At 64.8% G+C, this 48,734-nt stretch carries 46 protein-coding genes and 1 pseudogene; 25 read left to right on the plus strand and 22 right to left on the minus strand.

Annotated elements, in window-relative coordinates; genetic code table 11:
• Positions 1–316 precede the first annotated feature (316 nt).
• The 5 genes from FJU31_RS12775 to hglS all read left to right on the plus strand — a co-directional run bounded on the left by FJU31_RS12775 (position 317) and on the right by hglS (position 4,247).
• Positions 317–688, plus strand: a complete 372-nt coding sequence (locus FJU31_RS12775) for a hypothetical protein (protein WP_150455083.1) — start codon at positions 317–319, stop codon at positions 686–688.
• 227 nt (positions 689–915) lie between these two features.
• A complete protein-coding gene (locus FJU31_RS12780) occupies positions 916–1,320 on the plus strand; it encodes an EF-hand domain-containing protein (RefSeq protein ID WP_108745792.1) in 405 nt (134 codons plus the stop codon).
• Positions 1,321–1,442: 122 nt separating this feature from the next.
• Positions 1,443–2,195 carry an HAD family hydrolase gene (locus FJU31_RS12785; RefSeq protein ID WP_150455084.1) on the plus strand — a complete coding sequence of 251 codons (753 nt, stop codon included), beginning with the start codon at positions 1,443–1,445 and terminating at the stop codon, positions 2,193–2,195.
• A gap of 31 nt (positions 2,196–2,226) precedes the next feature.
• Positions 2,227–2,745, plus strand: coding sequence for a hypothetical protein (locus FJU31_RS12790; RefSeq protein WP_150455085.1), 519 nt, complete (start codon positions 2,227–2,229; stop codon positions 2,743–2,745).
• A 137-nt stretch (positions 2,746–2,882) separates the two neighbouring features.
• Complete coding sequence (hglS, locus tag FJU31_RS12795) at positions 2,883–4,247, plus strand: 2-oxoadipate dioxygenase/decarboxylase HglS (protein ID WP_150455086.1); 1,365 nt, start codon at positions 2,883–2,885, stop codon at positions 4,245–4,247.
• A 49-nt stretch (positions 4,248–4,296) separates the two neighbouring features.
• On the opposite strand, the gene scpC is transcribed toward hglS, so the two are convergent.
• On the minus strand, positions 4,297–5,811 hold the full coding sequence (gene scpC, locus FJU31_RS12800; protein WP_150455087.1) for a succinyl-CoA:acetate CoA-transferase ScpC: 1,515 nt from the start codon (positions 5,809–5,811) through the stop codon (positions 4,297–4,299).
• A 394-nt stretch (positions 5,812–6,205) separates the two neighbouring features.
• Between scpC and glnE the strand changes: the two genes are divergently transcribed.
• Positions 6,206–9,001, plus strand: coding sequence for a bifunctional [glutamate--ammonia ligase]-adenylyl-L-tyrosine phosphorylase/[glutamate--ammonia-ligase] adenylyltransferase (glnE, locus tag FJU31_RS12805; protein WP_150455088.1), 2,796 nt, complete (start codon positions 6,206–6,208; stop codon positions 8,999–9,001).
• A gap of 899 nt (positions 9,002–9,900) precedes the next feature.
• Here glnE and FJU31_RS12810 read toward each other — a convergent pair.
• From FJU31_RS12810 to FJU31_RS12820, 3 genes are all read right to left on the minus strand, one after another.
• A complete protein-coding gene (locus tag FJU31_RS12810; RefSeq protein WP_150455089.1) occupies positions 9,901–10,455 on the minus strand; it encodes a queuosine precursor transporter in 555 nt (184 codons plus the stop codon).
• Positions 10,456–10,538: 83 nt separating this feature from the next.
• On the minus strand, positions 10,539–11,030 hold the full coding sequence (locus tag FJU31_RS12815; protein ID WP_150455090.1) for a hypothetical protein: 492 nt from the start codon (positions 11,028–11,030) through the stop codon (positions 10,539–10,541).
• A 158-nt stretch (positions 11,031–11,188) separates the two neighbouring features.
• Positions 11,189–12,148 carry a mitochondrial fission ELM1 family protein gene (locus FJU31_RS12820; protein WP_150455091.1) on the minus strand — a complete coding sequence of 320 codons (960 nt, stop codon included), beginning with the start codon at positions 12,146–12,148 and terminating at the stop codon, positions 11,189–11,191.
• 125 nt (positions 12,149–12,273) lie between these two features.
• Between FJU31_RS12820 and FJU31_RS12825 the strand changes: the two genes are divergently transcribed.
• Both FJU31_RS12825 and FJU31_RS12830 read left to right on the plus strand, forming a co-directional pair.
• A complete protein-coding gene (locus FJU31_RS12825) occupies positions 12,274–12,864 on the plus strand; it encodes a malonic semialdehyde reductase (RefSeq protein ID WP_150455092.1) in 591 nt (196 codons plus the stop codon).
• A gap of 83 nt (positions 12,865–12,947) precedes the next feature.
• Positions 12,948–13,655 carry a YceI family protein gene (locus tag FJU31_RS12830; RefSeq protein ID WP_150455093.1) on the plus strand — a complete coding sequence of 236 codons (708 nt, stop codon included), beginning with the start codon at positions 12,948–12,950 and terminating at the stop codon, positions 13,653–13,655.
• Between the two features lie 453 nt (positions 13,656–14,108).
• On the opposite strand, the gene FJU31_RS12835 is transcribed toward FJU31_RS12830, so the two are convergent.
• The 4 genes and pseudogenes from FJU31_RS12835 to FJU31_RS12850 form a co-directional block, all read right to left on the minus strand.
• On the minus strand, positions 14,109–14,510 hold the full coding sequence (locus FJU31_RS12835; RefSeq protein WP_108767534.1) for a hypothetical protein: 402 nt from the start codon (positions 14,508–14,510) through the stop codon (positions 14,109–14,111).
• 255 nt (positions 14,511–14,765) lie between these two features.
• Positions 14,766–14,906 (minus strand): annotated as a pseudogene (locus FJU31_RS12840) (SIP domain-containing protein); the annotation flags it as partial.
• A gap of 118 nt (positions 14,907–15,024) precedes the next feature.
• Positions 15,025–15,822 (minus strand): siderophore-interacting protein, encoded by a 798-nt coding sequence (locus tag FJU31_RS12845; protein WP_150455094.1) that lies wholly within the window; start codon positions 15,820–15,822, stop codon positions 15,025–15,027.
• 66 nt (positions 15,823–15,888) lie between these two features.
• Positions 15,889–16,455 carry a PadR family transcriptional regulator gene (locus FJU31_RS12850; protein WP_150455095.1) on the minus strand — a complete coding sequence of 189 codons (567 nt, stop codon included), beginning with the start codon at positions 16,453–16,455 and terminating at the stop codon, positions 15,889–15,891.
• A gap of 576 nt (positions 16,456–17,031) precedes the next feature.
• Between FJU31_RS12850 and aceE the strand changes: the two genes are divergently transcribed.
• From aceE to FJU31_RS12870, 4 genes are all read left to right on the plus strand, one after another.
• Positions 17,032–19,719: a pyruvate dehydrogenase (acetyl-transferring), homodimeric type gene (gene aceE, locus FJU31_RS12855; RefSeq protein ID WP_150455096.1), complete on the plus strand. Its 2,688-nt coding sequence runs from the start codon at positions 17,032–17,034 to the stop codon at positions 19,717–19,719.
• A 93-nt stretch (positions 19,720–19,812) separates the two neighbouring features.
• Positions 19,813–22,893 (plus strand): HD domain-containing protein, encoded by a 3,081-nt coding sequence (locus tag FJU31_RS12860; RefSeq protein WP_150455097.1) that lies wholly within the window; start codon positions 19,813–19,815, stop codon positions 22,891–22,893.
• Positions 22,866–23,363 carry a hypothetical protein gene (locus FJU31_RS12865; RefSeq protein ID WP_150455098.1) on the plus strand — a complete coding sequence of 166 codons (498 nt, stop codon included), beginning with the start codon at positions 22,866–22,868 and terminating at the stop codon, positions 23,361–23,363. Before FJU31_RS12860 ends, FJU31_RS12865 begins: the two co-directional genes overlap by 28 nt.
• Before the next feature lie 395 nt (positions 23,364–23,758).
• A complete protein-coding gene (locus tag FJU31_RS12870) occupies positions 23,759–24,646 on the plus strand; it encodes an HNH endonuclease (protein WP_188115498.1) in 888 nt (295 codons plus the stop codon).
• A gap of 82 nt (positions 24,647–24,728) precedes the next feature.
• Here FJU31_RS12870 and FJU31_RS12875 read toward each other — a convergent pair whose 3' ends face one another.
• The 4 genes from FJU31_RS12875 to FJU31_RS12890 all read right to left on the minus strand — a co-directional run bounded on the left by FJU31_RS12875 (position 24,729) and on the right by FJU31_RS12890 (position 28,014).
• The gene (locus tag FJU31_RS12875; protein WP_150455100.1) at positions 24,729–25,988 is read right to left on the minus strand and encodes an IS256 family transposase; all 1,260 of its coding nucleotides are present in this window, start codon (positions 25,986–25,988) and stop codon (positions 24,729–24,731) included.
• A 151-nt stretch (positions 25,989–26,139) separates the two neighbouring features.
• Positions 26,140–26,907 carry a hypothetical protein gene (locus FJU31_RS12880; RefSeq protein WP_150455101.1) on the minus strand — a complete coding sequence of 256 codons (768 nt, stop codon included), beginning with the start codon at positions 26,905–26,907 and terminating at the stop codon, positions 26,140–26,142.
• Positions 26,908–26,947: 40 nt separating this feature from the next.
• Positions 26,948–27,316: a hypothetical protein gene (locus tag FJU31_RS12885; RefSeq protein WP_150455102.1), complete on the minus strand. Its 369-nt coding sequence runs from the start codon at positions 27,314–27,316 to the stop codon at positions 26,948–26,950.
• A gap of 482 nt (positions 27,317–27,798) precedes the next feature.
• Positions 27,799–28,014: a hypothetical protein gene (locus tag FJU31_RS12890; RefSeq protein WP_188115499.1), complete on the minus strand. Its 216-nt coding sequence runs from the start codon at positions 28,012–28,014 to the stop codon at positions 27,799–27,801.
• A 344-nt stretch (positions 28,015–28,358) separates the two neighbouring features.
• Between FJU31_RS12890 and FJU31_RS12895 the strand changes: the two genes are divergently transcribed.
• Together FJU31_RS12895 and FJU31_RS12900 are read left to right on the plus strand one after the other, a co-directional pair.
• The gene (locus tag FJU31_RS12895) at positions 28,359–28,838 is read left to right on the plus strand and encodes a hypothetical protein (RefSeq protein WP_150455104.1); all 480 of its coding nucleotides are present in this window, start codon (positions 28,359–28,361) and stop codon (positions 28,836–28,838) included.
• A 9-nt stretch (positions 28,839–28,847) separates the two neighbouring features.
• Complete coding sequence (locus FJU31_RS12900; RefSeq protein ID WP_150455105.1) at positions 28,848–29,789, plus strand: XVIPCD domain-containing protein; 942 nt, start codon at positions 28,848–28,850, stop codon at positions 29,787–29,789.
• A 90-nt stretch (positions 29,790–29,879) separates the two neighbouring features.
• Here FJU31_RS12900 and FJU31_RS12905 read toward each other — a convergent pair whose 3' ends face one another.
• From FJU31_RS12905 to FJU31_RS12915, 3 genes are read right to left on the minus strand one after another with little or no spacing between them, the layout of a single operon-like run.
• Positions 29,880–31,274, minus strand: coding sequence for a dihydrolipoyl dehydrogenase (locus tag FJU31_RS12905; RefSeq protein ID WP_223176410.1), 1,395 nt, complete (start codon positions 31,272–31,274; stop codon positions 29,880–29,882).
• A 20-nt stretch (positions 31,275–31,294) separates the two neighbouring features.
• Entirely contained in the window at positions 31,295–32,680 is a 1,386-nt protein-coding gene (locus tag FJU31_RS12910; RefSeq protein WP_150455107.1) for an NAD-dependent succinate-semialdehyde dehydrogenase, read from the minus strand.
• A gap of 39 nt (positions 32,681–32,719) precedes the next feature.
• Complete coding sequence (locus FJU31_RS12915) at positions 32,720–33,481, minus strand: hypothetical protein (protein ID WP_150455108.1); 762 nt, start codon at positions 33,479–33,481, stop codon at positions 32,720–32,722.
• Positions 33,482–33,864: 383 nt separating this feature from the next.
• On the opposite strand from FJU31_RS12915, the gene FJU31_RS12920 reads away from it, so the two are divergent.
• The 3 genes from FJU31_RS12920 (at position 33,865) to FJU31_RS12930 (ending at position 36,855) form a co-directional block, all read left to right on the plus strand.
• A complete protein-coding gene (locus FJU31_RS12920) occupies positions 33,865–34,791 on the plus strand; it encodes an XVIPCD domain-containing protein (protein WP_150455109.1) in 927 nt (308 codons plus the stop codon).
• 165 nt (positions 34,792–34,956) lie between these two features.
• Positions 34,957–36,099: a YncE family protein gene (locus tag FJU31_RS12925; RefSeq protein WP_150455110.1), complete on the plus strand. Its 1,143-nt coding sequence runs from the start codon at positions 34,957–34,959 to the stop codon at positions 36,097–36,099.
• Between the two features lie 180 nt (positions 36,100–36,279).
• Positions 36,280–36,855, plus strand: a complete 576-nt coding sequence (locus tag FJU31_RS12930) for a hypothetical protein (RefSeq protein WP_150455111.1) — start codon at positions 36,280–36,282, stop codon at positions 36,853–36,855.
• Between the two features lie 135 nt (positions 36,856–36,990).
• Here the strand turns inward: FJU31_RS12930 and FJU31_RS12935 are convergent, their stop codons facing one another.
• On the minus strand, positions 36,991–37,398 hold the full coding sequence (locus tag FJU31_RS12935; protein WP_150455112.1) for an XVIPCD domain-containing protein: 408 nt from the start codon (positions 37,396–37,398) through the stop codon (positions 36,991–36,993).
• Positions 37,399–37,555: 157 nt separating this feature from the next.
• Between FJU31_RS12935 and FJU31_RS12940 the strand changes: the two genes are divergently transcribed.
• The 3 genes from FJU31_RS12940 (at position 37,556) to FJU31_RS19305 (ending at position 39,199) form a co-directional block, all read left to right on the plus strand.
• Positions 37,556–38,008 (plus strand): hypothetical protein, encoded by a 453-nt coding sequence (locus FJU31_RS12940; RefSeq protein WP_150455113.1) that lies wholly within the window; start codon positions 37,556–37,558, stop codon positions 38,006–38,008.
• Positions 38,009–38,189: 181 nt separating this feature from the next.
• Positions 38,190–39,002 (plus strand): alpha/beta fold hydrolase, encoded by an 813-nt coding sequence (locus FJU31_RS12945; protein WP_150455114.1) that lies wholly within the window; start codon positions 38,190–38,192, stop codon positions 39,000–39,002.
• A gap of 26 nt (positions 39,003–39,028) precedes the next feature.
• Complete coding sequence (locus FJU31_RS19305) at positions 39,029–39,199, plus strand: hypothetical protein (protein WP_188115500.1); 171 nt, start codon at positions 39,029–39,031, stop codon at positions 39,197–39,199.
• A gap of 4 nt (positions 39,200–39,203) precedes the next feature.
• Here the strand turns inward: FJU31_RS19305 and FJU31_RS12950 are convergent, their stop codons facing one another.
• Positions 39,204–39,896: a hypothetical protein gene (locus tag FJU31_RS12950; RefSeq protein ID WP_150455115.1), complete on the minus strand. Its 693-nt coding sequence runs from the start codon at positions 39,894–39,896 to the stop codon at positions 39,204–39,206.
• A gap of 138 nt (positions 39,897–40,034) precedes the next feature.
• Here FJU31_RS12950 and FJU31_RS12955 point away from each other — a divergent pair, with 138 nt between their 5' ends.
• Positions 40,035–40,682: a hypothetical protein gene (locus FJU31_RS12955; RefSeq protein WP_150455116.1), complete on the plus strand. Its 648-nt coding sequence runs from the start codon at positions 40,035–40,037 to the stop codon at positions 40,680–40,682.
• A 121-nt stretch (positions 40,683–40,803) separates the two neighbouring features.
• A complete protein-coding gene (locus tag FJU31_RS12960) occupies positions 40,804–41,772 on the plus strand; it encodes a polysaccharide deacetylase family protein (RefSeq protein ID WP_150455117.1) in 969 nt (322 codons plus the stop codon).
• A 17-nt stretch (positions 41,773–41,789) separates the two neighbouring features.
• Here FJU31_RS12960 and FJU31_RS12965 read toward each other — a convergent pair whose 3' ends face one another.
• The 3 genes from FJU31_RS12965 to FJU31_RS12975 form a co-directional block, all read right to left on the minus strand.
• Positions 41,790–42,632 carry a class I SAM-dependent methyltransferase gene (locus FJU31_RS12965; protein WP_150455118.1) on the minus strand — a complete coding sequence of 281 codons (843 nt, stop codon included), beginning with the start codon at positions 42,630–42,632 and terminating at the stop codon, positions 41,790–41,792.
• 39 nt (positions 42,633–42,671) lie between these two features.
• Positions 42,672–42,995, minus strand: a complete 324-nt coding sequence (locus FJU31_RS12970; RefSeq protein ID WP_150455119.1) for a hypothetical protein — start codon at positions 42,993–42,995, stop codon at positions 42,672–42,674.
• Positions 42,996–43,061: 66 nt separating this feature from the next.
• Positions 43,062–43,490, minus strand: coding sequence for a hypothetical protein (locus FJU31_RS12975; protein ID WP_150455120.1), 429 nt, complete (start codon positions 43,488–43,490; stop codon positions 43,062–43,064).
• A gap of 90 nt (positions 43,491–43,580) precedes the next feature.
• On the opposite strand from FJU31_RS12975, the gene FJU31_RS12980 reads away from it, so the two are divergent.
• Positions 43,581–43,850 (plus strand): hypothetical protein, encoded by a 270-nt coding sequence (locus FJU31_RS12980; protein WP_150455121.1) that lies wholly within the window; start codon positions 43,581–43,583, stop codon positions 43,848–43,850.
• 142 nt (positions 43,851–43,992) lie between these two features.
• On the opposite strand, the gene dmeF is transcribed toward FJU31_RS12980, so the two are convergent.
• Positions 43,993–45,048: a CDF family Co(II)/Ni(II) efflux transporter DmeF gene (gene dmeF / locus FJU31_RS12985; RefSeq protein WP_223176411.1), complete on the minus strand. Its 1,056-nt coding sequence runs from the start codon at positions 45,046–45,048 to the stop codon at positions 43,993–43,995.
• A gap of 50 nt (positions 45,049–45,098) precedes the next feature.
• On the opposite strand from dmeF, the gene FJU31_RS12990 reads away from it, so the two are divergent.
• A complete protein-coding gene (locus FJU31_RS12990; protein WP_150455122.1) occupies positions 45,099–45,383 on the plus strand; it encodes a metal-sensing transcriptional repressor in 285 nt (94 codons plus the stop codon).
• 108 nt (positions 45,384–45,491) lie between these two features.
• Positions 45,492–46,817, plus strand: a complete 1,326-nt coding sequence (locus tag FJU31_RS12995) for a GTP-binding protein (protein ID WP_150455123.1) — start codon at positions 45,492–45,494, stop codon at positions 46,815–46,817.
• 48 nt (positions 46,818–46,865) lie between these two features.
• On the opposite strand, the gene FJU31_RS13000 is transcribed toward FJU31_RS12995, so the two are convergent.
• The gene (locus tag FJU31_RS13000) at positions 46,866–48,509 is read right to left on the minus strand and encodes an ATP-binding cassette domain-containing protein (protein ID WP_150455124.1); all 1,644 of its coding nucleotides are present in this window, start codon (positions 48,507–48,509) and stop codon (positions 46,866–46,868) included.
• Positions 48,510–48,734: the final 225 nt, after the last annotated feature.

Genomic DNA, 48,734 nt, shown 5'->3' on the forward strand with positions numbered 1-48,734 from the left:
GTGGGTCCGGTTGAGGGGGACGCTGCAAGTACGTCCATGTAAGCTCGGTCGCCGCATCCATGCGGCTCACGCCCCCTCAACCGGACCCACCCCGCCTTCGACAGTTTTCCGCGATCTGTCAGAGCGGCGTTCTGCTCTGGTGGCTGCCGGTTCGGCACCCACCAACAGCCACGTGAACCTCCCCTCCATCCCACGGAATGCTGCTCTGGCTTTTGACGTCAGGTTGCCGGCCAGCGGCCGGCACTACCGCAGATGCAGGGCTGCAAGCCCTGCCGATACCCTTACACTCACTACCGCCTCCCAACTGCCCACCTGCATGAACCTTCCGCTGCACTTCGGCCTGCTCGGCTCCCTCGAAGCCGGTGCCATCGCCCTGCTGGTCGGGCTGCTGGTGTACTTCCTCTGGCATCACCTGTGCCGCGGGTTGCGCTGGTCCATGGGCCATGCCATTGGCTGGGCCTGCGTGTTCTCCGTCGCCATCTCCGCCGGCATCGACATGTGGAAGCTGTTCTACATGGGCATCGTCCGCCTGGAATCGCCGCTGTATGCGCGCATCTTCCTCTCTACCATCCACGACCCCAACGAACTGGGAAGCCGTGTGGTGCTGGAAATCGCCGGCGCGCTCTCCGGTGTGGCGCTGGGATGGGTCCTGTTCAGTTCGCGGTCAGCCGCGCGAAACGTCGATTGACGCAGGTTTTTCGTTGCGTGCCGGTTAAATCCGGCCGCACTGAATGTGCATCTTATGGACCGCTCACTTTGCCCTAACCACCGCGCTAACCCATGCGCGATGGAGAGTGGTTAACCAGCTGTATGCACGCCGGTCGCGGCCCAAAATCGATTCAGAAACGCGGTGGCAGGGTAGGTGCCGTGCGGAGACAACACCCCGCGCTCCACCACCCCAAGGAGATCCACCTGATGACTATTCGCAACCGCAAGCCCCTGCTCGCCCTGATCGTTGCCGCCGGTAGTGTGCTGGCCGTCCCGGCCATGGCGCAGAGCGCCCAGCAGCAGGCAGCCCAGGCACAGAATCAGGCGGCGCAGGCCCAGCAGTCGGCTGCTCAGGCGGGCCAGGCGGCTGACCAGGCCTCCAGTGCGGCTGCTTCGGCGCAGGCACAGGCCAGTGGCGGCGGCCAGACCTGGGCCAGCATCGATACCGATGGCAACGGCACCATCAGCAAGTCCGAGGCGCAGGTGAACGCGGGCTTGGCCCAGGTGTTCGACCAGGCCGATACCAACAAGGACGGCGAGCTCAGCGCCGATGAGTACAAGGCCTTCGTGGCCGCCCAGCAGGCCGGGGCGGGTGCCGGCGGCGGCAACTGATCGCTGTTGAATGAAACCGGTTGATCGAATCCGGTTGTGTTCGGGGCAACCGGTGCATGGGGCCCGGGCGGCGAAGGCCGCCCGGGTTTTTGTTGCCCTCGCCACCCCTGTATCCTTGCCGCATGAACGCCTCCACGCCTGCGCGCTCGCGCGCCATCGGCCTGGTCGGTTTTGACGGTGACGACACGCTGTGGAAGAGCGAGGACTATTACCGCAAGGCCGAGCAGGACTACCTGGACCTGCTGTCGCGCTACGTCGACGTGCACGACACCCAGACCGCCCGCCACCTGCTGGAAGTGCAGCAGCGCAACCTGGCCGTGTTCGGCTACGGGGTGAAGGGCATGGTCCTGTCGATGATCGAAGCGGCCATCGACATCACCGGCCAGCGCATCGACGCCAAGGACATCCAGCGCATGCTGGATATCGGCCATGACACCCTGCGCCACCCGGTCGATCTGATCGACGGCGTGCGCGAATCGGTGGCGGCCATCGCCGAGCAGTACCCGGTGGTGCTGATCACCAAGGGCGATTTGTTTCACCAGGAGGCCAAGATCAAGGTGGCCAAGCTGCACGAGCTGTTCCCGCGCATCGAGATCGTCTCCGAGAAGGACCCGGAAACCTACGCCCGCGTGCTGTCCGAATTCGATCTGCCGATGCAGCAGTTCGTGATGGTGGGCAACTCGCTGCGCTCGGATATCGAGCCGGTGGTCACCCTCGGCGGCTGGGGCATCCACACCCCGTACGCGGTCACCTGGGCGCACGAAACCCAGCATGGCGTGGCCGACGACGAGCCGCGCATGGTCACCGCCGATACCGCCTGGGATTGGCCGGCCGCGCTGGCAGCGATCGAGGCCAAGGCTGCTGCAGGGGCCTGACAGGGCCCGGCGGCTGCGGCAGAATCGGGGCATGAACCGTTCCTCGACCCTGGTGCGCTCGACCCTGCTGCTGTCGCTCCTGCTGCTGGCGCCGGCCACCGTGCTGGCCCAGCAGACCGCCGAACGTTCGGCGGCCTACACGGTGGAAACCGGTGATCGCTGGTTGGATGCCCAGCTGCAGGACATCAACCACTACGCCGAGCGCTACCCCGATGCCTTCCTCGACGAGGTATCGCGCTACGCCAACGTGCCGCGCGGCTATGTCAGCGCGCTGTTCACCACCCATGGCTGGCAGGCCGGCGATATCTACTTTGCCTGCTTCTGGGCCAAGGCCAGCGGCCAGACCTGCCGCGACAGCGTGCGCGCCTTCAGCCAGAACCCGGAAGGGGGCTGGGAAGCGGTGGTCACGCGCATGCCGGTGAAACCGGACGGAGCAGTCGAGCAAGCTCGACTCTACAGATCGGTGCGCCACGCCATCGTGGCCAGCTACGAGCACTGGGACCGGCCGATCACCCTCGACGCCACCCTGAAGCGCCAGCTGAAGCGGTAGCGCCGGGCCATGCCCGGCGCGCGCGCCGCGCGGCCTGGGAGCCCGCCGGGCTGGGCCCGGCGCTACCGATGGTGTTCCCAGCGAGCGGCGGCGACAATACGGCTCTCGCCGTTCCCATTCCCGCATTCGAGTGACTGATGAGCGCCTCTTTCGTTTCGCCTGATGTGATCCGCCGCCTGTTCGCCCAGGCCATGTCCCGCATGTACCGCACCGAAGTGCCGCTGTACGGCACGCTGGTGGAACTGGTGGAGCGGATCAACGCGGAGGTGCTTGCGCAGGACCCGGCGCTGGACGCGCAGCTGCAGCGCAACGACGAACGCGCACGCCTGGACGAAGAACGCCACGGGGCCATCCGCGTCGGCACCCCGCAGGAACTGGCCACGCTGCGCCGCCTGTTCGCGGTCATGGGCATGTTCCCGGTGGCCTATTACGATCTGTCGGTGGCCGGCGTGCCGGTGCATTCCACCGCGTTCCGCCCGCTCACCGGCGCGGCCCTGGCGCAGAACCCGTTCCGCGTGTTCACCTCGCTGCTGCGCCTGGAGCTGATCGAAGACGAAGCGCTGCGCACCGAGTCCGCACGCATCCTTGAACGCCGCCGCATCTTCACCGAGGGCGCGCTGGCGCTGATCGACCAGGCCGAGCGTGACGGTGGCCTGTCGCAGGCCGATGCCGAGCGCTTCGTTGCCGAGGCGCTGGAAACCTTCCGCTGGCACGGCGATGCCACCGTCGACCTGCCCACCTACCACGCGCTGCACGATGCGCACCGGCTGGTGGCCGACGTGGTCAGCTTCCGCGGCCCGCACATCAACCACCTCACCCCGCGTACGCTCGATATCGACGCCGCGCAGGCGGCGATGATCGAGCACGGCATGGCCGCCAAGGCGGTGATCGAAGGCCCGCCGCGCCGCGCCTGCCCGATCCTGCTGCGGCAGACCAGCTTCAAGGCGCTGGAAGAGGCGGTGCATTTCCCCGGTGGCGAGGGCGGTGCCGCTGGCACGCATACCGCGCGCTTCGGCGAGATCGAGCAGCGCGGCCTAGCGCTGACCCCGAAGGGGCGCGCGCTGTACGACCAGCTGCTGGCGCAGGCGCGCGATGCCGGCGGCGCCGGCAGCACCGGTGGTGACTACGGCCAGCGCCTGCAGGCGGTGTTCGCCAGTTTCCCCGATGACCACGACACCCTGCGCCAGGAAGGGCTGGGCTACTACCGCTACCAGCTGACCGATGCCGGCCGCGCCGCGCCCGAGCGCGTGGCCGACCTGCCGGCCGAAGTGCTGGTGGCCGCCGGCCTGGCCACGGCCGACCCGATCGTCTACGAGGATTTCCTGCCGGTCAGCGCCGCGGGCATCTTCCAGTCCAACCTGGGCGGTGAAGAGCAGCGTGCCTATGCCGCACATGCCAACCGCGAAGCGTTCGAGCAGGCGATGGGCGTGGCGGTGAACGACGAGTTCGAGATCTACGAGCGGCTGCAGGCGGAATCGCTGGCGGCGCTGCGTATCGCGTGATGCGTGCCGTGTGGAGCCGAGCATGGGCTCGGCTCCCCGGAACCGGATCTCAGCCCTTCATCGTGCCGGTATCCAGCCAACGCTGGTGCCACGACAGCGCTTCCGGCAGCAGGTGCGGGGTGTGCTTGCCGTAGCTTTCGCGGCTGGCACGGTCGAAGTAATCCTGCAGCTGCGGGCGGAAATCCGGGTGTGCGCAGTTGTCGATCAGCACCTGCGCGCGCTTGCGCGGGGTCAGGCCACGCAGATCGGCCAGGCCCTGTTCGGTCACGATCACCGACACGTCGTGCTCGGTGTGGTCGACATGGCTCACCATCGGGGTGATGGCCGAGATCGTGCCGTTCTTCGCCGTGGACGGGCTGAGGAACGCCGACAGGAAACCATTGCGCGCGAAGTCGCCCGAACCGCCGATGCCGTTCATGATCCGCGTGCCCATCACGTGCGTCGAATTGACGTTGCCGTAGATGTCCACTTCGATCATGCCGTTCATGCCGATGCAGCCGAGGCGGCGCACCAGTTCGGGGTGGTTGGAGATTTCCTGCGTGCGCATGATGATGCGCTCGCGGTAGAAATCGATGTGCTCCTTGAACGTCTCGTTGGCCTGCGGGCTCAGCGCGAAGCCGGTGCATGAGGCATAGCTCAGCACGCCGTCGCGCAGCAGGTCGAGCATGCCGTCCTGGATCACCTCGGTGAACGCGGCCAGATCGCGGAAACCGCTCCTGGCCAGGCCGGCCAGCACCGCGTTGGGAATATTGCCCACGCCCGACTGCAGCGGCAGCAGGTTCGGCGGCAGGCGGCCCTTCTTCACTTCGTGCTGCAGGAACTCGATCAGGTGCGAAGCGATCTGCTCGCTGGTCGCATCGATCGGGCTGAACGGGCTGTTGCGGTCCGGGCCATTGGTGCGCACCACGGCCACGATCTTGTCCGGGTCGCAGCGCAGCGCGGTATCGCCGATGCGGTCGTTGGCATTGACCAGCGGAATCGGCTTGCGGTGCGGCGGCAGCGCGGTGCCGTAGTAGATGTCATGCATGCCGTCAACGCCGGCCGGCTGCCACTCGTTGACCTCGACGATGACCTTCCTGGCCAGGTCCAGCCAGGTCTTGTTGTTGCCCACCGAGGTGGAGGGCACCAGCGAGCCGTCCTCGCGGATGGCCGACACTTCGATCACCGCCGTGTCGATCTCGCCGTAGAAGCCGAACCAGACGTGCTGGGCGACGTGGCTGAGGTGGATGTCGATGTAATCCAGCTTGCCCTCGTTGATGCGGTTGCGCGCATCCGGGTCGCTCTGGAAGGGCATGCGCATGGCGATGCCATCGGCCTTGGCCAGCGCGCCATCGAGTTCCGGTGCGGTCGAGGCGCCGGTCATCAGCTTGATCTGGAAGGGCAGGCCCTGGGCGTGCACCGTCTCGATGCGGCGGGCAAGTTCGACGGGGACGGCCTTGGGGTAACCGGAGCCGGTGAAGCCGCTCATGGCGACGGTTTCACCGGGCTGGATCAGCGCGGCTGCGGCCTCGGCGGAGACCACGCGGTCACGGAGACGCGCGTTGGCGATGCGATCAACAGACATGACGACACGTGTTTCAGGGGGGAAGCCCGATTATCGGCCATCCCCCGCCGTACGGGGGCTGCGACCTTCGTGGAATGGCTTTTCCGTACGGCGGGCTACCATACCCACCAGTTCTGTTTTGCAGTGCAGCGTGCAATGTCCTTCCGCATTCCGCAGGATGGCCCTGCATCCCGACGTGGGGGAGGGAGCAGAGCCCGCTGGCAGTTCGCTGCAAGCGGGCTTTTTTATTGCCTGACGCCCAAGCTGAATAGGCCAGGCGGCATTGCCGGTAGAGTCGAGCTCGCTCGACTGCTCTGGAAAGGCCAGTCGAGCAAGCTCGACTCTACGCGTACCCCTGCCGGCCAGCGGCCGGCACTACCGGGTCGCGCCCCGGCCGGGTCGATACAATCAGGCCATGACCCTCGCCCCCGCCGCACTGCCCGCCATCCTGCAGCCCCTGGTCGACCGCGCGCTGGCGCGTTTGGCCCACGTCCTGCCCGAGCCCATCCCCGCCGCGCTGCAGGCGCCGCTGGCCCGTCTGGCGGTGGCCAGCGATTTCGCCCTGGACACCCTCGTGCGCCAGCCGGGGCTGCTGGCCCACCTGGCCCAGCCCGGCTGCCCGCCGCTGCCGGCCCCCGTGCTCGACCCGCAGCAGCCCAGCGACTGGCCGGCGCAGCTGCGGCGCTGGCGTGCGGCCATGTCCACCCGCCTGGTCTGGCGCGATCTGGCCGGCCTGGACGACGTACCGCAGACCCTGGCCGGCGCCACCACGCTCGCCGAGGACTGCCTGCGCCTGGCGCTGGATGCCCTGCAGCAGGAATTCGCCCAGCGCCACGGCGTCATCCGCGGTGACGACGGCCAGCCGATGCAGCTGGTGGTGTTCGGCCTCGGCAAGCTGGGCGGTGGCGAGCTCAACTTCAGTTCCGATATCGACCTGGTCTACGCCTACGCGCAGGGCGGCGAATCCGATGGCCCGCGCCCGCTGGCCGCCGAGGAATACTTCGCCCGCCTCGGCCAGCGCCTGGCCAAGCTGCTGGACGACACCACCGTCGATGGCTTCAGCCACCGCGTCGATCTGCGCCTGCGCCCGTTCGGCAGCGCCGGCCGCGTCGCGCTGTCGTTCGCGGCGATGGACCAGTACTTCCAGCGCGAGGGTCGCGACTGGGAGCGCTATGCCTGGCTGAAGGCGCGCGCGGTGGCCGGCGACATCGCCGCCGGTGAAGCGTGGCTGCAGACCCTGCGCCCGTTCGTCTACCGCCGCTATCTGGATTTCACCGCGCTGGATGGCCTGCGCGAGATGAAGGCGGCGATCACCGCCGAAGTCGCGCGCCGCGAGCTGCACGAAGACATCAAGCGCGGCGCCGGTGGCATCCGCGAAATCGAGTTCCTGTGCCAGGCGCTGCAGCTGATCCGCGCCGGACGTGAACCGGTGCTGCGCGAGCGGCGCCTGCTGGTCGCCCTGCCGGCGCTGGTCAACGCCGGCCAGATCGCACCCGACGATGGTGCCGCGCTGCGCGAGGCCTACCTGTTCCTGCGCCGTCTGGAAAACCGCCTGCAGATGCTGCGCGATGCACAGACCCACGTATTGCCCAGCGACCCGCTGGATCGCCAGCGCATCGCCCTCGGCCTGGGCTACACCGACTGGGATGAACTGCATGCGGCACTGAGCGTGCAGCAGCAGCGCGTCAGTACCGAATTCGCCGCGCTGCTGGCGCCGCGCAAGGGCCAGGCCGCGCCCGACGCGCTGGCCAGCTACTGGCGCAGCCTGCCCGAAGGCAGCAACGGCGAACTGCTGGCCGAAGCCGGTTTCCTCGATGCCAGCGGCGCCGATCAGTCGCTGCGCGATTTCGCCCAGAGCACCGGCGTGAAGTCGCTGTCCGATGCCGCGCGCGCGCGCCTGGACCGCGTGCTGCCGGCGCTGCTGCACGCCGCCACGCGCTCGCCGCAGCCCGATGGCGCACTCAAGCGTGTGCTCGGCCTGCTGCAGGCGGTGCTGCGCCGAACGAGTTACCTGGCGCTGCTGGACGAACAACCCAGCGCCCTGACGCGGCTGGTGGACGTGCTGGCGCGCAGCGCGCTGCTGGCCGAACGGCTGGCCGCCTACCCCCTGCTGCTGGACGAACTGCTGGACGTGCGCGTGTCCGGGCCGATGCCCGCATTCGACGGCATGCTGGCCGAATGCCAGCAGGTGCTGCCGGTGGAGGATCCCGAATCGCAGCTGCGCTGGCTCAACGAAACGCGACTTGCGCTGAGCTTCCGCATGGCGATGGCCACGCTGGATGGCCGCCAGGGTGCGGTGGACAGCACCCGTCAGTTGGCCGAGCTGGCGCAGGCGGTGGTCATCACCGTGCTCAAGCTGGCCGAGGCGGACATGCACGCCGCGCACGGCGTCGTGCCCGGCGGACGCTTCGCGATCATCGGTTACGGCAGCCTTGGCGGCCTGGAGCTGGGCTTCGGTTCCGATCTGGATCTGGTGTTCCTTCATGACCATCCCGCTGGCGTGGAAGCCAGCGATGGCGCCCGCCCGCTGGAACCGGGCCGCTGGTACGCGCGCCTGGCGCAGAAGGTGATGGCGCTGCTGGGCGCGGTCACCGCTGCCGGCCGCCTGTACGACATCGACGTGCGCCTGCGCCCGGATGGCGGCAAGGGCACGCTGGTGTCCTCGCTGGCCAGCTACACCGAATACCAGCGCGAACGTGCCTGGACCTGGGAGCACCAGGCGCTGGTGCGCGCGCGTGGCGTGGCCGGCGATGCCAGCCTGCTGGCCGACTTCGAACAGGTGCGCGCGCAGACCCTGGGCCGCGAACGCGACCACGCCACGCTGTATGCCGACGTGCTGAAGATGCGTGGGCGCATGCGCACCGAACTGGACCGCAGCGATGCCGCGCGGCTTGACTTGAAGCAGGGCGCCGGTGGCGTGGTCGATATGGAGTTTCTGCTGCAGACCGGCGTGCTGGCACGCAGCGCGCAGGTACCGGCGCTGCTGGAACCGCGCGACACGCCGTCGTTGATTGACGCGCTGGCGGTTGCCGGGTTCCTGCCTGAGGCCACTGCGCGCGCGTTGCACGGTGCGCATGCCACGCTGCTGGATGTGGGCCTGGCCTGCACGCTGGACCGCCGCCCGCGGTTGGCGCCGACGACACCGGCGATTGAAGAAGCGTGTGCCGCGATCAGCGCCGCGTGTGTGGCCGCCGAGCTGCCGTTTGGCTGACCCGCTTAAAGCGTGTCAACCAAGGTTGACACCTACCAGCCAGGGCAATGACCGCGCGGTTGACCCGCTTTGGTAGATGCCAACCTTGGTTGGCAGAGCAAAAGCGTGTCAACCAAGGTTGACACCTACCAGGGCAATATCCGGGCGCTGATCCGCTTTGGTAGATGCCAACCTTGGTTGGCAGAGCAAAAGCGTGTTAACCAAGGTTGACACCTACCAGGGCAATGACCGCGCGGTTGACCCGCTTTGGTAGATGCCAACCTTGGTTGGCAGAGCAAAAGCGTGTCAACCAAGGTTGACACCTACCAGGGCAATGACCGGGCGGTTGACCCGCTTTGATAGATGCCAACCTTGGTTGGCAGAGCAAAAGCGTGTCAACCAAGGTTGACACCTACCAGGGCAATGACCCGGCGGTTGACCTGCTTTGGTAGATGCCAACCTTGGTTGGCAGAGCGAAAGCGTGTCAACCAAGTTGACACCTACCAGGGCAATGACCGGGCGGCTGACCTGCTTTGGTAGATGCCAACCTTGGTTGGCAGAGCAAAAGCGTGTCAACCAAGGTTGACACCTACCAGGGCAATGACCCGGCGGTTGACCTGCTTTGGTAGATGCCAACCTTGGTTGGCAGAGCAAAAGCGTGTCAACCAAGGTTGACACCTACCAAGGCAATGACCGCGCGGTTGACCTGCTTTGGTAGATGCCAACCTTGGTTGGCAGAGCAAAAGCGTGTCAACCAAGGTTGACACCTACCAGGGCAATGACCGCGCGGTTGACCTGCTTTGGTAGATGCCAACCTTGGTTGGCAGAGCAAAAGCGTGTCAACCAAGGTTGACACCTACCAGGGCAATGACCGCGCGGTGACCTGCTTTGGTAGATGCCAACCTTGGTTGGCAGAGCACCTACCGGGCCAGCGGCGCCATCTTCCACAACAACGCGCGGAACGGGGCCAGCAGGCACACGCCGATGGCCAGCTTCACCGCCAGGTCGCCCGCCGCCCAGCTCACCCACGGCAGGGCCGAACCGGCAAATGCGATCGACCAGAAGAGGGTCGTATCCACCGTCGCGCTGCAGGTGGTGGCCACCATTGGTGCGCGCCACCAGCTGCCACGGCGCAGGCGGTCGAACACGGTGATGTCCAGCAGCTGGGCCACGATGAAGGCCGAGCACGAGGCGACCGCGATGCGCGGCGTCGCCACCCACACCGACAGCAGCACCGCCAGCAGGAAACCGATCCACGCCACGCGGCGGGCCGGGCCCGGGCCGAAGCGGCGGTTGATCAGGTTGCTCACCAGGAACGCCACCGGGTAGCTGAAGGCGCCCCAGGTCAGCCAGTCGTTGATCGGGTACTGCACCAGTACGTTGGACAGCAGCACCACCGCGCCCATGGCCAGCACTGCCAGCACGAGCGCGCGCGGGGTCAGCGGGGCAAACACAGGGTCAGGACGCACGAACATGGCGAGCCAGCGCAGACAAGGGAATCACCCATTATCCGCCCGCCCACCAGCAAAGCCAAAAACCGCCGTTCAGCGGGCCCGGCTCAGTAACCGCCCTGGGCCGGCGGATTGGGTGCGGGAATGTGGGTCAGCGGCCGGCCCTGCGGATCGCGGGCCATCAGGCCGTTGTGGCCGCCCGACGGGGTCGGGTCGAACTGCACAGTCTGGCCGACATGGAACAGCACCGACGGATCGCCCGCCTGGTTTGGCCAGCGGATGGCGGCGGTATTGCCCGGTTGTCCCGCCTGCTCCAGCAGCACTTCGCGCTCGCCATCCACGTTGGTGCCGATCGAGCGCACCTGCATCGGCGGCGGCACGCCATTGGATGCCGCCACCGGCGGCTGGCCGGGCTGCGGGTTGGCGGCGGCCGCATCGGCCTGCGCCATGGTCTGGGCCAGACCCGGGGAAACATCCATCGACACCGGCGGCTGCTGCGTGTCCACGAAGCGGTAGACGCGCCGCGCATCGGCAGGGCTGGCAGACAGCAGGCCGACGGCCAGGGCCAGGGCAATCGCAGTGCAGGGCAGGGTACGCATCGTCAATTCCTCCATGGAGCGACTGGGCCTTGGACAAGCCCGCGTGCCGATCATAGCGTTGCCGGTGTAAAGCATTGGTAGGGCCGGCCAGCGGCCATGAACTGTAGCGTCGAGCTTGCTCCACTGTACCGGGCAACAGCAGTCGAGCAAGCTCGACTCTACGCCAGGGTCAGGCGCGCGCTGACTTCCGCGGCTACCCGCGCTGTTTCGCGCAGCGGCTTGATGCGGTCGTGCTGCCAGTCCAGCCAGCGTGTCTGCAGCCGGCCGCGTTCGTGCAGCTGGCGCTGGAAGCGGGCCAGCCGTCCCTGCGCGGTGTCGGCCAGGGCCACCATCACCGGCAGGCGCGTGGCACTGGCTTCAGAAAGCAGGTTCACCGAATCGGGCGATACCACCACCCGGTTGGCCCAGCCCAGCAGGCCGGCATAGGGGTTCACGCCGTCGCCGCCATCGCCCCAGATCACGTGTGGCTGGTGCGCGAACGTCGCACGCAGGATCTCGGCCAGTGCCGGCGGCGTGCGTCGCGAGGTGGTGGCCAGCAGGCTGCCGCCTTCGCTGCGGATCTGTTCGGCCAGTGCCGTGAACACCGCCACCATCGCCGCCTCGTCCCACGGTGCCAGCGGCGTCGGCCCGCCCACCAGCAGCGCGGTGCGCGGGCCGGGCAGGGCACCGAAGTCGGCGAACGCGGCGCGGCCCAGCGCCAGCCAGTCATCGTCCACCGGGTTCAGGCTGCCGACCAGCGTGAGCACGTTGCTGCCACGCAGGGCATCGTGCTCGGGCACCACCACCAGGTCCCAATGGCGGGACGGCAGGCGCGGGTCGAGGATCTGCACCGTGCGACTGCCGCGTGCACGCAGCACGCGCAGCGCACCGGCGGCCTGGCGGCCACAGCCGATCGCCAGCGCAGGGGCCTGCGCGGCCAGTTCGGCGAAGTCGGGGCCGTAGCCGTTCACATCACCGGGCAGGCGCCGCGGTGACAGCCAGCGCCACGGCGCACGGGGCTGCAGGACCAGCGGTCGATGGGTGCCCTGGCGCAGCGCCGAGGCCAGCGCGATCGCCTGGCGGACATTGCCGGCACGGCCGTCAGTAACCGTCCACGGCGCGCTTGATCGTTTCACCATTGGCATTAATTCGTTTCAGCCCTGCTGGGTGTTGCAACAGTCGCGACACTCTACACTCCTGATCGTCCTTTCGCCCCGCGTCGCCCGCGGGCACTGACGCCCTTTTGCTGCCAGGAGAACCACCGATGTCCCACGCGCTCGACGCCGCTGCACTGGACCAGTTGTTCCGCACCGCCCGCACCCAGAACGACTTCCTCGACACGCCGGTGGAAGACGCCCAGCTGCACGCCCTGTACGAGCTGCTGAAGTGGGGCCCGACCGCCGCCAACGGCAGCCCGGCGCGCTTCGTGTTCGTGAAGTCGGCCGAGGCCAAAGCCAAGCTGGCCCCGGCGCTGTCCGAAGGCAACCACGACAAGACCCTGGCCGCACCGGTCACCGTCATTGTCGGCTTCGACGAGGATTTCCACGAGAAGTTGCCGTACCTGTTCCCGCACACCGATGCCAAGGCCTGGTTCGACGGCCCGCGTGAAGGCCGCCACGAAGGCGCGTTCCGCAATGGCAGCCTGCAGGGCGCCTACCTGATCCTGGCCGCACGCGCGCTGGGCCTGGATGCCGGCCCGATGTCCGGCTTCGACAATGCCAAGGTCGACGAAGCCTTCTTCGCCGGCACCCACATCAAGTCGAACTTCCTGGTCAACCTGGGTTACGGTGACCCCTCGGGCCTGTTCCCCCGTCTGCCGCGCCTGTCGTTCGACGAAGCGGCGCGCATCGCGTAAGTCGCTGTATCGGTTTCGGGCCGTCCCCTTGGCGGCCTCTGTTGCACCTTGTACCCACCCTACGATTCCGGAGAGTTCCTGAGATGAGCGCCACCCGTAAACTGCTGCTGCCGCTGGCCCTGACCCTGGCCATTGCCGCCTGCTCCAAGCCGGCCGACACCGCTGCCCCGGCGGCCGATGCTGCCGCCCCGGCCACCACCGAGCAGGCTGCCACCCCGGCCGCTGATGCCGCTGCGGCTGCCCCGGCTGCCGAAGCGATCCAGATCGCCTCGGGCACCTACAAGCTCGACCCGAGCCACACCGATGTGCTGGCCCAGTGGAGCCACTTCGGCTTCTCGCACCCGAGCGCGCACTTCGGCAACGCCGAAGGCACCCTGGTGTACAACGCCGAAGACGTGACCAAGTCCACCGTGGAAGTGAAGCTGCCGCTGAGCGGCCTGAACAGCTTCACCGCCAAGTTCGACGAACACCTGAAGAGCGCCGATTTCTTCGACGCCGCCAAGTTCGCCGATGCCACCTTCAAGAGCACCAAGGTTGAAGCCGCCGGCACCAACAAGCTGACCGTCACCGGCGACCTGACCATCAAGGGCATCACCAAGCCGGTCACCCTGGACGTCACCGTCAACGGCGGTGGCGAGCACCCGATGGCCAAGGTTCCGGCCGCTGGCTTCGATGCGACCACCACCCTGAAGCGCAGCGATTTCGGCGTCGGCGCCTACGCCCCGAACGTTAGCGATGAAGTGAACATCCGCATCACCACCGAAGCCACCGGTGAAAAGCCGGCAGCTTGATGTAACCCGCTCACTCGTCGTGAGAAGGCAGAAGGCCCGCTGAAAAGCGGGCCTTCTTTTTTGGGCGTGGGGGTGCGCGGGATTCCGCTTTCGGTGGGACCTGCGCGGGATCCCGCTATTGGTTGGGCCTGCGCGCGAACCCGCTTTCGGTTGGGCCTGCGCGGGAACCCGCTTTCGGTTTGGCCTGCGCGGGAACCCGCTATTGGTTGGGCCTGCGCGGGAACCCGCTTTCGGTAGAGTCGACTGTTAGTCGACTGCTCTTGGTGGGGGGCCAAAAACCCCGCGCTGCGCGCGATAGTCGACTAACAGTCGACTCTACCCCGTCGTAGTTTTTCCGGACGTCGTCGTCGTTCATCCCGACGCCGTCGTTGTTATCCCGAGCGCCGTCGACGTTCATCCCGACGCCGTTGTTGTTTTCCCGAACGCCGTCGTCGTTTTCCGAATCCAGCGGTTTCAGCGCTGCGCGATCAACCACGCGGCACAGGCTTCGCTCGGGCTCTGCTTGGCCTTTACGGTCATCCCGCTCACGCGCACAAACGTCTGCGCGGCCTGCGCCACCACGTTGCGGGCGATCAGGGCGGCCTGCTTGGTGGCGGCCTGCTGCTTGCGCAGCTGCACGATATGCACCGACGGGCGACCCACCGGGGCGTACTTCTGGTCGCGGCGCAGGATGTCGGCTACCTGGGCCACTTCGAATTCGGCCTGCAGATAACGGTGCTCGGCCTCCAACAGCTCGCGCAGCGGCGCGCGTGCGGCGGCCGGGTCGGCGAAGGCGGCCAGGGCGGTGTCGCAGGCCGCGTCATCGGCGAAACGGGTGCGCAGCTTGTCGATGCCGGCCAGGGTCAGTTTGCCCATGGAGGGCCTCACAGGTGCAGGAAAGGAGCGCGATTGTGGCAGAGAACGTTGCCGCGCGTTCCTGTAGAGCCGAGCCTGTGCTCGGCTTGCCTCGCCAGAAGCAGCCGAGCATGGGCTCGGCTCTACAGAAGGGGCAAGCCGAGCATGGGCTCGGCTCTACAGAAGGGGCAAGCCGAGCATGGGCTCGGCTCTACAGAAGGGGCAAGCCGAGCATGGGCTCGGCTCTACAGGGCACGGCACCCACCCCACGCGGTTTCAATCGCCGTCGGCTTCGTCCGGGTGGGCCTTCCAGTAACCGGTCGAGCGGATCCAGTCGCGTGGCACGCGCAGGTGGCCTTCGATGAACTTGCGCATCATCCGGGCGCGGCGCGATTCGGTGGCGATCCAGTAGAACGTTGCCGTGCGTTGCTGTAGAGCCGAGCCTGTGCTCGGCTTGCCTCGCCCAAAGCAGCCGAGCATGGGCTCGGCTCTACAGAAGGGACCAGCCGAGCATGGGCTCGGCTCTACAGCGGTTTCAATCGCCGTCGGCTTCGTCCGGGTGGGCCTTCCAGTAGCCGGTCGAGCGGATCCAGTCGCGCGGCACGCCCAGGTGGCCTTCGATGAACTTGCGCATCATCCGGGCGCGGCGCGATTCGGTGGCGATCCAGTAGAACGTGTCGCCGTCCGGGGCCTCGAAGTCGGTCAGCATGTCTTCCAGCAGCGTGCTGCTGGCCGCCGGGAAGCCGTTGCGCTCCAGCCAGTGGATGCGCACGTTCTCGTACTGCGGCAGGTCCTGGCGCTCGTCCTCGTCGCTTACTTCGATATACGCCTGCACCTGCGCGCCATCGGGCAGCACGTCCAGCCAGCGGGCGATGGCCGGCAGCGCGGTTTCATCGCCCATCAGCACGTAGGCGTCGTAGTCGTCGGCCACCACGAACGAGCCACGCGGGCCGCCGATGGACAACGGGTCGCCCGGCTGCGCGCGCTCGGCCCACGGTCCGGCAATGCCCTGGTCGTGCAGCACGAAGTCGATGGCCAGCTCGCCGGTCTCATGGTCCCACCAGCGCGGGGTGTAATCGCGCGCCACCGAGTGCTCCTTGCCCTCGGGGTAGCGCGGGCCTTCGGCGGTCATCACCGGCAGCACCATCTCGCCGCTGCTGTTGGGGAAGAACAGCTTGATGTGGTCGTCCGGGCCGGGCGAATCGAAGCCGGCCAGGTCGGCGCCGCCCAGCACCACGCGGCGCATGTGCGGGGTCACGGTCTCGGTGCGCAGCACGGTCAGGTGGCGGAAGCGCACATCCAGGCGCAGGCGCGAATTTTCATGTTGGGTCATTGCAGTACCTGTGCAGGTAAGCGCGCGGCATCGCGCGCGTGGAAGGGGTAAACGACCTGGCGGGATTCACTCTGGCTCGGTCGGGGTAACGCGGTAGGGCGCATCGGCCAGTGCACCGTTCAGCAGCGCCGAGGCGCGCGACAGCTGTTCGGCCACAGCTTCGGCCTCGCCGTCGCTCCAGCGGCCGTGGTGGCGCACCAGCGCCTGCTTGAACTCCCGCAGCGCGGCGGCCAGCGGTGGTGGCAGCGAGGCCTTGGTGATCTCGCGGGCACGGTCGAAGGCGCGGCGCTGGGCCAGCCGCACCTGGGTGCGCTGCACCTTCAGCTCGAACTCGCCGGCTGCGGTGATGCGGAACACCCGGCGGCCGTCCTCTTCTTCCGATGCCACCCAGCCGGTCTGCTCGAAGCTGGCCAGCAGCGGGTACATCGTGCCGGCGCTGGGCGTGTAGGCCTGCATGAACATGCCGCTGATGTGCTGGATCAGCTCGTAGCCGTGGCGTGGCTGTTCGCCGATCAGCGCCAGCACCAGCAGGCGCAGGTCGCCCCGGCTGAGCACGCGCGGCTGGCCGTTGCGGCGGGGCACGGCGGGCGCATCGTCTTCCTTGCGCGCCTTGGCAGTAGAGGTCCGGGCCATTTCGATATATCGGTAACGAGTGTGCAAACGATATATCGATAAGCCGCACCGGACAAGTACGGTTTCGGCCACACCGATGTGCGGATCGGGCCACGAGGGGCGCAAAGAAAGAACCCACCGCAAAGCTGCAGTGGGTTCTGGGCGAAGCAGCTGCGGCGCGAGGTGGCGGACGCCGCAGGGGAAGGGGCTGCCTGCGCCATGCAGCTTCCCGCCGCGTGCCGGAGCGTTCCAGAGGCAAGGGCGACATGTTGGCAGCGGTTCAGCGCCACCGCCCGGAATGCCCCTACAGCGGCGCAGGCCTTGCCCTACAACGGTCATCGCCAGCGGTAACACTGCGTCCTGCCGATGGGCCCTGCGGTGCAAACGCGTCGCAGGGCACGGGCGGCCGCCCATCGCAGGTGCCTGAAAAACTTCACTGTCCGGCACCGGGACAGCGCGGGACAGACCGTGCGGACACTGGCCGCCTGCCTCCATACGGCAGCGTAGCCAAACGACGCAAGCCCTTGGTGCGCTACACTTTGCGGTCTAGATATCTATACAACAGTCGCGCGCGTGCGTGCGGTAATGGGAGCGCTAATGAACTGGTTGAACGAAGTGCTGAACAACGACACCAATCCTGTGGAAACCCAGGAGTGGATCGAGTCGTTGAAGGCCGTCATTGATGTCGAGGGCCCCGAGCGCGCGCATCAGCTGCTGGAAGGCATGGTGGAACTGACCCGTCGTTCGGGTGCGTACCTGCCGTTCTCGCCCACTACCGAATACGTCAACACCATCGATCCGCAGCTGGAGGCCAAGAGCCCGGGCAACGCGGAACTGGAATGGCGCATCCGTTCGATCATCCGTTGGAACGCGATGGCCACCGTCGTGCGTGCCAACCGCAAGCCGGGCGACCTGGGCGGCCACATCGCCTCCTTCGCCTCCGGCGCCACCCTGTACGACGTGGGCTTCAACCACTTCTGGCGCGCCCCGAGCGACAGCCATCCGGGCGACCTGCTGTTCATCCAGGGCCACAGCGCCCCGGGCATCTACTCGCGTGCCTTCCTGGAAGGCCGCATCAATGAAGAGCAGCTCGACAAGTTCCGCATGGAAGTCGACGGCGGAGGCCTGTCGTCCTACCCGCACCCGTGGCTGATGCCGGACTTCTGGCAGACCCCCACCGTGTCGATGGGCCTGGGCCCGCTGGCCGCCATCTACCAGGCGCAGTTCATGCGCTACCTGGAAAACCGTGGCCTGATCGAGAAGTCCGACCGCAAGGTGTGGTGCTTCATCGGCGACGGTGAGAGCGACGAGCCGGAAACCCTGGGTGCCATCGCGCTGGCCGGCCGTGAAGGCCTGGACAACCTGATCTTCGTGGTGAACTGCAACCTGCAGCGCCTGGACGGCCCGGTGCGCGGCAACGGCAAGATCATCCAGGAACTGGAAGGCGTGTTCCGTGGCGGCGGCTGGAATGTCATCAAGCTGCTGTGGGGCGGTTACTGGGATGCCCTGCTGGCCAAGGACACCCATGGCGTCCTGAAGAAGCTGATGATGGAAACCGTCGACGGCGAATACCAGAACTGCAAGGCCTTCGGCGGCGCGTATACCCGCGAGCATTTCTTCGGCAAGTACCCGGAAACCGCTGCGATGGTCGCCGGCCTGTCCGACGACGACATCTGGCGCCTGAACCGTGGTGGCCACGACCCGCACAAGGTGTACGCCGCCTACCACCAGGCCGTGAACACCAAGGGCATGCCGACCGTCATCCTGGCCAAGACCGTGAAGGGTTACGGCATGGGCAGCGCCGGTGAGGCACTGAACCCGACCCACCAGACCAAGAAGCTGGACGACGAAGCGGTGCGCCACTTCCGCGACCGCTTCAACATTCCGGTGACCGACGCGCAGCTGGCCGATGGCCAGGTGCCGTTCTACCACCCGGGCCCGGATTCGCCGGAAGTGCAGTACCTGCAGGAGCGCCGCAGCGCCCTGGGCGGTTACCTGCCGCAGCGCCGCCGCAAGGCCGACAAGAGCTTCAACGCACCGAAGCTGGAAACCTACGAGCGCCTGCTGAAGAGCAGCGGCGAGCGCAGCTATTCCACCACCATGGCCTTCGTGCAGAGCCTCAACATCACCCTGCGCGACAAGGAACTGGGCCCGCACATCGTGCCGATCGTGGCCGACGAAGCCCGTACCTTCGGCATGGAAGGCCTGTTCCGCCAGATCGGCATCTACGCGCCGTTCGGCCAGAAGTACAAGCCGGTCGACGCCGACCAGCTGATGTTCTACCGCGAAGACCAGAGCGGCCAGGTGCTGCAGCAGGGCATCAGCGAGCCGGGCGCGATCAGCTCGTGGATGGCCGCCGGTACCAGCTACTCGGTCAGCAACGTGCCGATGCTGCCGTTCTACATCTACTACTCGATGTTCGGCTTCCAGCGCGTGGGCGACATTGCCTGGCAGGCCGCCGACATGCGTACCCGCGGCTTCCTGCTGGGTGGCACCGCCGGCCGCACCACGCTGAACGGTGAAGGCCTGCAGCACGAAGATGGCTTCAGCCACCTGGTGGCTGGCGGCATCCCGAACGTGCGCAGCTACGACCCGACCTTCGGCTTCGAAGTGACGGTGATCCTGCAGCACGGCACCAAGGCCATGATGGAAGACCAGGTAGACGAGTACTACTACCTGACCCTGATGAACGAAAACTACACCCACCCGGAAATGCCGGAAGGTGCAGCCGAAGGCATCGTGAAGGGCATGTACCTGCTGACCGACGCCGGCAAGCCGAAGAAGGGCGAGCTGCGCGTGCAGCTGCTGGGTTCGGGCACCATCCTCCGTGAAGTGATTGCCGCCGCCGAGCTGCTGGACAAGGACTTCGGCGTGACCGCCGACATCTGGTCCTGCCCGAGCTTCAACGAGCTGCGCCGCGATGGCTTCGATGCCGAGCGTGCCAACCGCTTCCACCCGGAAGGCGACCAGCGCAAGGCCTACGTGACCGAGCTGCTGGAAGGCCGCCAGGGCCCGGCGATTGCCGCCACCGACTACGTGCGTGCGTATGCGGACCAGATCCGCGCGTTCGTGCCGATGTCGTACACCGTGTTGGGTACGGATGGCTTCGGTCGTTCGGACACCCGTGCGAACCTGCGTCGCTTCTTCGAGGTTGACCGGTACTACATCGCGCATGCCGCGATTGCGGCGCTGGCTAAGGATGGGAAGATGACGGGTAAGGATGTGGCCCGGGCGATCAAGCAGTACAAGATTGATCCGGAGAAGGCTAACCCTGTTGGGGTTTAATTAGTGTTGTTATTCTAGAGATAGAACGAGACGGAGAGCGACTTTTCAGTCGCTCTCTGCTTATGGACGGTAGCAATCTAAATATGGAGATTTATGGACAATCTGACTCACGCTGAAAGGATGGCGATTGAGGCGACGCGACTCCCTGCATTTCCGATTAATGTTGACGAAATTAGAAAGAATGTAGAGCTTCTTCTGGGTGAGTTCGGTAGATACGGATTCTTCGACGAATACACGGATCATAGTTTTAAGCATGTGAGGGGAATGCTGGCTGCGCTGGACTGGGTCATCCCCGCGAGTGCTAAGCAACGTCTAACTCGAGGGGATTGGCTATTTCTGACCCTCGCGATCTACTTTCATGATTTGGGGCTTCTGATCAGTAGGGCGGAATACTCGCACAGAAATGAAGATGCTGAGTTCAGAAAGTTTGTGGAACTGCCGCCAATCCAGGGCAAGGAATTAGAGGAGTATAGAGCGAAGTTATCTCGACTTCCCTCCGAGCAGCAGGATCGGGTTAACTATCAAGAGTATGTTCGCTTCAACCACGGCAAAAGAGTGAAGGCGTGGATTGAGGGCGCCCTGCTAGATAATAATGATAATTCCGCTGAGATGCGGAAAGTGATTGCTGGGTTGATAGGCAAGCTGAGTAGCAGCGCCAGGGGGGATTTGGCAAGGCTTTGCAATAGCCACACCCAAGATGATATTGAGGACACCGAGAAGTATCGCCTGTTCAAACCTTACGGCCAATCGAAGGACGAGGCGGTAAACTTGCAGTATGTCGCAATCATTCTGCGTACGGTGGACCTGATTCATATCACGGAGGATCGCGCCCCTTCCGTACTGTACCAGTTGATTAGTCCCTCCGATCCGTTGAGTCAATTGGAATGGCAGCGACAGTCTGCGGTCGTTTCGGTGATTGCTGCCACTGCTCGGGATAAGGATGGGCAAGCAGATGCCAGTCTAGAATCCGACACCATTCAGGTGCACGCCCATTTCAGGGAATCTGGCGGATTCTTCGGTTTGACTAACTATCTTTCGTATGTGCGCTCTCAGCTTAGGGCGTCATATGATGCAAACAGAAAGTCTGCAAATCAGATTCCGGATGCTCCTCGCTTTCCATGGCGGGATGTCGATGATTCTCGTGTGGAAGCAGAAGGCTTCCTGACGCGAATTTTTGAATTCGAACTGGATCAGCAAAGGATTCTGGATCTTCTTACTGGGCACACTCTATACAACGACGCTAACGTTGTGCTTCGGGAACTTACTCAGAACGCTCTCGATGCAGTACGGCTGCAGGCAAATATAGAGGGAAAGAGTGCGCGAGAAATCGGCAAGATCTCCATTAATTGGAACTCCCGCGAACGCGTTCTCGAAATTATTGATAATGGTACTGGGATGACGCAAGAGGTCATAGAGCGGCACCTGTTGAAGGTCGGATCATCCAGGTATCAAGATGCAAGGTTTAGAGAAGAGTATCCAGAATTTTCTTCAATTAGTAGATTTGGTATTGGCGTACTGTCGGCCTTTATGGTTTCAGATAATGTCGAGATAACGACTTGTGCATTGTCGGAAGATCAGGCTAGAACGATCACGCTTAGATCAGTTCACGGAAAATACCTAATTAAACTGCATGACAAAATTAGGGATCGGTCTGAGATAGATGTCTATCCGCACGGTACGAGAGTGAGGCTGGGTATAAGGCCAACAGCTAAAATTGGAGACATAACACAGATAGCTCGCAGCTGGCTTGTGTTTCCTGCGTGCCAGGTCTCAGTGAAGATAGATTCAGATGAGGTTGTGAACATTGGCTACCTTAATCCAAAGGAGGCTCTTGAAGATCTTCTGAGGAGTCACTTCCAAGGTGGTTCTCGAGATTTTGAGGTAAAAGAGTGCTCTGCTCCAGGTGTGGATATGGCCTATTTAATGGTCAGAGATGAACTGTTCAAAGACTGGAGCTTTGTCTCCACGCCTGATTCGCGGATTCACATGTATAGCGATGAGCCTTACTCTCCCATTTCGACCTGTGTAGAGGGCGTGGCCGTTGACTTTAGTACTCCGGGATTCAATTCGAAAACCATAGTAGCAGTAGTTAACGCTACGGGAAAGAACGCACCAAAGACTAACGTTGCGCGTTCTGCGCTAGAGGATACTGAAGAGTACCGTGACATGCTAACAAAGGTGTACGGACTATACTCCCGCCACGTCTCTGATGAAGTTGAAAGGTTGTCAGGAACAACGGACTACTCAACATCCAGAGCAATTCAGCAGGCTCCGTTTATCCTATCTTCTCTGATTTCTAATGGCGATAGTGTCGTTCAGGCTGGGCTTCTCGATGAGCAGCTTTCGGCAGTCAAGATGTTGATTGGTGAAAAAGATGGAAAGCGAAGCGCCGTTTCAATATCTGACTTGGAAAGCATCGGAGAGTTTTGGCGTGTCGAGTCTCCGCTAATTAGTTCGGTCGAGCAATTTGTAAGAGAGTCTCCGAGAGACATCAGTGCAGAGTCCATCCTTGAGAGATTGCAGGATGCAAGCTATAGACTCCCCAATGGGTTGACAATATCTAGTGGCGGTAATTCTCCGTACATCGATAAGGCTGTGCGCAGGAAATTCGATCCGGTCGAAATAGTCGCCAATGTGAACCTAAGGCGGCTTAGCGTAAGGTGGGCGAAAATTACGAATGGACGCCGCTGGATGTCATCAGAGGAAATATACTCGACTGCGGCAAGAGTTGATCGGGCTTTCTGGGAGAGGTTTCATATAAGTAGGAGAGAGATGGGCGGTGGGAGATCTGAATCCATACAAATTTCCATCCCGCTGCAAGAGGTGATTGTTAGCGGAATGGATGGATTTGGAGCTGTTCAGCTAGGTCGAGAAACTTTCCTTAGTCCCGAGGACTCAGTCGCGATTTTCCTTCGAGCGCAGTGTTCAATAATGGACGATCTTCAGGTTCGCCGCCTTTGCGTGTACGTCCATCTTATGGAGCTCTTTTATGCGCACTACCAGTCTTTTGATAGTGCCTATTTGAGTTCAAACCTCACTAGGGTGATGTCTACCTTTGGGATGGATATGGGTACAGAGATTATTGACGTTTCCGCATTTGCTGAGGCTATCTCCGGATCAACGATTAGATATTTCGATCCGTACGCTTGGCGGAGAAGATTGGAGGAGGCGTGATGGAGGAGGGTGCATCTAAACAGGCCTACTTAGCTAGGCGTCATGAGTATGTCCTGAAGCGGCGAGAGGCTTTGAATCAGAATACTTTCAAAATTTTCTCTACCCTTCAAGGAGTGTTGGTCTTACTTTTCACTGGTCAGTTTTATGTAATTCGTGATGTAACTAGCGGCGCGCTCACTCCTCAATTGGCCTTTTCCGCCACTATTATCATTGGTTCAACGGCGGCATTCTCGATAATTGCTTATGTTCTAATGGCGATAGGTGGAATGCTCGCTTGGGTTAATTACCGAAAGGAAGAGCAGGATATTGAGGGGCAGATCGGCGTGCCACCTAGAGCGATGCCGCGCTTTAAGGATGTTCTAAAGTGGTACGAATTTTATCTTCTTGTTCTTGTTCTACTTTTTTCTGTTGGCATATACTTTGTATACGCCAGTTATTTAATGCCATTGGTTCTTGAGAAAGTTAGTTGATTAATTGGCGTGTGGCCGCCCTGAATTGGGCGGCCAGTTTCAGTTGCATGATCTGCATTATATGATCAGCTGTCTATTAATCGTGGGTCACTTCGTATAGCTGACTGTGGGCAGTTAATTCGCGCCTCAGTTCATCGAGCCGGAGAAGCTTTTCGTGCCCTACGACTGGTTGAAAGAAGAGGATTGGCCAGCAGAAACCCGGCGAGGAAGCGTTGGTGCTGGCGATGCTATGTATACAGTTCGGACGTGAACTCCAAAGGCATGGAGGTCCTTGCTCACCTGCAAATTCTGCAAAAGCGTGCCGTTTACGACATCGAAAGGTACCATTCTGTCTCCTGGCCGATAGGCCACACGAATCAATTGAGACAGGGGAAGCAAGGATGGCGTACTGGTGGGTGAACCAGAAGCAGACGTTTGATCGGGCTGTTAAGGCGGGTTACCTGTGGTCACCGAAGACCAACGTGAAGGGCGACGCGAACCCCTTCTATGAGCACATGACTCAAGTACAGCCAGGTGATGTGGTCTTTGCATTTGCCAACACCCGCATTCAGGCCATCGCGATCGCCAACGGTGCGCATTACGCGAAAGATCGCCCCGAGGACTTTAAGGCGACGGACAACAAGTGGCGCAATGATGGTTGGGCCGTACCGGTCGACTATCACCTAGTGGATGTACCACTGAAGGTGAGCGACCACATGGAACAGATTGGGCCGCACCTCCCAGGGAAGTACTCACCACTAAAGGCGGACGGTAAGGCCAATCAGGCCTACCTGTTCCCTGTGCCAGAAACGATGGCTGTAGTGCTGCTTGGGCTGCTCAATGTCGATATCGATGACCTCGGTGACTGGCAAGACGAGGTGCCGCTCAAGAAGCTTAAAGAAGATAGGAACATTGGCGAGACCGAGAAGGCACAGCTAATCATGGCCAGAAAGGGCCAAGGCATCTACCGAAAGAAGTTGAGCGATATTGAGAAGGCTTGCCGTGTTACGGGTACAAGCGACGCCAAGTTCTTGATCGCCAGCCATATCAAGCCATGGGCGAAGAGCGAGAACGCTGAGCGTCTAGACGGCAACAATGGACTGCTGTTGGCTCCCCACATCGATCGACTTTTCGACCGTGGCTACATCTCCTTTGAGGACGATGGCGGGCTTATTCTGAGCAAGCAACTGCCGGAGGCGGTGCGGTTGAAGTGGGATGTTACCCAGAAGGCTCCGCAAGTGCCGTTCTCGGCCGCGCAAGTCCAGTACCTCAACTACCATCGGGCCGAGCTACTGCGTAAGTAGGCAGGAATCACCGACAGCAGGCATCCGCCTAATCGTGGATGCCTGAGAGTGTCCGATTTTTTGTGTTCGGGCGATGGGGCGCTCAGAACTTTAAACGGTCGAATCGCTCCTTGTAGCGTATCGAGAATTGACCCATGGCTTCCTTCCAGCCGTGGCTGGTTCCGCGCCATCTGTTGGTGATGTTGCGTATTCCCAGCCAGATCAGCTTCATGGCGGCATCGTCGTTGGGGAAGTGCCCCCGCGTCTTGATGACCTTTCGCAGCTGTGCGTTGATGCTTTCGATGGCGTTGGTGGTGTAAATCACCCGCCGGATGGGTGGAGTAAAGGCAAAGAATGGGATCACGCGGTCCCATGCTCGCCGCCAGGCCTGTGCCACCATCGGGTAGCGCTTGCCGAGCTGGCTTTCCTCGAAATCGGCCAGCGCGTGCTCAGCACCTTCCAGCGTGGCGGCCTGGCACACCGGCTTCAGGGCCATCGCCAGCGACTTTCGGTCCTTCCAGTTGGCAAAGTCCAAGCTGTTGCGGATCAGATGCACGATGCAGGTCTGCAACGTCGTTTCCGGATAGACCGCAGCAAGCGCCTCGGGCATGCCTTTAAGGCCGTCGGTTACCGCGATCAGGATGTCCTCTACGCCCCGTGTCTTGAGGTCGCTGAACACCTTCATCCAGAATTTGGCGCCTTCGGTGGTTTCAATCCAGATGCCCAGGATGTCCCGGCTGCCATCGGCCTGCACGCCCAGCGCCAGATACACCGCCTTGTTGCGTACCACGCCCTCGTCCCGGATTTTGACCCGCAGTGCGTCAAAGAAGATCACCGGATACATCTGCTCCAGTGGGCGCTGCTGCCACTGCATGACCTCCTGCAGCACTTCATCGGTGACCGAGCTGATGAAATCGGCTGAGACATCCGTACCGTACTGCTCAGACAGGAACGCGCGGATGTCGCGAACACTCATCCCGCGGGCGTACATGGCAATGATCTTGTCGTCAAAACCGGTGAAGCGACGCTCGTGCTTGGGCACCAGAATCGGCTGGAAGCTGGCCAGACGGTCACGCGGAACATCCAGTTGAACCGGGCCGTCGCTGGTCAACACCGTCTTCTTGCTGGTGCCATTGCGCTGATTGCCGGTCTCGTCTGGACGCTCCTCGCCAGAACCGTAGCCCAGGTGCTGGCTCAGTTCCGCGCCAAGCGCTCGCTCTATCAACGCCTTCTTCAGGGCCCCGGTCATCTCCTCGATCTGCCCAGCGGTCATCACGCCGGTAGGCAGCAGTTCCAGCACTTCCTTCGGCAGCTTGGGGAAGACCCCGGCAGACGCCTTAACTGTCTTCTTCTTGGTTGGCATAACTGTTCCTTTTCAACATGTTATGCCCGAACACAAAATTCCTGACACTCCCGGATGCCTTGCCGATCCATGCATGGATTCCATGCAGCCAGGGCGGTCAACTGGCGGCAGCCCGCCCTCACAAAGAGAGTTTCAGGCGATGAGCCCCGGATCAATCTCGCGCTTTGTACAGCCGCATCAGTTCGCGAGTACTCGCCTCCAACCGTCGCCAGTCGAACAGCATCACCCGCGCATAGCTCATCTCCACCCCCACGCCATCCTCCCCATCCACCATCGAGTGCCGGCACATCGCCACCCGATCCCCACTGGACCTCACAAGCTTCCCACCCTCCATCAGCACCCCATCCGGCATGTACTCCCGCGGGTCGCAGCTGATGAATGTCCTCACCCGTCCCTCCCCATCCCGCACCACATACCAGTCCGGCGCCGTCTCCCACGTATCCCGCGCCACCCACGACCGGTCCACCGCATAAGGCGTCAGCCCCCACCGCGGCGGCAGCGCCACGCGCTCGCTCAGATCCTTCGCCAGGTAATCCGCCGCGCCCGCGCTACCCACGTACCGCAGCTCAATCGAGACCTGCCGGTACCCATCCTCCACCGACCGCACCGGGTGATCCCCCGGCGGCGCGGCACCGAAGTCCGGCCAGAACACCGCCAGCATTACGCCGCCACCGGCAAACGGGCCGATCTGGTTGTAGTAGAGATTGGCCGGGAACATGAAACGGTGCGGGCCCAGGTTGGCCTCCACCGGCTGCGCCGTGTAGGTACGGCCGCCCACGGTGCGGGGGCCGTAGGTGCCGTTGAGCAGGGCGAGGATCTCGTCATCCATTTCCGTGGAGGGCGGGCGGGCGCAGCCGCTGGCAGCCAGTACGGCCACCATCGCGGCGCAGGCCAACCGGCGTGCCGGTGTGCGGGTCATGGTGAAGCTCCTATGATCGAGCGGATACCAAGGCAGGGGCTTACCGCTGCCCCTGCACCCGCTCGCTGGCCAGCGTCGTCAACGCCACCACGGCCATCAGCAGCCCTTCCATGTGCCGGTCGCCAATGCACTGCTCGGGCGCGGCGTTCTGCCGGGTGCGCTCGTTGGCCAGGGCCATTTCGCCCACGGCGCGCAGGGCGGCCAGGGTGCAGTCGGCGTCGGCCAACTGCATGCAGCGGCCGATGCTGAGGTTGCGCTCGTGCCACGGCTGGCCGTCTGCGGCAGCGCCCGCGCCAATGCGGCGCAGGGTGGCGACAAACCCGTTGGGATCGGTCGTGGGGTCATCCTCGTGATCGGTGTTGGCCGGATCGTGCTGGACGTTCAAACCAGGGAGTTTCGTTGCGCTCATGGCAGTGCTCCGTGCAGGAAGACAGCAGCCACCGATGAAGGTGGCGGACGATGCGTGGCTCGAAAACCGATTAGAGTCAGTCGGCGGACCCGAAGGTCCCCACGCACCGCCCGCCATGGAACGCGAACGGATTGCCAGCCGGCGCCACGCAGAGGTGACGCCGGCTGACAAGCGTAAACACACGACTCTAAAAACGGGTTTTCGACGCCCGCGCCACCCGTGTCAGGTGGCAATGCCAAGGTGTACTCGCACGGTTGCGAGATGCCAAGAAACCGCAGCGCTGGGAGGCCGCAGGTGTTGACGCTTACGGCATTGTTGCATGCGAGACACAACGCGAATGCTTTGCGGTGCAATGGTTTCGGGCGGTGTTAAGTAACCGCCCGAACACGCATGGAAATGCACGGTTTGCAGCAGGGCGTGGTTCCGATTGCGACAGCTGATTTGCGTCGCCTGCGCGCGAAGCGTGCCGATTGCGTCACTGCTTAACTGTGCAGCACCAATCCCGGCATCGGCCACAGCAACGGCGTGCGGGCCAGGTCGTAGTCGTTGCCGTAGGCCATGGCCGCCTCGCGCGGTTCCAGATCGGCATAGCAGCCCAGCAGGTAGGCATTTATGCCGGCCTCGCGGCGGGTGGTGGCAAACAGGCTCAGCAGGGCGTGGTCAAAGTCTTCCAGCCACTCGGCGTCGATCGGGGTCATGGTCATCCTCCTGGGGGGAGGGGAGGATGCCGTGGGGGTGTCTCATGGGCTGGGACGGGGTGCATGCGATATAGGGGCAGGCACCCAGTGAGGTGACCGCCATCGCGGAACGCTGCCAGTCTGCGGTGTATAAGGGGATGCTTGGCAGAACAAAGCCTCAACGGCCGTAGGAGCGGTGAAAGACGATGCGTCGACAGGGACGACTATTACTGAGCGGTAGCCTTTGTCTGGCCGCCCTTCTGCTGAGCGCCTGCCAGGCGCAGACCGATACATCAGGGGAGACTTCTATACTCGCCGTCCAGCAAGACCGCGTTCCGATCGTAAGACCGCTGGCCTTGGTGCCGATGGCCGAGCCGCTGGTGGTCACGTTCCATCTGGATCCGCCGGGCAAGAGCGGAACATCCACCTTGCTTGTGGCGGTCCGTGTGAGTGGGGCTGATGGTGCCATCTCGCGCGGTCTCGCATCCTCGATCCAGAGCGCAGGCGTGCCTGCCCGTGTTCAGCTTATTCGCGAGGGAAATGACGGTGACGTTCCTATCCCTTTGGTTCGGGTCGAGGAGCACCAGGATGGCTCCGGAACAACCTTGCCCGTCGCAGCCAATGGCCAGGTGTCCCGCGTCTGGCTGGACGATGCGGATGACCTGCCCTTGGAACATGCCGGCTTGGCTGATCCACAGCGCGACTACAGACAACTGGCGCTTGCTTGGGCCGAAAAACTGCCGCCTGGGCGGTACCGACTGAGTTTCCAGATACTCGACCCGAAACCGGACCTTGCCACGATTCCGGCAGAACTGCTGGTCGCGTATCGCCACAAATCCAAGTAAGGATCTTTCATGGAAGACAGATATCGAGTCACGGTGTACGTCGCTGCACCTGGTACACCGCTGCGGGAGGGAGGAACCTCAGCCGCTGGACACATGTACTACAGCATCAGCGATGGGCATGGGACTGCAAGCTACGGATTCGCACCTGCGGTCCATGGTGCATCTTCGGGGCGTGGAAAGGTTTATGACTCTGACGTGCGTGAGTACAAGGATCCCTACTACTCACGCACGATGGAGATATCCAAGGAACAGTATGAGAAGCTCAAGGACTTTGGTAACCGACCCCAAGTCCATGGATTCAGTACCGACTACGATGGTTTGCGCAACAGCTGCATTGACTTCACGTGGGGCGCGCTGAATCACGCCGAGCTTCATCGCACCAACCCCCAGTCCGTGCAGGAGAAGAACTTCGAGGGCGGTATCAAGCCGCTGACCAACGTGGAATACATCCGCAGCATCCGCGCCCCATTCCCCGAAAGCGATCTGAACACCGAGCATTACAACAAGATGCCGGAGAGGACGCTCATGCAGCGCATCATCAGCGATGAGCAGCTGCAAGGAGACGATCGGCTCATGCTGGATGCTATTCGCAAGGGAGTGGCGGGCATCGATGCGAAGCATGGCCGCACGCCTGACGAAACCAGCGAGCGCCTCTCTGCCAGCTTGTTGGCTACGGCCAAGGAGGCGGGTCTTGAGCGTGTCGACCACGTACTACTGGGGAATACGCCGGGCGATGCCTCAGCACAAAGGCTGTTCGTCGTACAGGGAGATCCCGGCGATCCGGCGCATATACGCGCCTCGATGACGGTAGAAGAAGCCGCTCGCTCACCCATCGAGCAATCTTTCGCCAAGGTCGAGCAGCTTTCGCAGACCCAGCAGGAGCGCGCCTTGGCAACGCAGTTGGAGGAGCCGACCCTTCAGCAGGCGCGAGCACCGCTGCAGATGGGTTAAACCGAGTCTACAGCGGCGGCCCAATGCTTTAGCGTTCTTGAAGGCAGGCTTTTGAGGCGCGGCACAGCACTTCACGCGGCTGCTCGTCCCTTATCCCCCCGATGGCGCCCCCGCATCATGGTCAGCCGGCAGCGCAATCGGCGTTGCCGCGCAGATGCTGCGCAGGGCCTGCTTCAAGCCTTCCTCCATGGTCGGGTGGTAGAACGGCAGCTCAAGCAGTCGGCTCGCGGTGCAGCCCGTCTCAACCGCCCACGCCAGCAGGTGGGCCAGGTGCTCGCCTGCCGGCGCCACCAGGTCTGCACCAATCAGCTTGCCCTCGGGTGCTGCCGCATACAGGGTCAGGGTGCCCTCGTTGACGCCCTCCACCCGTGCCCGGCCCTGGTCGTCAAAATCGGAGGTTCCCGTTACGGCCCCCTCTTCTTCAGACTGACCAATGCTGGCAACCGGCGGATCGGTAAAGGTGATGCTCAGCGGCACATGGCGCTTTACCGTGATCTTCGCTGGCATCGCCGCGGCATTGCGGCCGGCAATGGCACCATCACTCGATGCCTCATGCAGCAGGGGTAGGTCGGCGGCGGCGTCGCCCGCCATGAAGACGGCGCTGTCACCGCAGCGCATCGTCTCGCGGTCGTGGCAGGGCACGCCGTGTTTGTCCAACGCCAGTTGTGCTTTGTCCAGGGCCAGGTCATCCAGGTTGGGCGGGCGGCCCAGTGCGGCGACGACGTAGTCTACCTGCACGCTGCCTTCGGCCTGGTCTTTGCCGCTCCAGCGCACATGCACGCCCTCATCGGACCGTTCGGGCTGCACGTCCACGCCGAGGTGGACCTCCATGTCGCGCTTCAGCACGGCCAGCAGTGCATCGTGCACGCGCGGGCAACGCACCTTGGCCAGCGTCGTCTCCTTGCCCAGCAGGGTGACCTGCACACCCAGCCGGGCCAGGGCCTGGGCAAATTCCAGCCCGAGCGAGCCAGTGCCCACTACCGCGACACGCTTGGGGAGCTGCTTCAGCTCGAACAGGCTTTCGTTGGTCAGCACGCGGTCGCCCAGCGCTTCAAACGGCGGCGGCAGGGCAGGCGCGGAACCGGTAGCAATGACAATGGCGCGTGCCTCGATGCGTCGGCCGTCCTCCAGTTCCAGCGTGGTCGGCCCGGCAAACCGCGCACGACCGGTCAGCCGCGTGGCAGGGTCCAGTTTGTCGATCTGCTCGCGGGTAAGCGCTGCAAAACGATCGCGCTCCTCGCGCACGCGGCGCATCACTGCCGCGTCATCAATGGTCATGCCGTCCACGTGGATGCCGAACAGGTCTGAACGGCGCACGTGCTCGGCCTGCTTGGCGGCCGCCAGCAACAGCTTGGAGGGCATGCAACCGACGTTGGCGCAGGTGGTGCCGCTGAAGTGCGGATCGATCAGCAACGTGGACGCGCCATTACGGCGCGCGGCCCGCTCTGCTGCCAAGCCGGCCGTGCCGGCGCCGATCACCGCCACATCACAGTGCAGGGGCGTGCTCATGGGGCCGCCGGCAGGGTGATGGATTTGACGTTGACGAATTCCTTCAAGCCCTCGGGGCCATGCTCGCGGCCGTAGCCGGAGGCCTTCACGCCGCCGAAGGGCAGGGCGGGGCTGGCCACGTTGAAGGTGTTGATGCACACCATGCCGGTATCGAAGTAGGTGGTCGCCAGCTCGCGGGCGCGCTTTACATCGCGGCTGAAGATGCCGCCGCCCAGGCCGTAGCGACTGTCGTTGGCGATGCGCAGGGCGTCATCATCGTCCTTGGCCTTGATGATGGCTGCGGCGGGGCCAAACAGCTCGTCCTCATAGGCAACCTGGCCCGGGGCAACGTCGGCCAGCACCGTAGCCGGGTAGAAAGCGCCGGTGCGGTCAGGGATCTCGCCACCGACCACCAGGCGGGCGCCCTGGGCCACGCTCTTGCTGACCTGCTCGTGCAGGGTGTCACGCTGGGCCTTGGAGACCATCGGGCCCAGCTGGGTTTTGGCATCGTTGGGATCGCCCATGCGGATCGCTGCAAACTGCTTTGCGTAGGCCTCGACGAAGGCGTCGTAGTTCTTTTCGGTCACGATGAAGCGCTTGGCATTGACGCAGGTCTGGCCGTTGTTGAACAGGCGGCCCTTCACGCAGGTCTTCACTGCCAGCTCCAGGTCGGCGTCGTCCAGCACCAGGTAGGCATCGTTGGAGCCAAGTTCGAGCATGGTCTTCTTCAGTGCCTTGCCAGCCTTCTCGGCGACGGTGCGGCCAGCCTTTTCGCTGCCGGTGAGCGTTACCGCGCGCACCAGGTCGTGGTCGATGATGGCGTCGGACTGCTCGTGGCTGATGAGCAGCACGCCGAACAGGCCCTTCGGCAGACCGGCTTCCTCGTAAAGGTCGCGCAGGAACAGGCCGCTGCCGGTGCAGCTTTCGGCGTGCTTGAGCAGGACGCCGTTACCGGCCATCAGGCTGGCGATGGAATAGCGCACGGCCTGGTAGGCCGGGAAGTTCCACGGCTGGATGCCGTACACCACGCCGATGGGCTGGTGGGTGACGATGCCGGTGCCATTGGCCGAGGGGCGCTCTTCATCGGCGAGCACCTTCGGGCCCTGCTCGGCGGTGTACTTGCAGAGGGCCACGCACAGGTCCACTTCGCTGCGGCTGTCGCCGATCAGCTTGCCGACCTCGTCGGTCATCAGCTGGGCGAAGGCGTCCTTCTTTTCTTCCAGCTTGCGGGCGATGGCGGACATCACTTCAGCGCGTTCTTCCAGGCTGCGCAGGCGCCACTGCAGGAACGCTTCGTGGGAGGCCTTTACGGTGTCAGCCGCCTCGGCGTCGGACATGTACGCGTAGGTGTGCAGCACCTGTTCGGTCAGCGGGTTGATCGTCTTGATCGGGTGGTCGCTCATGGGGGAGTCTGCCTTGGGGGAGGGAATGGAGGAGTGGTTTCAGCCGTAGCGGTGACGATGGCGGCGCAACTTGCCCTGCACGTGGTGCAAGGCGTTGAGCACTTCATCGCGCCAGCCATCGGCGGGCAGTTCGCGCACGGCCGAATGGGCCGCGCAGACATAGGGGGTGCCGGCCCAGCGCTCGGCCAATGCGCGCGCCCAGCGCTCGAACGCGTCTGCGGCGCCGGCCCGGGGCTGCAGTGCGCGCGACAGCGTGGGGTGGAACTTCAAGCCGGACTGCGGCAGCCACTTGCCAAGGGCCCCGGGTGCGGCCAGCACGCTGAGGGTGTCGTCAACATGAACGATGCCGCTGCGGCGGTGGCGGACCAGGACCGAGCTGGCGTGCACGTTGTCGTCGGCCGGTACCAGCTCCAGGCCGGCGGGCACAGTGAAATCCAGGTCATCGGCAAAGTCGGCCTGGGCTTCCTCGTCTTCGATCACGTGGGGATCCCATGGCAGGTGCGGAGCCTGTTGCAGATGACGACGCGTGCCGATCAGGCGCGCAGCGGGCAGCAGCCGGTGCAGGGGCTCGCAGTGCAGGGTGTGGAACGGATGCACGTTGATGATGGCGTCCACCAGCGTGCCGCCGGCGGTCAGGCCCAGCAGGGCCTGGCGCTGGGTCTCACTGGGGGTGTAGCTGTCCAGCACCAGGAAGCGGCCATTGCTACGGCGCACCACGGAGAGCTGCGTGCCCACGTCCAGCAGGCCGGCCACCTTGAAGGTGCCGCGCAGGTTCCAGAAATCATTGGCGAGTTGCTGCATCGGGATCAGGGGGCGCGGCTGCGGTGGCCGTCGCGAGCGGTTGGGTGGGGGCTCTGATCGTGCGGAGGCGGCTATTGCAGCGGCGTGAAAGCGGGTGATGGGGGTGTCAGGGGTGGTGGGGGGCGTATGACTGGCTCATCGACGCAGACCGACAGGTGTTCGCGCAAGCAACTCCATCCGTGCGGGCATTCGGTACCTGCGCCTGGGCGCGCGCGGTGCGTTCAGTAACTTCCGCGCTTTGGCTCTGCTTCCCGTACCTCAGTGTTCGCTGGTTCACACATTCAGAGTGCTGCTGCTGTGGACGCTGTGCCGACCACATGCCGCAGAACCCATCTATGCCATCATCCAGCCAGAACCGCAGTACCCAACAAGGCTGAGCACGCATGGAGCAGGCATTACGCTACACGGTGACCGTTTTCCTGGCTGCCCCGGGCACCCCGCTGAAGAGCGGAGGCGTATCCCCGCGCGGGCAGATGTATCTGCAGGTTGCCGAGGGCGAGGACACCCACAGTTACGGCTTCGCGCCGCCGCGGCTGCCGCCCGGTGAAACCGCGAAGGGCGTGCAGTACGCCCAGGTGTGCCACGACGATGCGGACGAGCACGTGGACCCGTATTACAGCCGCACCCTCGAAATCACCGCCGAGCATTACGGCTGCCTGCGCGACTTTGCCGAGGAACCGGCCGAGTTTGAATTTGATGTCGACCGCCCGGCCACCATCAACCGCTGCAGCGACTTCGTCTGGGCCGCGCTGAACTACGCGGGCTTACACCCGCTGCCCACGCCGCTGGATGGCGGTAGTGATCTGGGCGAGTTCGCGGTGCTGTTCAACCTGCCGGAAATCCAGTGCATTGCGGCACCGTTCCCCGACAGCGATCTGAATGCCGAAAGCCATCACCCGATGCCCGAGCGCGGGGCCGAGGATCATCGGCAGGGCGACCGCGCTGAAGGCGAGCCGCCGCCGAGCCCGATGGAAGTGGCCGGCACGCTGCTGGATCCCTCGCATCCGGACCACCGGCTGTTCGCACAGCTGATCCAGAAGGTGGCCGAGCTGGATGCCGCGCATGGCCGCACGTTCGATGACAGCAGCCAGCGCATCAGCGCCAGCCTGCTGGTGCTGGCCAAGCAGAACAATCTCTCGCGTGTGGACCACGTGCTGTTGAGCCGATCCACCCGCGATGCGCATGCGGCCGAGAGCATCTTCATCGTGCAGGGCGACCGTGACGACCCCGCGCATCGCCGCGCCAGTATCCCCACCGAGGTGGCGGCGCAGACCGATGTGGCCGATTCGCTGCGATTAAAGGAGCAGTAACCCGGGCAGCCGCCACGCAGGCGTGGGCGGACGCCACAGCCCCCAGCTGCTACCATTGCCCCGCAACCCAGCCAGCCCACCCCGCGCAGACAGGTGCGGGGCGGGCCGTCGCAGAACGGCCCAGCGAGCCAGGACACCCTCCCGTGCCCTTTCAAGGATGCTCGCATGACCCGTCTTTCCGTTTTCCGCTCGGCCGCTCTGGCCGTTGCCATCTCGCTCAGCGTCGGCGCCCCGGCCGCATTTGCCGATAACGCGACCGCTGCAACTGCCGCCAGCACCGCCGTGCAGCGCCAGGCCATCGCCCAGGGCCTGTACGAGCTGGCCTACAGCCCCACCCAGAACGCCGTGTTCGTGGCCTCGTCCGGCGGCTTCGGCGACAACGCCGGCCCGTCCCAGGTGCTGCGCCTGGACCCGGCCACGCTGGCCGTGCAGGCCCGCATCCCGCTGGAGCGCAAGGGCTTTGGTGTGGTGCTGGATGACGCCCATAACCGCCTGTACGTGGGCAACACCGTGGACACCTCGGTGACCGTGGTCGACACCGCGCAGAACAAGGCCATCGGCACCGTGCAGCTGATGGAAAAGAAGGTGGGCAAGGACGGCAAGACCGGCTACACCCATGACCTGCGCGAGCTGGTGGTCGACAGCGCCGCCAACCGCCTGTACGTCACCGGCCATTCCGGCGAAGGCAGCGTGCTGTTCGTGGTGGACACCACCACGCTGAAGCTGATCGACACCATCCCGGGCCTGGGCAAGGCGAAGGCGCCGGGCCTGGCGCTGGATGCGGCCAACAAGCGCGTCTACACCAGCAACCTGCTGGCCGACCTGGTGGTGGTGGGCACCGATTCGAAGAAGGTGGTGGCCCAGCACAAGATCGCCGCCGAGCAGCCGATGAACATCGCGCTGGACCCGGACGGCAAGCGCCTGTTCGTGACCGACCAGGGCTCGGCGATGATCCGCGACTACGTGACCAAGAGCAGCGAGGGCTTCGTCAGCAAGCACCCGGGCCAGCGCGTGCTGGTCCTCGACCGCACCACCGGCAAGGAACTGGCGAGCATCCCCACCGATGCCGGCCCGCTGGGCATCCTGCTGGATGCACCGCGCAAGCGCCTGTACGTGACCAACCGCGAAGGCGGCACGGTGACCGCGTATGACAGCGCCAGCTACAAGAAGGTGGCCACCTATGCGATGCCGACCCACCCGAACAGCCTGGCCTTGGATGCGAAGAACAACGTGCTGTTCGTGAGCATCAAGAACGGCGAGAAGGATGCCAAGGGCTCGGAAGAGAGCGTGGCGCGCATCCAGCTGTGATGTGACCGGTAGCGTCGGGCCACACCCGGCGAAAGCAGAAACGGTAGCGCCGGGCCATGCCCGGCGGCTTTTCACGTGAAAAGGCAGGGTGCAGACCCTGCCTTTTTCTTTTGCGGTTGCGGCATGGCCGACCGACCGCTACGGTTCAAGCTCATGGCAGGGAGCCCAAGGGTCATCACAATGTCGGGTAATCACCGCTGTCTGCGCGCCGGGCTGTTCGTCATGTTGCTCGGTAGCCTGGGTGCCTGCCGCGAGCGCCTTCCGGATGCGCCGGAGCCGCTGGATCTGGTCAAACCCATCGACGTCGCCGCATCCGGCCAAACGGTACGGTTTGAATTCGAGACAAGTGCCCGCAACTTCCATCCGGGGCGAACCTATGCGCTCGAGCTTGAGGTTCAGCGAAACGGATCGCAGCGTGCAAGTGAGCCGGACATGGACAGTGTCCGTATTCCCTTTGAAGTGTTCCTGCAGCGGTGGACCGAAGGTACTTGGAACGATATGGCGACCATCGACAGCTACCAAGCAATGGCACGGAATGCGGGGGCTGCGATGCCGAGCTGGCATACGAACAACGCTTGGCGTTATGCATCGTTGAACGGAGGCAGTCGCGGCCAGCATCAATGGAGTGTGGTTGCCCTGCCCTTGGAGATGGGCGCCCGCTACCGTCTGGAAGTACGTACCGTCCAGGTGACGGAGGCACTGCAGGACTACTCGGCCCGCTTGCAGGTCCATGCCGCCCGACCCGCTGGGAAGTGATCAATATTTCGTCCTTCGCACCTGCGTGCCAGCATGGCCACTGCAGTGGCGGCGCAGGCGCGTACCCAGGACGAGCAGCAGCACCGCCAGGTGCAGGAGCAGTCCGGGCCGCGCATGGTGTAGCGGCCCGCGAGATTACCCCAGGCGGTGCGCCGGGTTCTGCTGCTGTTCCTGCTCGCGTACCTGCTGTTCCGGCTGCAGCCCCATGGCCGGCTGCTGCGGGGCGAGGCCCAGCTTCTGCAGCGACTGTTCGGCCGGGGTCTGTGCGGCTTCGGCGGTGGGCAGCATGGCGCGGAGGTGGGCCGGATTGGCCGGGTCGCCCTGCACCACGAAGATGTTGTGGCCGGACGGATGCTGCGCGGTGGCGTTGCTGACCACCACATGGTCGGCACGTTCCAGGCCCTGTTCGCGCGCCTTCACGGTGAGGCTGGCGGTCAGGTTCTCGCTGGTCGTGTCGAAGGCACGGCCGTGCTTCTCGTCCAGCGCCGCCACGCCCTGGCGGATCTGCTGGTGGAGGCTGTAGTCGGGATGGTCAGGGGTCATCGCTGTGCTCCGTTCGGCCGTGCGTGGGGGACCCCAAGTGTAGAACGGGTGGCGGCTGCGCCGGAAATGCCTTTGTTGCCAGCCTGCAGGGCGGGGGACGCAGGGGATGGCGTCCGTGGTGACCATGAATGGACGAAGGCGTGTTGGGGGAATGGGGATGAAACAGAGGGGCAGGAGGCTGTCGCCCTGGCTGGCGGTGGTCCTGATGGCCTGCGGCCAGGGCGTGGCGGGGCAGGACGCGGCGCAAGGCGTGCCGCTGGGAGATGCCGATCCGAGCTGTCCTTCACAGGATTTCCCACAGTTCCTGCGCTACTTCACCGATCTGGCGGATGACCGCGTGCGCGTGCGTTACACCAGCGATCCGCTGGAATACGAGGCGCCGGCGTACGGCGCCAGTGAAGGCGAGGCCGTCACCGAGCTGAGCCGCGAGGCCGGGCCTCGCCGCTTCACGCGCCTGCGTGCGACCACGCTGCGGGCAACCCCGTCCATCACACCGCTGGAGGACGGGGGACAGCAGGTGCGCTTGGGCGATGATGCGCAGGCCGAGCAGTACACCTTCGCGCGCCGCTATGGCTGCTGGATGCTGACCCGGGTAAGCCGTTCCTGGTAGGTGCCAACCTTGGTTGGCACGAGACGGGCGCTTGCGCGCCATGCCAACCAAGGTTGGCATCTACCGAGGGCAACCTCTGCGCCGTCTGTGCACACCGTGTCACGGTAGAGGCCGATTCCATCACGGCGGCTATCGGTGGGCCCGCCAACAATGGGAGCCTCCCTTCCCCATAAGAGCTGCCATGACTGCCCCTTCCGTCCGTCTGCACGTTGAAGATACCGGTGGCACCGGTCGCCCGGTCGTTCTCATCCACGGTTGGCCGCTGTCGGCTGAAGCCTGGAAGGCCCAGGTGCCGATCCTGCGTGATGCCGGCTACCGCGTGATCAGCTACGACCGACGTGGGTTCGGCCGTTCCGAAAAGCCTGCCGACGGCTACGAGTACGACACTTTGGCTGCCGACTTGGCCGCAGTGATCGAAGAGCGCGATCTGAAGGACGTCACCCTGGTCGGTTTCTCGATGGGTGGTGGCGAGGTAGCCCGCTACATCAGCAACCATGGGCAGGAGCGGCTGCACAGCGTGGTGTTCGCCTCGGCCGTGCCGCCGTATCTGTTGAAGAGCGACGACAACCCCGAAGGCCCGCTGACCCAGGACAAGGCCGACGAGATGAGCGGTGGCCTGGCAAAGGATCGCGAGGCATTCTTTGACAGCTTCACGCGTGATTTCTTCAGCGCCAACGGTAAGTTGAAAGTGACCGAGGAAGAACGCCAAGCGGCCATTGCCTTGTGCCACCAGTCCGATCAGACAGCGGCGCTCGGCTGCATGAAGGCCTTCGCCACGACGGATTTCCGTGGTGATCTCAAGAAGGTCAGCGTGCCGACCCTGGTGCTGCACGGTGACAGCGACGCCACGGTTCCATTCGAGGGCTCCGGCAAGCGTACGCATGAAGCCATCAGCGGCAGCGAGCTGGTCGTGCTGAACGATGCGCCGCACGGCTGCAACACCAGCCACGCCGATGACTTCAATCTGGCGCTGCTGAACTTCCTGAAGAAGTGAAGTAACGCTCCGAGTAAACCGACCGCATGGCTACCGCCCGCACGCCCCCGTGGAAGAAGCCCAACCCGAAGGGGCAGAAGAAGCAGCCCCTGTCGGATGCGCAGAAGGCCGCCGCGCGGCAACGCGCGGAGGAGAGCGGGCGGCGCTACCCGAACCTGGTCGACAACATGTGGGCGGCGAAACTGCCGCGCGGCTGAGCCATCACTCAGCCGCGCTGCCTTGCGCCATTGGTTGCCAACCGGCTTCGCGCCCGGGCGCTACGTTGCGTTCGTGCATGTTGATCATCGCCGGGGGCAGTGGCATGCAGTCCTGCAGGGCTTGGCGCAGTGCGTTGGCATCCACCGGCTGCGCGGTGGCGATCTGCAGCACGGGCCCGCGCCGACGTATCTGCACCGGCAGCACGTCATGTACCTCGGTCATGCCCGCCGTGCGCGCGACGCGGTAGCGCATGACGATGGGCCGTGCGGTCTGCTGCAGCACCGGCGCCCATGCCTGCAGCAGCGTGTCCTGCTGGGCGGCCGGTACCTGCACGTCGATGACGGTGGATGGGTAGCCGCGCAGGCTTTCTACCATCACCTGGAAACGCGCGCCGTTGGGCATCAGCAACGCGCAGGCTGTCACACTGCCTATGAATACCACAGCGGCGGCAGCGATCCAGCTGCGCGGGACCTTTGGCTGCAGGGTGATGCTGCGCAGATTGGGGCGGCGCTTGCGCAGGCGCCGGTAGCGGCGCTGCGCCGCGGGGCTGGGCAACAGGCTGTGTTCGGGCAGCGGCACTTCGCGCGGCGGTAGACGCGAAAGACGCGTGTTGATGACGCGGGCGACCAGCCAGCCTACGCCTGCAGCCACCAGCAGTGGCAGGGCGAGGCGCACGAACAGGTACAGCTCCAGCACTGGCGGCACTCCTGTGCGCGTTCCGATGGGCCGCATATGATCGCGCATCCACCCGGCGGTGTCGCATCTGCCTGCCGACAGCGCGGCGTGGCATCGCTAGGATGCGCAACCTTTGCCGGGATGCACTGCATGACGCCCATGACCGCCCGCCTCCGGCGCTTCTTTGGCGCGGGACTGACGCTGTTTTTGCTGCACGGCCTGGCGCTGGCATCGGTGGCGCTGGCGGTGGGTTACTTCCACCACCGCCTGGATCTCTTGCTGGAGCCCGTCGAGCTGCCGCTGCTGCTGTCCTGCGGTGGCGGCGACCCGATGGCGCGCATGCAGGCGGCCGAGCATCTGCTGGCGCGTGCAGGTGCGCTGGATGACTGGCAGCCGGTGTGCTGGGTGGTGGTGGGTGCACTGCTGTGCTCGCTGCTGGGCACGGTGGTGGTCAGCCTGCATTGGCTGCAGCAGGTGCGGGGCCTGCACCGGCGCAGCGTCTGGGGGCTGCTGGGCCTGCATCTGCTGGCCAGTGCGCTGGCCGTGCTGCTGCTGCGCCTGTATGAGCAGGTGTGGGCGGGGCTGGTCAGCGCGCTGCCGACGGTGTGCATGGCCGAGCCAACGGCGCAGGAGGCGGCGGCGATGCTGCCCGCGCACCGCACGCTGCCGCAGTTGCTGTCCGATGCGGGCCTGCTGGTACCGCAGGCGCCGGATGCGCTGGCCATCGTGCTGTGTGGTGTGCTGCTGGCCGCGACGGTGATCGGCGTATGGCTGTGGCGCGCGCTGCCGATGCCTGGGCCGGAGTAAGTGTGTGCGTGGGCGATCCACCGCGCCCTGTCGCGGGCGAGGCGGCGCCGGTCGAGGCGACTGGCTGCATCGAGCCACGCGCAGGTAGAGTGGCCGTTCCTGCCGGATTAAGGATCTGCCGATGCGTTCGTTGCTGCGTGCCGTGCCCCTGCTGCTGCTCTCGCTGGTGGCGCAGGCGGGTGAAGTGGACCGCCGTGTCGCGGTAACCATCGATGACCTGCCGTGGGCGCGCTTGGACGAAACCGTGCCGTCCGACCTGCAGGCACGCCACGAGGCGCTGATGGCACAGCTTCACCAGGCCGGTGTGCCGGTGGTCGGCTTCGTCAACGGCAACAAGCTGGAGGTGGACGGCGTGGTGCAGCCGGCGCGCGTGCAGATGCTGCGCGACTGGCGCGATGCCGGCTATGAGCTGGGCAACCACACGTGGTCGCACATGGATCTGAACGCCAAGGGCGTGGCCGCCTTCCAGCAGGATTTCCTGCGCGGCGAAGATGTGTTGAAGCCACTGCTGGCCGAGCGCGGCCAGGTGCCGCAGTGGATGCGCCACCCGTATCTTCGCGCCGGCCGCACGCCGCAGGATCGCGCGGTGATGGACTTGTTCTTCGCCGAACACGGCTACCGCATTGCGCCTGTGACCGTCGACAACGGCGAGTGGGTGTGGGCCTTCGCCTATGCCAACGTGATGAATGAACGGCCCGATTCACCCGAACGCGAGGCGACGCTGGCGCGCCTGCGCAAGGGCTATGTGCCGTACATGCTGAACAAGCTGGACTACTACGAACAGCAGTCGCAGGCGCTGCTGGGCTACGCGCTGCCGCAGGTGTGGCTGATGCATGCCAATGAACTGAACGCAGCGACCTTCGCTGAACTGGTGGCCGCGACCAAGCGCCGGGGTTACCGCTTCGTTTCGCTGGAGGAGGCCGTGCGCGACCCGGCGTATGCGCGTGGTACCGAGGGCTATGACGGACGGTATGGCCCCAGCTGGCTGCATCGCTGGGCGATGGCCGAGAAGAAGCCGAAGGACTACTACGGCACGGAGCCGGTCGTGCCGCAGTGGGTGAAGACGCTGGCCAAGGTCAATTACGAATGATGGCCTGCGGCTAGGGATCAGCGCTTGACAGCCAGCACGCCGTCCAGCGCCAGCTCGGCCTTGAAGCCAGCCTTTTCCAGGCGCTTGGCCACTTCACGCGGCACGTCGCGGCCGCTGGTCAGCTTGTTGGGCGCGCCGGTGTAGTGGAACAGGCGGCCGCCCTTGCGGATGACGCGGGCCAGGTGATCGTAGAACGCCTGCGAATACAGCTCACCGGCGATACCGAAGCGTGGCGGGTCGTGCAGGATGGCATCGACGCTGTTGCTTGCCACCTGTTCGATCTGCTGCGAGACATCGCCCTGGCCGAAGTGCAGGCGGCCACCGGCGGCCGCGGAGTCCGGATCCGGCGACCACGGATTGAGCGTGCGCAGCCACATCACGTCGGCGTTCTTTTCGAACGAACGGATCTGGCCGACGCCGGCTTCCAGCGCGCAGGCGGCGAAGTAGCCGAGGCCGCCGCAGGTATCGAGGATGGACTTGCCGGCCGGCGCAACCAGTTCGACCTTGCGGCGCGCGTCCTCGAACGGCGACAGCTTGGAGGTCGGCAGCATCTTGATGCCATCGATCTCGAAGGTGGGCGCGCCCCATTCGGTGGGCACCAGCTTGATGAGCGAGCCGCTGAAGCGCGAGATCGAGGCGAAGTCCTCGCCGTCCCAGTAGTACAGCGTGCGGTCCTTCAGCTTGCCCGGCCACGGGTAGTGCTGGCCGCGGAAGCTGAAGCCTTCGGCATACAGACCGACCGTTTCCTCGCTGCGGCCCAGGTCGAGCGAGCCCTGCCAGTCGGCAGTGCCCTTGTCGTGCGCGCGGCGCAGGGTGTCGGCGCTGTCGCGGGTGAGCAGGGGGCCGATGTAATGGGGCACGGCGGATACCGGGGCTGGGCGGGGAGGGCATGGTACCCGCTAGGGCGGGCGGCTGCAGCCGAAGCCATGGGTGGTGCCAGAGCCGGCCAGAAAGCTGGCGCCGCTGGACGGCTCGCCGCCTTGTAGTGCGCAGGCGCGGCGATGCACGGCTTGGGTGGCCGGCGGCTGCCGCGAGTACTCGTACAGCATGCTGCCGTCGTCCAGCAGCTGCCAGTGCACCGTGACCCGGGTGCGCTGCCCATCCTCGGTTTCCCAATCGATGGTGCGCAGTACCAGGGTGCGGCCATCGTTGGCCTGGCGTACCTCATCATAGGCACCGGTGGTGGTGACCGGCACCACGGTGAGCAGCAGCGACAAGAGCATGGCGAGGCCCCCAAAACGGCCAGCCTCGGGTCTACAGCGGCGCTATGCCATCAGGAAAGTTGCAGATCAGTCGCACTTCACCGCATACACCGGCCCGGCACCAATTAGCAGGAGGGCCATGTAGTCGCTGTCGCTCGCCTTGGCCTTCAGCGAGGCCCCGCGTGTGGTGTGGAACAGGCCGAAGCCGCCCGAGCGGCCGAGGAGCGCGCTGTCGATCTGCTCGGCATCGTCGCGGAAGTAGCGGGCGATGTCGCTGCGGCTGGCTTGGCTGAGGGCGTTGGGTTCGCGTTGCCAGTGGCCGTCGCGCTCGAAGGAGACGAAGTACTGGCTGCCTTCCTTGTCGATGCGGAACTCGGCGGGCTTGCGCGCGCTGGTGGTGAAGCAGCCCTGCAGGGGATCGGAGGAGAACGGCAGCTGGGTGCCGCCGGAACAGGCTGGCAGCAGTACGCTTGCAGCAATCAGCACGACGGCCGGGACCGGGCGCAGCAGGACCATGGTGGCGTTCCGGCAGGGTGATGCTTGCAGTGTAGACACGGCCAGCGCATGGCCAGTGTCAACATGGCCAGCAGGCAGACCGGAGCGGACATGTCACAGAGCAGGGCACCGTTGTGCGGTGGCGCAAGCTGGCTGGGGTTGCCGGTCGGGTATGGCGTCCACGGGTGGATCACGCTGATGGGCGATGGGCGCGCGCTTGGCGTGGGGATAGGCTGCCTGGCGGCCGCCGTCGTGGGTCTGGGATTGGCCGTGGCGGCGCGGGCACGGGATGAGCGCTATGCGTGGCTGGGCATAGGCGGTGCGGTGGTAAGCGCACTGCCGTTGAAGCTCTATCTGCTGCAGATGCTGTTCAAGCTCTAGGCTACCGTTGTTGTAGAGCCGAGCCCATGCCCAGCTGGCTCTGGTTTTGTAGAGTCGAGCCACGCTCGACTGCGTTGGCTCTTGTAGAGCCGAGCCTATGCTCGGCTGCCTCGGGCAGGAGCAGCCGAGCGTGGGCTCGGCTCTACAGAAGATCAGCAGCCGAGCGTGGGCTCGGCTCTACAGAAGGGCAGGAGCAGTCGAGCAAGCTCGACTCTACGAGTTGGCGCTTCGTGCGATGGATCTCCAGCGTCACGTGCACCAGCTCTTCGTGCACGGCCAGCGCCTTGCGCAGCTGGTCGGCATCCAGGTCGGTATCGCTGGTAACCACGCTGGCCGCCACCGCGTACTTGCCGCGGCCCACCTGCCATACGTGCAGATCGGCCAGGCGCGCCGGCCAGGGGCCCTGTTCGATCACTTCGCGCACTTCGGCCACCACCGGCGCATCCATCTGCGCATCCAGCAGCACGCGACCGCTGTCGCGCAGCAGGCCGACCGCCCAGACCGTCACCAGCACCGCACCGACCAGGCCCATCACCGGGTCCAGCCAGGCGGCACCCCACAGCTTGCCGCCCAGCAGGGCGACGATGGCCAGCACCGAGGTCGCGGCGTCGGCCAGCACGTGCATGTAGGCCGAGCGCAGGTTGAGGTCGTGCCCGTGCGCATGGCCATGGGAGTGATCGTGGTCATGGTGGCCATGCGCATGGCCGTGCCCGTGCCCGTGATGAGGGTGGGCGTGGCCCGGGCTGTCGTGCAGCCACCAGGCGCACAGCAGGTTCACGCCCAGGCCGACCACGGCGATGAGGATGGCCTCGTCGTAGTGGATGGGCGCCGGTACCCACAGGCGCTGCAGCGACTGCTCGGCCATCAGGGCGGCCACGCCGAGCAGGGCGATGGCACTGGTGTAGCCGGCCAGGATCTCGATCTTCCAGGTGCCGAAGGCAAAGCGCGGGTCGTGCGCATAGCGCCGCGCGCAGCGGTAGGCGAACACCGAGAGGCCGAGCGCCAGGGCGTGTGAGCTCATGTGCCAGCCATCGGCCAGCACGGCCATGGAGTTGAACCACCAGCCACCGAAGATCTCGATGAACATCATGCTGACGGTGAGCCACATGGCGCGGCGGGTATTGCGCTCGGCCAGCGGATTGCCGTCGTCGAACCGGTGGTCGTGGCGGCGGGAGGCGGCGAGGGCGTCCAAGTGCATGGGGGCATTCTTGAGTGGAAGGATACCCCCATAGGGTATACAATACGGCCATGGCACATGTACACAGGAACCGGAAACACCTGCTGACCCGGGTGCGCCGCATCGGCGGCCAGGTGGCAGCGCTGGAACAGGCGCTGGACCGCCCCGAGGGGGCGGCGGGCGACTGCGCGGACGTGCTGGTGCAGGTGGCGGCCGTGCGCGGCGCCGCCCACAGCCTGCTGATGGAGCTGCTGCACGAGCACCTGCAGGAACACGTGGTGGCCGCCGAGGACCCGCAGCAGCGGGCCGCCGAGGCGGAGGTGCTGGTGGAGCTGCTGCGCCGCTACGGCAAATAGCGCGCGCAGCCGAGCATGGGCTCGGCTCTACCGCCGGCAACTCTGCCGCAGTGTCGTGTCCAAATAATGTTATATAGTAACATTTCCATCCGCAGCCCTCCGCCCCGCATGAACCCTGTTTCCCGCGCCGACCGCCGCCTGCCGGTCACCGTGCTGTCCGGCTTCCTTGGCGCCGGCAAGACCACCCTGCTCAACCAGATCCTGCTCAACCGCGCTGGTCTGCGCGTGGCGGTCATCGTCAACGACATGAGCGAGGTCAACATCGATGCGCAGCTGCTGCGCGACGGAGGCGCCGAGCTGCGCCGCACCGAGGAAACGCTGGTCGAGTTCAGCAACGGCTGCATCTGCTGCACCCTGCGCGACGACCTGCTGCAGGAAGTGCGACGCCTGGCCGACGCGGGTCGCTATGACTACCTGCTGATCGAATCGACCGGCATCGGCGAGCCCATGCCGGTGGCCGCCACTTTCGCAGTGCGCGACGAACACGGCTTCAGCCTGAGCGACATCGCGCGGCTGGACACGATGGTGACGGTGATCGATGGCAGCGCGTTCCTGGCCGACTTCGGTTCGACCCTGCGCTTGGCCGAGCGCGGCCAGCAGGCGGGCCCGGACGATGACCGCGGTGTGGTCGACCTGCTGTGCGAGCAGGTGGAATTTGCCGACGTGATCGTGGTGAGCAAGGTCGACCAGACCGATGAGGACGTGCTGCAGGACACGCTGGCCGTACTGCGTGGCCTGAACCGCGATGCCAAGCTGCTGCTGTCGTCGTTTGGCGATGTGCCGCTGCGCGAGCTGCTGGATACCGGCCGCTTCGATTTCGACCGCGCGCAGCAGGCGCCGGGCTGGGTGAAGGAACTGCGTGGCGAGCACACGCCGGAGACCGAGGAATACGGCATCGGCAGTTTCGTCTATCGCTCGCGCCGGCCGTTCCATCCGGGGCGTTTTGCCCGCGCACTGCAGGAGGGCATGCCCGGGGTGATCCGCAGCAAGGGCTGGTTCTGGCTGGCCAACCGCATGGATTGGGTGGGCGAACTGAGCAGCGTGGGTGCGGCGACGCGCACGCAGGCGGCTGGCTTCTGGTATGCGGCGCGCGAGCGCGTACGTGCCGGCGAAGAGGACACCACGCCGCTGCTGCCGCCGACGCCGCTGCCGTACAGCGACCTGGGCTGGGCGCGGCAGCAGGCGGACTGCTGGAGCGCGCCGTTGCCCGGGTTGGAGGAATTCCCGGATGGGGATGCGCATGCGGCGATGGCGCGTCTGTGGCACCCGCTGTGGGGTGACCGCCGGCAGGAGCTGGTGGTGATTGGCGTGCACATGGATGAGCGCGCGGTGCGTGCGACGTTGGATGCGTGCCTGCTCAATGACAGTGAACTGCGTGCGGGACCGTTGTTGTGGCAGCAGTTGCCGCAGGCGTTCCCGGTGTGGAAGCGCTGAGGGCGGAAGCGTCCACGCCATGCGTGGAGGCGGCGTCATCGGGCGGGGTCAGAGCCTTTTTGCGTCGCAAAAGGGATCCGACCCCGGGTCTGCATCGCGCCACTGCCATCCATCAGCCCCCACCTGCAGCACCTGCGTCGGCCGCAACGCGCGCAGCAGGTGGGTGTCATGGCTCACCATCACCAAGCCCCCTTCCCATGCACCCAGCAATGATTCCAGCGCCTGCAGTGCGGTCAGGTCCAGCGCGTTGCCGGGCTCGTCCAGCAGCAATAGCTGCGGCGCCGGTTGTGCATAGAGCACGCTGGCCAGCGCGCCCTTTACCCGTTCGCCATCGCTGAGGCTGCTGGCCGGCCGCTGGATGCGCTGTGCGTCCAGCCCGAGCAGGGCCAGCCGCGTGCGCAGCTCGGCGGGGTCGGCCGTGGGATTGGCCGACTGCACCGTATCGAGGATGCTGCGCTCGCCGGCCAGCGCCAGCAGCTGCTGGTCCAGCAGGGCCAGCGGTGCATGCCGCTGCACCTCGCCCGCGCGTGCATCCATCTGGCCCGCCAGCACCCGCAGCAGGGTGGACTTGCCGCTGCCGTTGTCACCGACCACCGCAATGCGCTGGCCACGGCGGATGTCCAGCTGCAGCGGTGCGCTGCAGCCATGCGGCAACGCCAGGTCGTGGGCCTGCAGCAGCCGCGCGCTGCCACGCTCGCCTTCGCTGGCGAACAGTGCAAGTTCGGGTGCCGCCTGCACGGCGGCAGCAGCACTACGCAGCTGGTGCGCGCTGGCCTGCAGACGCTCGGCCTGGATCTGCTGCGCACGGCCCTGGGTGGCCTCGGCACGCTGCTTCTGCCCGCCCAGCAGGATCGGCGCCTGGTTGGCCTGCTTCGCGTCGCGGTTGCCGCGCGCCTGCCGCTGTTGCTGGCGTACGTGCTGTTCGCGTGCGCTGCGTTGCTGCTGGCGGTGGTGGGCGCGCGCATGGTCAAGCTGGGCGGCTGCGGCATCGCGCTCGGCGGCACGTGCCTCGGCGTAGTGCTGCCACGGCCCGCCATAGCGGTGCAGCCCGCGCGCATCCAGTTCCACGATCTGCTGCATGTGGGCCAGCAGATCGCGGTCGTGGCTGATCACCAGCAGCCCGCCCGGCCACTGCTGCAATTGCTGGTACAGCTGCTGGCGGTTGCGCGCGTCCAGATGGTTGCTGGGTTCGTCGAGGATGAGCCAGTCGGCGCCGCTGGCCCATGCGCCGGACAATGCAACGCGCATGGCCTGGCCACCACTGAGACGCGCGGCCGGCTGCGTGGGCTGCAGATCATCGGGCAGGCCGAGGGCACGCCATTGCTGCTGCAGGCGCTCGCGCAGGTCCCAGCGATCACCGATGCAGGCGAAGTCGGCCTCGTCGACGCTGCCGGCTTCGATGCGCGCCAGCGCGCCCAGTTCAGCGCCGACGCCCGCCAGTTCGCCCACGGTGCCGCGTGGCGGGTAGCCGGGCGTGGGCAGCAGGAAGACCCGGCCGCTGCCGCGCACCTGGCCGCTGTCGGGCGTCAATTGCCCGGCCAGCAGGCGCGTGAGCACACTCTTGCCGGTGCCGTTGGCACCGACCAGGCCGGTGGCCACCGGTTCAAAGGAAAACGAGAGATCGGAAAACAGCGATCGGCCATCGGCCAACCGATAGGACACGCGATCGAGCGCGAGGGAATGCGTGGTCATGCGACCTCCATGGGATGCCTGGTTCTCCCCTGCGCACAGGGGCGGGAAGAGTCGGGCCGTCTAGTGGAAAGACGGCGGCATCAGTGGCGCATTGGTCGCGAGCCTCTTGGAGGTATGAAAGGGGATTATAACGCCCGCAGGGCGTGCGAACTGTAGAGTCGAGCCATGCTCGACTGCCTTTGTAGCGCACTCATGGATCGGTCGCATAAACAAAAGGCCCACCAG

It is taken from the genome of Stenotrophomonas cyclobalanopsidis (genome assembly GCF_008710035.1).
In the GTDB taxonomy this organism is placed as follows: Bacteria; Pseudomonadota; Gammaproteobacteria; order Xanthomonadales; family Xanthomonadaceae; genus Stenotrophomonas; species Stenotrophomonas cyclobalanopsidis.

Coding starts and splice junctions, on each gene's coding strand:
- FJU31_RS12775 (WP_150455083.1), top strand. CDS start 317: ATGAACCTTCCGCTGCACTTCGGCCTGCTCGGCTCCCTCGAAGCCGGT.
- FJU31_RS12780 (WP_108745792.1), top strand. CDS start 916: ATGACTATTCGCAACCGCAAGCCCCTGCTCGCCCTGATCGTTGCCGCC.
- FJU31_RS12785 (WP_150455084.1), top strand. CDS start 1,443: ATGAACGCCTCCACGCCTGCGCGCTCGCGCGCCATCGGCCTGGTCGGT.
- FJU31_RS12790 (WP_150455085.1), top strand. CDS start 2,227: ATGAACCGTTCCTCGACCCTGGTGCGCTCGACCCTGCTGCTGTCGCTC.
- hglS (WP_150455086.1), top strand. CDS start 2,883: ATGAGCGCCTCTTTCGTTTCGCCTGATGTGATCCGCCGCCTGTTCGCC.
- scpC (WP_150455087.1), bottom strand. CDS start 5,811: ATGTCTGTTGATCGCATCGCCAACGCGCGTCTCCGTGACCGCGTGGTC.
- glnE (WP_150455088.1), top strand. CDS start 6,206: ATGACCCTCGCCCCCGCCGCACTGCCCGCCATCCTGCAGCCCCTGGTC.
- FJU31_RS12810 (WP_150455089.1), bottom strand. CDS start 10,455: ATGTTCGTGCGTCCTGACCCTGTGTTTGCCCCGCTGACCCCGCGCGCG.
- FJU31_RS12815 (WP_150455090.1), bottom strand. CDS start 11,030: ATGCGTACCCTGCCCTGCACTGCGATTGCCCTGGCCCTGGCCGTCGGC.
- FJU31_RS12820 (WP_150455091.1), bottom strand. CDS start 12,148: ATGGTGAAACGATCAAGCGCGCCGTGGACGGTTACTGACGGCCGTGCC.
- FJU31_RS12825 (WP_150455092.1), top strand. CDS start 12,274: ATGTCCCACGCGCTCGACGCCGCTGCACTGGACCAGTTGTTCCGCACC.
- FJU31_RS12830 (WP_150455093.1), top strand. CDS start 12,948: ATGAGCGCCACCCGTAAACTGCTGCTGCCGCTGGCCCTGACCCTGGCC.
- FJU31_RS12835 (WP_108767534.1), bottom strand. CDS start 14,510: ATGGGCAAACTGACCCTGGCCGGCATCGACAAGCTGCGCACCCGTTTC.
- FJU31_RS12845 (WP_150455094.1), bottom strand. CDS start 15,822: ATGACCCAACATGAAAATTCGCGCCTGCGCCTGGATGTGCGCTTCCGC.
- FJU31_RS12850 (WP_150455095.1), bottom strand. CDS start 16,455: ATGGCCCGGACCTCTACTGCCAAGGCGCGCAAGGAAGACGATGCGCCC.
- aceE (WP_150455096.1), top strand. CDS start 17,032: ATGAACTGGTTGAACGAAGTGCTGAACAACGACACCAATCCTGTGGAA.
- FJU31_RS12860 (WP_150455097.1), top strand. CDS start 19,813: ATGGACAATCTGACTCACGCTGAAAGGATGGCGATTGAGGCGACGCGA.
- FJU31_RS12875 (WP_150455100.1), bottom strand. CDS start 25,988: ATGCCAACCAAGAAGAAGACAGTTAAGGCGTCTGCCGGGGTCTTCCCC.
- FJU31_RS12880 (WP_150455101.1), bottom strand. CDS start 26,907: ATGACCCGCACACCGGCACGCCGGTTGGCCTGCGCCGCGATGGTGGCC.
- FJU31_RS12885 (WP_150455102.1), bottom strand. CDS start 27,316: ATGAGCGCAACGAAACTCCCTGGTTTGAACGTCCAGCACGATCCGGCC.
- FJU31_RS12890 (WP_188115499.1), bottom strand. CDS start 28,014: ATGACCCCGATCGACGCCGAGTGGCTGGAAGACTTTGACCACGCCCTG.
- FJU31_RS12895 (WP_150455104.1), top strand. CDS start 28,359: ATGGCCGAGCCGCTGGTGGTCACGTTCCATCTGGATCCGCCGGGCAAG.
- FJU31_RS12900 (WP_150455105.1), top strand. CDS start 28,848: ATGGAAGACAGATATCGAGTCACGGTGTACGTCGCTGCACCTGGTACA.
- FJU31_RS12910 (WP_150455107.1), bottom strand. CDS start 32,680: ATGAGCGACCACCCGATCAAGACGATCAACCCGCTGACCGAACAGGTG.
- FJU31_RS12915 (WP_150455108.1), bottom strand. CDS start 33,481: ATGCAGCAACTCGCCAATGATTTCTGGAACCTGCGCGGCACCTTCAAG.
- FJU31_RS12920 (WP_150455109.1), top strand. CDS start 33,865: ATGGAGCAGGCATTACGCTACACGGTGACCGTTTTCCTGGCTGCCCCG.
- FJU31_RS12925 (WP_150455110.1), top strand. CDS start 34,957: ATGACCCGTCTTTCCGTTTTCCGCTCGGCCGCTCTGGCCGTTGCCATC.
- FJU31_RS12930 (WP_150455111.1), top strand. CDS start 36,280: ATGTCGGGTAATCACCGCTGTCTGCGCGCCGGGCTGTTCGTCATGTTG.
- FJU31_RS12935 (WP_150455112.1), bottom strand. CDS start 37,398: ATGACCCCTGACCATCCCGACTACAGCCTCCACCAGCAGATCCGCCAG.
- FJU31_RS12940 (WP_150455113.1), top strand. CDS start 37,556: ATGAAACAGAGGGGCAGGAGGCTGTCGCCCTGGCTGGCGGTGGTCCTG.
- FJU31_RS12945 (WP_150455114.1), top strand. CDS start 38,190: ATGACTGCCCCTTCCGTCCGTCTGCACGTTGAAGATACCGGTGGCACC.
- FJU31_RS19305 (WP_188115500.1), top strand. CDS start 39,029: ATGGCTACCGCCCGCACGCCCCCGTGGAAGAAGCCCAACCCGAAGGGG.
- FJU31_RS12955 (WP_150455116.1), top strand. CDS start 40,035: ATGACCGCCCGCCTCCGGCGCTTCTTTGGCGCGGGACTGACGCTGTTT.
- FJU31_RS12960 (WP_150455117.1), top strand. CDS start 40,804: ATGCGTTCGTTGCTGCGTGCCGTGCCCCTGCTGCTGCTCTCGCTGGTG.
- FJU31_RS12970 (WP_150455119.1), bottom strand. CDS start 42,995: ATGCTCTTGTCGCTGCTGCTCACCGTGGTGCCGGTCACCACCACCGGT.
- FJU31_RS12975 (WP_150455120.1), bottom strand. CDS start 43,490: ATGGTCCTGCTGCGCCCGGTCCCGGCCGTCGTGCTGATTGCTGCAAGC.
- FJU31_RS12980 (WP_150455121.1), top strand. CDS start 43,581: ATGTCACAGAGCAGGGCACCGTTGTGCGGTGGCGCAAGCTGGCTGGGG.
- dmeF (WP_223176411.1), bottom strand. CDS start 45,048: ATGCACTTGGACGCCCTCGCCGCCTCCCGCCGCCACGACCACCGGTTC.
- FJU31_RS12990 (WP_150455122.1), top strand. CDS start 45,099: ATGGCACATGTACACAGGAACCGGAAACACCTGCTGACCCGGGTGCGC.
- FJU31_RS12995 (WP_150455123.1), top strand. CDS start 45,492: ATGAACCCTGTTTCCCGCGCCGACCGCCGCCTGCCGGTCACCGTGCTG.
- FJU31_RS13000 (WP_150455124.1), bottom strand. CDS start 48,509: ATGACCACGCATTCCCTCGCGCTCGATCGCGTGTCCTATCGGTTGGCC.